Consider the following 56,089-nt stretch of genomic DNA (forward strand, 5'->3'; position numbering starts at 1 on the left):
TCCGGCTCGGGGCCACCGTCCGTGCGCGCGGTCGGTACCGCGGGTCGGACGTCGGCCCCGGTGGGCTGCCGCAGGGCGATCGCCCACTGCTTGCGGCGCCGGTTGAGCTCCTTGCGTACGAGCGCACCCGCGCCCCGCGCCTTCGAGATCGCGTACGGCTGGACGTTGAGCAGCTCTCCCACCTTGGTGGCGCCCAGCCCGTGCGCGACGGACACGGCCCGGGGCGACAGGCCTGCGGCGTCCAGCAGGGTCTCGGCGTCCGCGGCCTCGGCGGCGGCGTCACGGGCCTCCTCCGCGTCCTCGGCCTGGGCGCCGACCGTGGCCGGGGTGGTGGCCGGCTTGGTCGCGTCGGCCGCCCGGAACACCTCGCGCCACTCGTCGTGCATCTGCCGCAGCGTGTCGAAGCGGTGCTCGGTGTCGCGGTGCAGCGCCCGCCGGAAGAAGGACGTGAGGCCGTCCCTGAGGGCCGGCTCGAACAGCTCGGAGGCGACGTACAGTTCGGCGGACTCGTTGGTGAGCGGGTCCAGCTGTCCGTCGCCCCACATGGGGCGCTCACCGCCGGCCATCTCGTGCAGGGTGACGGCCGCCGCGTACCGCTCGGCGTGGTCGTCGTAGTACGGCCGCCGCAGGGAGCCGAGGAAGGGGTCGAGGTAGCCGCGCGTGCCCGCCTTGATGTCACGCTCGGAGGCGTCGGCGAGGGAGAAGTCGAACAGCTTCAGACGCCAGATCCGGTCCTTGCTGTGGTGGATGCCGAAGTTGTCGGGCTTCAGGTCGCGGTGCAGGACTCCGTTGGCGGCCAGCTGGTCGAGCGCCCTGAACAGATCGTCGCCGAAGCGCTCCAGCTCGTGGTAGGTCAGCTTGCCCTTGCCGCGCAGCCGGGCGCCCAGGGACTGCTCACCGGCGTACTCGAGCTGCAGGACGGTGCGTCCGCCGATCTCGCGCAGCCCTTCCCCCCGCAGTTGTACGACCGCGCCGCCCCCGACCTCCTTGAGGACGCCCGCCTCGGCACGCAGCCGTTCGGCCTTCTGCTCGTCCAGAGCGACCTTGAAGACTCGCTCGTCGATCTGTGTGCGGCCGTCCTCGTCCTCGACCACGCGCTCCACGAGAAGGGCGCGGGCCGTGGCGCCGGTGCCGAGAACGCGGCGTACGGACCATTCCGCGTCGAGCGACTGGCCGGGCAGTGCCTCCAGCGGGTCGACGCCGACGGCCGTGGGCGCCTCGGGCAGCACGCTGGCGCGCTCCGCCTTGTCCAGCAGGTCGAGGAACTCCTCGGCGGAGCCGAGGCGTTCGGTCACGTCGGAGCGAGTGGCCTTGAAGACCAGGTCGTCGAGGGCGTCCGAGAAACCGTCGGCGACGGCGTACAGATGCAGCCCGGAGTCGGTGCGCAGCCGCTCGCTCAGCGCGCTGCGCTGCGTGGCGGGAGGCTGACCGGTGAGGATCAGGTACGCGACCGCGCCGAGCCCGAACATGTCCAGGTCGGCCGGATCGGCGTACGGCTGGTCGGCCTCGGGGGCGAGATAGAGGCGGGCCGCGTCCTCGATCAGAGCGGCGTCGAGCGCCGAACCGCCGATGGAGCGGAAGAAGGTGGCGTTGCTGTCGAAGTCGCGGGCCGCGGTCTGCCAGTCGGTGATGCGCAATTCGGGGCGCGTCCCGTCGGACCCGAAGGATACGTAGACGGAACTGGCCGCCAGGGCCCGGTGGTAGAGGGCGCGGTTGTGCGCGTAGCGGACGGCTTCGGCGAGCTGTCGAACGAGATCGAGTCGGATCTCGGGGGTGAGCTTGCCCCCGTAGGTGGCCAGGTACTGGTCGAGGCGCAGGTCCGTGTGCCGGTGACGGAAGAGGATCGCGGGTCCGCCCTGGTGCTCGCGGATCTCGACGGCCTCGACGATGCCGCGGTGCGTGATGCCTTGCAGGACCTGGTACTCGCGGCGGGCCGCGCGATCGGTCGACTTCTTCGCGGCCTCGGTGGCCATATGGCCGACCAGGTAGATGCGGACGCGGCCCTCCTCCTGGACGAGGCCGTCGTCGCGCGTGGCCAGGCGGTCCTCCCAGGACTGCCCGCGGTCCAGGGGGTGCGGCTGCAGCTTCCAGGCGTCGCCGAACCTGAGATGGGCCGTGGACTGCTGGACACCGATGGCCTTCAGCAGACGCGGCAGCGTATTCCGGGAGAAGTCGGGCGTGATGCGGCGGTCGGGACGGTCGGGCGGCAGGCCGAGGAAGTCCTGCCAGATGCGCTTCAGGCCGGTGGAGCGGTCGTCACGACCGTAGACCTTGACCTTCTGCACGTCGTCGAGATGGCTCTCGAGGTCCGGAGCCGAGAGGAAGATCGCCGGCTCCACACGTGGCACGGAGCGCTCGGGGATGCCCAGCTTGCGTGCCGCCCACAGGAGCCTGCTCTTGAGGTCCTTCGACTTGGCGTCGTTGAAGTGGAGCGGGTTGCTGATCGTCCTGGTGCGGTCGGAGCCGCGGAAGTTCCAGGTGGATCCGTGGTTCTCCAGCCGCCCTGGATGGCTCTTGATCTCGATCAAGTAGAGACCGGCCGGCACCGCGATCAGCAGGTCGCACTCATTGATACGGCCCGACTGCGCGGTGAAGGAGAAGGTGGCCCAGGCGCGATACGGCTCAGCGGCCGGCATCAGGCGGCGTACATGGTCGAGAGCGTCCTGCTCCCAGGGGTACGGGGAGGGGCGATCCTGGAACCATTGCTGCGCCGGACGCGGCGGTCCCGGCTTGGGCACCGGGCGCGGGCCTCCTGCCGTCACCGTTCGACCTCCGCTGTCTCCTCACGCCCTCTCGGGCCAAAATCCCAGGTTGACCTTACCGCGCCCCGCTGACAGGCAGGCAGCTCGTACGGGGACAACGTCGAGACACGTGGGCGCGGGTTCACCGTCGGAGCGCGGTGCCGACCGCCGCGCAGGGCGTGGCGTCTCATTTATCCGCCGGACAACACCATCGGACCGGACTAGGCTCCAACTCCACCAAGCTACGCTGTTGTTGGCCCAATCAGGCGGCACGCCCGTGCGATAGACTTCTTGCTGCTGCGCACCTTCCCGGAGGGTACGAGGCGGAGTCCACGGTCCAGTCCGCTGGCCGTGAGTGAGGAATGGGGCTTGCCCGGTAGGGCGGTCCTACCGTTCCGAACTCACACCATGGAGTGGGCCTTTATGGAACCGGTTGAGTACAAGCCTGCGCGTCGTCCTTGGATTCGCGAAATCCTGGTCGGCGCCGTCGCGAGCGTGATCTCCAACCTCGTGTGGGAGGCACTGTCGGCGGCAGCGCGCCACCTCATCTGAGGTAGGCATGTGGCGGGCCCGGCGAGCCCGCCACACTTCTGTCTGTCCGGCATCAGCCCTGGGACAAGGACCCTTCAGAAGAGCAGTCCCTGCCCGGGAGAGGTGTCGGGGCCCTTCCTCTTCGGGCTGGGGAGATGCGGCACCCGTGCCTCGGCAGGGAGATTTTCCCAGGTGGGCCGCAGACCGTGTATTGGCACGTCGCCCACGCGGCTCTTGAGATACGTCTGTGTCTCCTCATCCGTGGAGTAGAGCACCGTCGCCCGGCTCGCCCTGGTCATGAGCACGTGGTACGCGTGGCGAACGCAGCGCGCGAACTCCTCCTCCCTCTCTTCCTTGCTTCCCGTCCCCTCCCGGAGCTTCATGTCGAACGAGCCGGGGGTTTTGACACGTTTGACCTTGCTCTCCAGGTCCACGCACCACTGCCCCTTGCGGTAAACCCAACGGTCACCGCGTCTCACCATGTCCTCGCCGAGGATCACCCCGCACCAGTCCCACTCCAAGCCCTGGGCTGTGTAGACGCAGCCGATCTGGTTGATGCCGTACGGGTGCACCGACCATTTCGTGGACGGGGGCACCGCTCCGTTCTCGCGGAAGGAGTCACCCTTGGCGTTCCACGGCCGGTGCCAGTCACCGATCCGCACGTCCGCCTCCAAGCGCGCCGCCTTCCCCTCGCCCACCGGCTCGGTCCACGGCCAGCAGAAGCCGGCCACCATGCGAGCTGTCGCTCCTGCCTCCGCCTCGACCCTGATGATGTACTCGAGTTCCTCTGGGCTGTCGGCCACCTCTACATGCATCAGACCATCGGGGGTCCACTCGGTGGTTCCCGCCTCGATGTCGAGGACAGCCCGGACCCAACGGATGTAGGCGTCGCTCCCCCCGCAGCGCCACTCCTCCCTGAGCCCGTAGTGGAGTGGAGTGATCCCTCGCGCTCTTGCGGCTTCCTCGATCAAGCTCACCGTTCCGACCTCCTTGGGTCTCACGGACTGGCTCTCGTCGAGAAAGAACACCGTGAGGCGGGAGGCGTCGAGCAGATCGTCCACCTGAGGCTGCTTGCCCGACTTCTCCTCTCGCTGGTAGATGTCGATGGTTCGCTCTCTCAAACGATGCGCCTCGTCGCAAAGGAGGACGTCCAGGGGAGGGTCCGGAGGTGTCACGAAGTGGCTGAAGTAGGCAAATCTCTTCCTGAACTCGGTGTCGGTGTAGCCCACCTGTTCCTGCAGCGCGCCGTTGAAGGCACGGCTCCCGCTGGCGTACTTCACCGTGTGTCCGGCCGCCTCGAAGTCGGCCCTGAGCTGTAGACCCACCGCGCTTTTTCCTGTACCTGCGCCACCCGTCACGATGAACACGGCTCGTCCGTCGCCCGCCGACGGCGCGGACTGGTCGGCATCTCCGAGAATCAAGGCCGCTCGTTGCAGAACACTTGCCGCCACCTCCTTCTGCCGTCCCCGCAAGGTGAACACCGTGTCCTCTCCGCGAGATCTGATCATCGCGTCGAGAAGCGGCGTGTTGCGCAGGTTCATGAACCGCAGAAGTTGCTCGGCCTCAGAAGCCGCTCCGTCCTCCGCGAAATGTCGGCGCAGGTCCGCGAGGAGCAGGTCACGGCTGTCCTGGGTGTACACACGCTCATAGGCTCCAGAAGGCGCCAACGTATCAAGCAGCGGCCGAACCGAGTCATCGGTCGCGTTGTGCAGGTACGCGAACCCGCCGCATTCGACCGTGATGCCACGCAGCGGCCCCTGGTCTCCGGTGAACAACCGGTAGGTATTCCTGAGCTGCAATGCGGGGTGCTTCTTGGGCTTTTTATATCCCGGCACCCTCACAAGCTCCGCGGTGGCGGCTTCAACCCGCGTCACCATTGACCAACGCTTCAGCTCAACGAGTTGGAACGACGGCAGGCGCGTCTCGGGGTGTCGGCCCACGAGCACGACATCGATGAGGGAGGGCTCCCCCTTCTGCGGTTCGTCGACCGTCGCCGCGCACTCGACGACCATCTCGACGTTTCCCCGCTCCGCCTCGACCAGGTCTTCCGCCAACTCGATGAGACTCTCGGCCCATGCCTCCCGTTCCGTATCGGACACATCGCGCCCTCGGAAGTGCCGGTATCTGGCGGCAAGATGCGGCACCATCCGGCGTCTCAAGTTCAGTGTGAGCAGGTCCTGCGCAGACAGCCTCAGCAGGAGCATGGACACGAGGTGGTTCCCCCAGGGCACGAGTGACTCGTGCGGGTGGGGGCGTGTCCTCTCCCAGAGAGGAAGCCCGTCGGGCCGCATTCTGTACGGATGATCTTAGGGAGCGCGGCAGCTCAAGCGAGCTTTCTCCCGCCAGCTCGTGGCATGCAAGTGGCAAGTTGGCGCAAAACTGCTGACCCAGGCTGGTCGTTCACCCCGTGACCGCCACGCGCCGCCCCGCCCTCACCAGATCGCGGAGCTTCTCCTGCGTCTCCCGATCCGTGGAGTAGACGACCGTGCCGACCATTCCGCGGGTCAGCAGCACCTTGTACGTGTTGCGGATCAGACGATCCACATCAGCGTCCGGTGTCGAACGGTTGAACACCGGGTCCTTGGACGCCGTACGGTCCGTCACCCATCGATCATGTCGCCAAACCAGGTCGGGGCCGATGATGACGCCCGACCAGTCGTACTCGAAGCCTTGGGCGGTGTAGACGCAACCGATCTGGCCGAAGCCAGCCGGGTCCGTGGCCCACAGGGCGGACGGTGGTGCGCCGGACACAGAACGGTCGCCGCGCAAGTTCCAGGGGCGCGCCCAGTCGCCGATCCTCACGTCGGCTGGAAGGGGCCGTCCCGGCTTGGGTTCTGGTGACCACGGCCAGCAGTAGCCGGCTGACATGCGAGCGCTATGGCGCTGGCCGCGGCGGCCGTCCAAGAAGGTCTCCATCTCCTCCGGGCTGTCGGCCAAAAGGAGCTGCATGCGGTCATCGGGGTCCCACACGACCGGGCCGCCAGGCTCCAGGCCCAGAAGCCGCACCACCCAGCGCAGGTAAGCGTCGCTCCCGCCGCAACGGAACTGGCTCTCCAGCCTTACGACCGGGCAGTCCAGCCCCCTGCGTGCCGCTGCGGCTCGGATGTCTTCCACCGTGCCCATCTCACCCGGGCGCACAACCTGGTGCTCGTCGAGCAGGAAGACGGGCACTTTCGCCACGTCTATGAGTTCGTCGATCTGCCGCTTGCCGGTCCGGCGCGCGGCCGGCGTGTACCGGTTGGCCGATGTCTCACGGATGCGATGGGCTTCATCGCAGACCAAGACGTCGAGGCTGTTTCTCTCCGTCGTCATGAAGCTGTTGAAGTACTTGAAGAGATCCTGAACTTCGCGCTTCCTGGCACCCGCGACCTTGCGCATCGTCTTGGTGAATGACTGGGACCCGGTTGCGTGCAGAGCTGGGACGCCTCGTCGATACAACTCGCCGAGCAAGGAGAGCGCGATGACGCTCTTGCCGGTACCAGGACCACCGGTGATGACCACGACCTCTTTGTGGTCGGACTGCTGTGCCTTCCGCACCGCGTTGAGAACCTTACGGTAGGCAACCTGCTGTTCGTCGAGGAGTACGAACTGTTCCCTCTCACGGACTTCTTGTGCTGCGACCGCCATCAACTGCTTCGACGGTACCGTCTTGCCTGCGAGCAGCCCATCAGCTGATTCGGCGCCCGGATGCTCAGGGCTGAGCCGGGCACGAAGGTAGTCGATGAACCCACCGCGGCTGTCGCCCGCGAACAACTGGCCCCACTGGTCGGACTCGATCTCGCGCAGTGCACCCACATCGAACTCGGTTGCGTTGTGCAGAAAGGCCACTCCGGCGACCCTCCCCGGGTGACCGGCGACGGCGCCGTTGAAGTTGACGAGGTACTCGCAATAGCGGCGCACCTGTTCGATGGGGTTGAGGACCGGCTGAGGATAATGAGGAACGTGGCAGAGGATCGGGTCGTCCTCATCCGGAACGACATCGCTCCACTGCTTGAGCTCTACCACGACATAGGAGGGGTCGCCTGTGAGTGGGTGAATGCCGGCGAGGACCGCGTCAGCTCGCTTGCTGTTCATCGGGAGGGCGTACTCGAGCATGACCTCCACGTCACCGAGCCCCGCGTCATTCAGCGCCGCGGCCAGTGCTGGGATACTCCGCTCCCAGGACCGCGCCTCCGAGGGGTTCGGCCGGTAGCCGTGCATGTGGGTGAACTGCTCGGTGAGATGGAGATAGAGCGAACTGTCGAGCGCCATGGCGGCGACCGACTTCGCGGACGCGCGGAACAGCAAGGGCCCCCCCGGGCAGCACGAAAGACTCGTGCGGGTGGGGGCGTGTCCTTCGAGACTCCACCGGGGTGGAGCGGAAGCCCGTCGGGCCGCGTTGACGATGCGTTCGAGGGTACCTGGCGGTACTGGCAGTCGTACCGGTGGTCTGGGTCGCGGGTAGCACGCGTCGTGTCTGATCTCGTCGGCCAACGCCCAGGCACGCGTCATCAACTGTCAAACCCTGCGCTTGCGTCGGCTCACGGTGGGGTCCGGTCGACCGCATGCGGGCTACTAACCGAGCGCCCATCTCACCAGCGTTCCTGTTCGGCAAGAGAACATGGCCGCTGACCTAAGGAAATGTCGAGCGGCAGACGAGTCGGGCTGTACGCCGGGTTCTGTTCCCCGGTTCCCTCGCGGGAGCCGGGGCGACGGCCATCCATCTAGGGCCGGTGTTGCCACCGGCCTCGTGCGGTCTACCCGCGGACTCGGGCGGGCAGCCCTCGATCGTCCGCGCAGAGCCGCTTTTTACGGCGGCTCCTCTTGACCTTGCTCCGGGTGGGGTTTACCTAGCTGCCTGAGTCACCTCAAGCACTGGTGGTCTCTTACACCACCGTTTCACCCTTACCGAGGACCGAGATCCCCGGCGGTCTGCTTTCTGTGGCACTGTCCCGCGGGTCACCCCGGGTGGCCGTTAGCCACCACCCTGCCCTGTGGAGCCCGGACGTTCCTCGGGAAGCTCCCCGTCAGGGGGACTCCACGCGGCCGTCCGCCCGGCTCGTCTGCCGTGTCGACCATCGTACCCGGCCTACGTCCCGCTTCGGCGCCGCGGCCGCCGTGGCCAGTACCGAGCCCGCCAGGATCAGAGTGAAGGCGACGCCGATGCCGAGGGTCAGCTTCTCGTCCAGGAACAGCGCGCCCGCGGCGACCGCCACCGCCGGGTTGACGTATGTGATCACGCCGGCCCGGGTCGGGCCGACCTCCTTGATCAGCTCCAGGAAGGCCACGAACGCGATCGCGGTGCAGAGCACTCCCAGGCCGGCGAGGGCTGCCAGGACCTCGCCCGACGGCATGCCGGCGGGGCGGGTGAGGAATGCCGCGGGGGCGTAGACCACGGCGGCCAGCGTGAGGCACGGGGTGATCAGTTGCAGCGTCGGGACGTCCTTGAGGTACCGGGCCGCTATCAGCGGGGCCGTGGCATAGCCGACGACCGTCACCAGCACCTCGGCCATCGACAGGGCGTCGCCGCCGGTGAGGTGCGGCAGGGTCAGGACGGTGACACCCGCGAGGCCGAGGGCCAGGCCCGCGACGCGGCGGGCGCCCACCCGCTCCCCCGCGCCGAAGAAGCGGGCCAGGAGCAGGGCGACGATCGGCACTCCCGCGATCAGGAGTCCGGCGGTCGAGCTGGACAGGTGGCGTTCGGCGTCGGTCAGGGTCCACCAGGGGCCGATGATCTCGATGACGGCGAAGGCCAGCATCGGCTTCCAGTGGGTCCGGACGGTACCGGCCGAAGCCGCCCTGGCGCAGGGCGAAGGGAAGCAGGAGCGCGGCGCCGAGGGCGCAGCGCGCGAACACCACCATGGACGGGGACAGTTCGTCCACCGCCACCTTGATCATCAGATAGGGGACGCCCCAGATCACTCCCATGAGGGAGAACAGGAACCAGCCGCGTGCAGTCATGCGACGAGTGTCGGCCGCGTCACCCCCTGGTGTCTTGAACGCTGTTGCGGTACGCCGCCGGGGTCACCCCCAGCACCCGGCGGAACCAGCGGGTGAGGTGCGCCTGGTCGGCGAAGCCGACGAGACCGGCGACCTCGGCGGGGCGCAGTCCGGCTTCCAGCAGGCCGCGGGCCCTGGCCACCCGGTGCTGGGCCAGCCAGGCGTACGGCGGTACGCCCATCGTCGTGCGGAAGGCCCGCAGGAGCTGGTAGCGGGACAGGCCGAGGTCGGTGGCGAGGGCGGCCAGGGAGGGCGGGTCCAGCAGTTCGTCCGCGAGCCGGTCGCGTACGGACCTGGCGATGTGGTCGGCGCCGGGCACCGTGTCGCTCGCCGCCCGGGACGTGGAGTGGCGGCGGGCCAGGGCCGTGAGCAGCCAGGGCAGCCGGGACTCGGCCTCCAGCGGGTCGGGGCAGGCGCTGATGTCGGTGTGGGCGGCGCGCAGGGCTGTCGCCAGTTCCGGGTCGTGGAGGACGGGGTCGCGGAAGTGCGTCAGGCCGCCGAGGGTGCCGTCGGTGAGGAGGGCCGGTTCGGCGTAGAGGGCCTGGTAGGCGTAGCCGTCGCAGGCGGCCGGGCCGCCGGTGTGCATCTCGCCGGGCTCCAGGACGACGATCGAGCCGGGGTAGGAGTGGATGTGACCACCCCGGTACGCGATGACCTCCGAGCCGCCGACCGTGACGCCGATGGTGAACTCGTCGTGGGCGTGGGGCGCGTAGACGTGGCTGTCGAAGTGGGCGGTGAGGAGGTCCAGCGGAGGCCCGCAGCGCCCCAGGCGTGCCCTGGTCCAGCTGGCCTGTTCTCGTATCCCCATGTCGCACCCCCGCCCACAGGGGATCAGACGAGGTCGGCCGTGTCCAGGTCGAAGGCGAACGGTTCCGGAAGAGCGATGGGCTTGCCGAAGGGGCGGGCGCAGTGCTCGCGGTAGTCGTCGTCCTTCGGCTCGCTGAACACCGTGACCTGCGCCGTGTCCCGGTCGACGAGGAGGTAGAGAGGGATGCCGGCGCGGGCGTAGCAGCGGCGTTTGGCCTCGCGGTCGGCCTGCGGCTTGGTGGAGGTCACCTCCATCACCATGGCGACGCCGTCGCAGGGCATCCAGGGGTCGGCCCCCCGGTACAGGCGCAGTTCCATGGGAGCGAACATGCCGTCAGGGATCAAGTAGTTCTTCGGGCAGCCGCCTCCGCTGCGCAGTTTCAACCCCTTGTTGCCTGAGAACTGCATGTCGGTCCGGGAACGTCTGATCACCTGGTTCACGATCAGTCCGATGTAGTCCTCGTGATCCCCGCCCGGCGGCGGCGTCACAACGATCTCCCCCTCGATCAGCTCGGCCCGGAAGCCCTCCGGCGTGTCCAGGGCGAGGAAGCCCTCCAGCAGGACGTCTGCCTGCGAGAGCGGCTCGTGGGCCATGGCAGTCATGTCACGCCCCTCCTTCTGTCGCCCGCCAGATTGGGACATCGGCTGATCACCTGTCCGTGAGATCGGGATCCCTTCCCTCGATCGTGGCACACGAGCACGGTCCTCGTCAGAAGGCCGAACGGCTCGCTTGACCCTGCCGCAGCGTCAACGTCTTCACTGGTGGCATGCGGATCGGAGAACTCGCCGCCGTCGTCGGCGTCACCACGCGGGCCGTGCGGCACTACCACCATCTGGGGCTGTTGCCCGAGCCCGAGCGGCGGGCCAACGGGTATCGGGAGTACGGGTTGCGGCATGCCGTCGTGCTGGCGCGGATCCGGCGGCTGACCGAGCTGGGGCTGGGGCTCGCCGAGGTGCGGGACGTGCTCGCGGACGATGCGGGGAAGGACCTCGTCGAGGTGCTGACCGAGCTGGACCAGGATCTGGCGCGTCAGGAGGCGGTCCTGCGGGAGCGGCGGGCGCGGCTGCGGACCCTGCTGAAGGCGGAGGGCGGGATGCCCGCCGAGGGGCCGGTGTCGCCCGAGCTGGCCGCGTTGTTCGCCGGGACCTCGCATCTGTCGGACTCGCCCATGGCCGTGAAGGACCGCGAGATCATCGCCTTCCTGGAGACCGCCATGCCGGCCGAGGACCGGGAGCGGATGGTGGCGTGGGTGGGTGAGGCGCTGGGGAGTCCGGGGGCGATGGCGCGGGCGGGAGAGGCGTACGCGCTGCTCGACGCGCTCGCCGGCGCCGAGCCCGATGACCCGCGCGTCGAGGAGGCCGCCCTGACACTCGCCGGCTGCATTCCGCCAGGGCTGTTCCCGGAGACCGGGGAGACCGGGGAGGCCTGGGAGCCCGACCCGGACGACGGTTTCCTGCGCGTCTTCTATGACGATCTCGCCCCGGCCCAGGCGGAGGCCGTCCGCCGCACGCTGCGGATCCTCGCCGAGGAGCGGCGATGAGCGTCGGGTGGCTCCTGGTCCGGCACGAGGTGCGGCTGCTCGCGAGTCTCGCCCTGTGGGTGGCGCGGCGTACGCATGGGACGGGCGGCGGGGTGGCCTTCGGGTACGCGCGCGGGCAGGGCGCCATGATGGCCGGGTTGGCGTTCGTGTGTGTCGTCGAGACGGTCGCGCTGTCCGTGCTGCTGCGCGACTGGCCGGCCGTGCACGCGGTGTTCCTCTTCCTGGACGTGTACACGATCGTGTTCGTCGTCGGGCTGCACGCCTCGTCCGTCGTACGGCCCCATGTGCTGGATCCGGACCGCAGGACCCTGCGGATACGGCGGTACGTCCATGTCGATCTGCTGGTGCCGCTGGAGCGGGTCGGTGCCGTGCGGCGCGAGCTGCGGATGACGCACGGGCGGGCCGACGGGGAGCTGGATCTGGAGGTGGGCTCGCAGACCAGCGTCACGCTCGAACTGACGGAACCCCTCACGCACGTCGGCTTCTACGGGCGGAGCCGGAAGGTGCGGGTCGTCCGCTTCCACGCCGACGACCCCGACGGCCTCGTCCGCGCCCTCGGCCGGGCGCCCGTCTGAGCTCCTCGTCCGCCCCCGTACGCTGTCGGCGGAGTTCGATCGAAGGAGTACGCGTGCTTGTCCTGCTGCCGCCGTCCGAAGGCAAGGGCTCCTCCGGCCGCGGTGCCCCGCTCAAGCCGGAGTCGCTGTCGCTGCCGGGGCTGACCGCCGCACGGGAGGCCGTTCTCACCGAGTTGGTCGAGCTGTGCGCCGGCGACGAGGACAAGGCGCGTGAGGTGCTGGGGCTGAGCGAGGGACTGCGGGGCGAGGTCGCGAAGAACGCGGAGCTGCGCACGGCGGGGGCGCGGCCGGCCGGGGAGATCTACACGGGCGTGCTCTACGACTCCCTCGGTCTGGCGAGCCTGGACACGGCCGCCAAGCGGCGGGCCGCGCGGTCGCTGCTCGTGTTCTCCGGGCTGTGGGGTGCCGTGCGGGTGACGGACCGGATTCCGTCCTACCGGTGCTCGATGGGCGTGAAGCTGCCGGGGCTCGGTGCGCTGGGCGCGCACTGGCGTACGCCGATGGCGTCGGTGCTGCCCGAGGTGGCCGGGAGCGGGCTGGTGCTGGATCTGCGGTCCGCCGCGTATGCCGCCGCCTGGAAGCCCAAGGGCGAGGTCGCCGGGCGTACGGCGTCCGTGCGGGTGCTGCACGCGCCGACCCGGAAGGTGGTCAGCCACTTCAACAAGGCGACCAAGGGACGGATCGTGCGGAGCCTGCTGACCTCGGGGGCCGAGCCGAAGGGGCCGGCCGAGCTGGTGGAGGCGCTCAAGGATCTCGGGTACGTCGTGGAGGCGCAGGCTCCGGCGAAGTCGGGGCAGAGCTGGTCGCTCGACGTGCTGGTGGACGAGGTTCACTAGCGGGCTGGGCGCCGCGACGTCGACGACGGCCCTCGTCGCGCTCGTGCGGGTGCGGGTGCGGGTGGCGGCGTTGCAGAGTGCGCAACGGCCTTTGCGTGCTCTGCATGCCGACGGCAGGATGACGCCATGGTCTCCCCTGCCCCGCCCGCCTCCGTGCTGGACCTCGCGCCCGTCGTCCCCGTCGTCGTCATCGAGGATGCCGGCGACGCCGTACCGCTCGCGCGGGCGCTGGTCGCGGGTGGGCTGCCCGCGATCGAGGTGACGTTGCGGACGCCGGCGGCCCTGGAGGCGATCCGGGAGATCGCCCGGGAGGTGCCCGGGGCGGTGGTCGGGGCCGGGACGGTGATCCGTCCCGCGCAGGTCGTGGAGGCGGTGGACGCGGGCTCCCGCTTCCTGGTCAGTCCGGGCTGGACGGACGTGCTGCTGGACGCGATGCGGGCCTCCGGGGTGCCGTTCCTGCCGGGGGCGTCCACGGCGTCCGAGGTCGTGGCGCTGCTGGAGCGCGGGGTGCGGGAGATGAAGTTCTTCCCGGCGCAGGCCGCTGGCGGCACGGCGTATCTGAAGTCGCTGTCGGGACCGCTCCCCCAGGCCCGTTTCTGCCCCACGGGCGGCATCGGCCCGTCCTCCGCCCCGGACTATCTCGCCCTGCCCAACGTCGGCTGCGTGGGCGGGAGCTGGATGCTGCCGCAGGACGCCGTCGCCGCCCGCGACTGGGGGCGCGTCGAGGAGCTGGCCCGTGCGGCGGCGGGGCTCAGCGCAGGTAGGACGTGTCGTTGAGGAGGCGGACGCTGGCGTTGCCGTCCGCGTAGTACGCGACGACCGACAGGGACGCGGCCGACAGTTCCATGCGGAACAGGGACTCCGGCGGGGCGCCCAGGGCGAGCCGGACCAGCGTCTTGATCGGGGTCACGTGGGTGACGAGCAGGACCGTGCGGCCGGCGTGGGCCGCGACCAGCCTGTCGCGGGTGGCGGCGAGCCGGGTGGCCGTCGCCGCGAAGCTCTCGCCGCCTCCGGTGGGTTCGGCGTCCGGTGAGGCCAGCCAGGCGTTCAGGTCCTCGGGGTGGCGCTCGCGCACCTCGGCGAAGGTGAGTCCCTCCCAGGCGCCGAAGTCGGTCTCGCGCAGCCCGTCGTCGATGCTCACGTCGAGTCCGAGCCGGGCGGCGACGATCCCGGCGGTCTCCCGCGTACGGGCCAGCGGCGACGACACGACGGCCTGGATCGTGCCCCGCCGGGCCAGCATCGTGGCGGCCCGCTCGGCCTGCTCCCGGCCGGTGTCGGACAGGGACGGATCGGTGCCACCACTCCCGGAGAACCGCTTCTGCGGGGTCAGCGGCGTCTCGCCGTGCCGCAGCAAAACGAAGGTGGCGGGTGCGCCCATGTCGGCGGGGGCCCAGCCGGGAGCGGCGACGGTTGTGGCGGCGCGGGTGTCGGCGCGTGCGGCGTCCTCGGCGGCTCCGGAAACTTCCGAGCCCTCGGCGGCTCCGGGAACCTCCGAGACCTCGGCGGCTCCGGGAACCTCCGAGACCTCGGCGGCGACTCCGGAACCCTCCGAAACCCCGGCGGCAACCTCACCCGCCGTGTCCAGCTCCGCCGTGGACTCCGCCTCCGACCACTGCTCGCCCCTGGCCCCCGCGTCCATCGCCTCGTTGGCCAGGCGGTCGGCGTGCTTGTTCTGGGCCCTCGGCATCCACTCGTACGTGACCCGGCCGGGTGGGAAGACCCGGGCCGCCTGCGCGGCCAGGGGCTTCATGTCGGGGTGCTTGATCTTCCAGCGGCCCGACATCTGCTCGATGACGAGCTTGGAGTCCATCCGGACGTGGACCGTCGCGTCCGGGTCCAGCTCCCGGGCGGCGCGCAGACCGGCGAGGAGGCCGCGGTACTCGGCGACGTTGTTCGTGGCGACGCCGATGTACTCGGCGGTCTCCCTCAGGGTCTCCCCCGTCACCGCGTCGCTGACCACGGCCCCGTAGCCGGCGGGCCCGGGGTTGCCCCGCGAGCCGCCGTCGGCCTCGACGATGAACTCCCGCACCGGAAGGGCTCCCTGAAGGCCTAGAGACCGGACTCGGACGTGCGCACCAGGATGCGGCGGCAGTTCTCGCAGCGGACCACCGTGTCGGGCGCGGCCTTGCGGATCTCGGCCAGCTCGGTGATGGCGAGCTCCTGCCGGCAGCCCTGGCAGCTGCGCGCGTACAGCTTCGCCGCGCCGACGCCGCCCTGCTGGCCGCGCAGCTTGTCGTAGAGCTTCAGCAGATCGGCCGGGATGGAAGCGGCGACGACCTCGCGCTCCTTGGTGACCGTGGCGACCTCGCCGTCGATCTGCTCGAAGGCGGCGTCGCGGCGCGCGGTCGCGTCGTCGATCTTCGACTGGACGGAGGTGACGCGCTCGGTCAGCTCGGCGACCCGCTCCTGCGCGGACTCGCGGCGCTCCATGACCTCCAGCACCACGTCCTCCAGATCGCCCTGCCGCTTGGCGAGGGAGGCGATCTCGCGCTGGAGGTTCTCCAGGTCCTTGGGGGAGGTGACGGCGCCCGAGTCGAGGCGCTGCTGGTCGCGGGTGGCGCGCTGGCGCACCTGGTCCACGTCCTGCTCGGCCTTGGTCTGGTCGCGGGCGGTGTCGCTCTCCTCGGTCTGCGCGGCGACGAGCAGGTCGCGCAGCTGGGTGTGGTCCTTGGTCAGCGACTCGATCTCGGCGTGCTCGGGCAGCGACTTGCGCTTGTGCGCGAGCTGCTGGAGGCGGACGTCGAGGTCCTGGACGTCGAGGAGTCGGATCTGGTCGGCGGGCGCGGCGTTCAGTTCGGGGCTCCAAGGGGATCAGAAGGGGGCGAGGCCGCGTGCGCGGTCCAGGGGTCGGTGACCGTCTTCGAGACGTGGACGCGCAGGTCCCATCCGTGCCGGTCGGAGATCTCGTCGAGCTGGCTCGCGGCCAGCTCGCACCAGGGCCACTCGGTGGCCCAGTGCGCCGCGTCGAGCAGCGCGAGGGGGCTGTGGGCAACGGCTTCCGACGCCGGGTGGTGGCGCAGGTCGGCCGTGAGGAAGGCGTCGACTCCGGCCGCGCGGACGTGGTCGAAGAGGCTGTCGCCGGAACCGCCGCTGACGGCGACCGTGCGCACGAGCGCCTCGGGGTCGCCGGCGACGCGGATGCCCTGCGCGGTGGCGGGCAGCCGCTCGGCGGCGCGGGCGGCGAACTCGCGGACGGTCACCGGGTGGTCCAGCGCGCAGAGGCGGCCGAGGCCCCGGCGGCCCGCGGGGTCGGTGGGGTCCGGCACGAGCGGCCCGGTGACCCGCAGGTCCAGCGCGCCCGCGAGGGCGTCGGAGACACCCGGGTCGGCGCTGTCGGCGTTGGTGTGGGCGACGTGCAGCGCGATGTCGTTCTTGATGAGGGTGTGCACGACGCGGCCCTTGAAGTGGGTCGCCGCGACCGTCGTGGTGCCGCGCAGGTAGAGCGGGTGGTGGGTGACGAGCAGGTCGGCGCCCAGTTTCACCGCCTCGTCGACGATCTCCTGGACCGGGTCGACGGCGAACAGGACCCGCGTGACCTGCTGGTCCGGGTCGCCCGCGACGGTGCCGACCGCGTCCCAGGACTCGGCCCGCTCGGCGGGCCACAGGGTCTCCAGCGCGGTGATGACTTCAGACAGACGGGGCACGGGAGCAAGGCTACCCGCCTGATCTGTGGCGTTGCACCGCCACCGCCCGCTCCCGGCCCCCATGGCCCCGCTCAGCACAATCGCCCCCTTTTCCTCAGGCGAATCGTTCCTGGAACACCCTTATGTGTGAAGCCTGGGCCCGAGGAATTCCCCGTCCGCGCGTGCGATACCTAGCGTTCGTCACTGGAGGTGACCGAACGATGACGGCCTGTGTGATCGAACCTTCGGCGGGACACGAGGACGAGGACGTGACCGCGCCGACAGGCTGCACGCTCACCGCGGACGGTGCCTACGGCGCCCGCCTCGCGTCGGCCGGCGGCTCCTGGTTCCCGGAGCGCTGGACCCTGGACGGCCCCGAGCCGTACGCGGTGCCGCTGCCCCGCAACCAGCCGGAGGAGCCCGGCACCGAGGTGCAGCCGATGGCGGACGGGCGGGTCCTCATCCACCGGGTGGTGGCCGGGCGGCACGCGTTCTCGCTGCTCTATCCGACCGGACCGGGCACCGGCGAACTGCCGCTGGGCGCGGTCGAGTGCCCGGACGGCACCGCCCGGCTGCGGCTGCTGCCGCCCGCCCCGGGCGGGGAGCGGGCCTACGCCCTGGCCGTCGGGCCGCGTGCGACGTCGGTGTGGCTGGTGGCGGGCGGCGCCTTCGGGCCCGAGCGGCTGGCGGAGCTGCCCGGCCGCTGCTCGGGCGGGGTCTGGCTGGACCGGTCGGGGCGGCTGCTGGCGCTGGACCGGGAGACCGGCGGTCGCACCAAGTCCGTCGTGGTGGACCTGGAGGGCGGCGGCGAGGTGTCGCCGCTGCTGCAGATCGCCGCCGAGAGCGACGACCGGCTGCTGCTCGCCGACCACGACAGCGGGCTGCTGATCGTCCGCTCGGACGCGCCCTCGCCGGGGCAGGACCGGCTGGGCTGGGGCGTCCTCGGCAGCTCGCTGCCGGTGCGCTTCCCGGAGTGCCTGCGGGTGCGGGACTGCTCCGTCACGCCGTTCGCGGTCCAGCCGGGGCAGGTGCTGACGCCGGAGAGCTGTGCGGTGGCGCTGCGGGTGGACGGGCCAACGGGCAGCTGGGTCGCTGTCTGGCGGCCCGCAGAGCGGCGGGTGCACCATTTCCGGGCTCCCGAGGGGTGGTTGGCGGGCACGGGCCTGTGGACGCCGGAGGGGGTGCTGCGGCTGCCGTACGCGACGGAGGCCGTGCCGTGCGGGGTGGCGCAGGTGAGTCCGCCGCCGGCCGCCGAACCGGAGCATGGGGCGGCGACGGCGCCGGCTTCGGAGCCCGAGCCGGCGGCCCCGGTTGCGGAACACTCCGCACGGCCCGCGCAGCCATCGGCGCAGCCCACCGAGCCTCCGGCGCCCTCCGCTCCACGTCCTGTGCCCCTTCAGGAAGCGCCGTTGGGACGCCTTGTAACGAACTAGTGCCGGTTGGCGTGGCTGCCTGGATCCGAGGTCAAGGGGGCCGGTTAGACTCACCCGGCTGTAAAAAAGATCATGTTGACGGGGTGAATTCCATCCGATGAGTGACGCCAGCACGAACCAGCCGCGTAACGCCGACGTCCAGCAGTCCTCCACCGGCCCCGGCCGGCACCGTGGAGAGGTTTCCACGCGGGACGGCGAGACGGCTCCGCGCGGACGTCACCGCAAGCCGGTGGCGGAGACCGAGCAGGCCGTGACCGCGGCCTGACGGCACGCCGGTCACCAGACGGCGAACGGCCCTTCCCGCCACAAGCGGGGAGGGCCGTTCCGTGCTTTCGGTGTCGCTCACCCGCGTTTCAGGCTCAGCACCTCCGCCGCCGCGAACGTCTCCCCGGCCGGCCGGTCCGCGTAGTACGGCCCGAGGACGGCCTCCAGCTCGTCGTAGGTGAAGGCGTCCTGCTTGCTGTCGAACTTCGCGGCGAGGCGCGGCCGTTCTACGACGGCGACCATCCCGCCGTGCACCACGAGAAGCTGCCCGTTGACGTGGGCGGCCGCGGGTGAGGCCAGATAGCCGACGAGCGGGGCGACGTGCTCGGGGGCGAGCGGGTCGAGGCCGGTGCCGGAGGGCTGTTCGACGCCCGCGAAGACGTCCTCGGTCATCCGGGTGCGGGCGCGGGGGCAGATGGCGTTGGCCGTGACGCCGTATCTGCCGAGGGCGAGGGCGGTGGACGTGGTGAGGCCGACGATCCCGCCCTTGGCGGCGGCGTAGTTGGGCTGCCCGGCGGAACCGGCGAGGAACGCCTCCGAAGAGGTGTTCACGATCCGCCCGAACACCGGCTCCCCGGCCCGCTTGGACCGCTCCCGCCAGTGCGCGGCGGCGAACCGGGTGGTGTTGAAGTGGCCCTTGAGGTGCACGCGCAGGACGGAGTCCCACTCCTCCTCGGCCATGGAGAACACCATGCGGTCGCGCAGGATGCCCGCGTTGTTGACGAGGATGTCCAGCCTGCCGAACGCGTCGACGGCCGACTCGACGAGCGTGCGTGCCTGGGCGAAGTCGGAGACGTCGCCGGTGTGCGCGAGCGCGGTGCCGCCCGAGGCCCGGATCTCGGCGGCGACCTCCTCGGCGGGCCCCGCGGACGCCTCGCCCGAACCGTCGCGGCCGGGCTGCCCGTAGTCGTTGACGACCACGGCGGCGCCGAGCCGGGCGAGTTCCAGCGCCTCGGCCCGGCCGAGCCCGCGGCCCGCGCCCGTGACGACGGCGGACAGCCCTTGAAGTGGCAGTGGCATCGGCGGAGTCCTCAGATCTCTATGCAGGTGCGCAGGGCGGTCCCGGTGCGCATCTGGTCCAGGGCCTCGTTGATGTCCGCGAGCGGCACCCGGTGGGTGATCAGGCCCGCGAGGTCGATACGGCCCGCCCGCCACAGGGCGATGGTCCGCTCGTAGGAGGTCAGCACGTCACCGCCGCCGTACATCGACGGCAGGATCCGCTTCTCGTCGAAGAACAGCTCGAACATGTTGAGCTGGAGGAAGTCGTCCATGGCGCCCGCGCCGACGATGACGAGGGTGCCGCCGCGCCGGGTGTTCTCGTAGGCGGTGCGGGCGGTGACGGACCTGCCGACGACCTCGAAGACGTAGTCGAAGCCCTCGCCGCCGGTCACCTGCTGCTTGGCATCGGGCAGTTCCTCCGAGGAGACCGCCCGCGACGCGCCGAATTTCAGCGCCGACTCGCGACGTGAGGCCACCGGGTCGACGGCGACGATCTCCGCGGCGCCCTTCAGCCGGGCCCCCTGGATCGCGGAGATGCCGACGCCCCCGCAGCCAATGACGGCCACCGACGAACCGGCCTCCACATCGGCCGTGTTGAGCGCGGCGCCGAGGCCGGTCGTCACTCCGCAGCCGATGAGGGCGGCGATGTCGAAGGGCACGTCGTCGGGTATCGGCACCGCGCAGCCGGCGTCGACGACGACCTCCTCGGTGAAGGTGCCGGTGCCGGCGAAGCCGAAGACGTCCCCGCCGGGGCGCTTGAAGTTGGGGGTGCCGGCGTTCATGAACCCGGCCAGGCACAGCTCGGTCTGGCCGCGTTTGCAGGCGGGGCAGGCGCCGCAGGCGGGCAGCCAGCACACCACGACCCGGTCACCGGCCTTGAGGTGGCTCACGCCCTCGCCGACCTCGAGGATCTCGCCCGCCCCCTCGTGTCCGGGCACGAACGGCGCGGGCTGCGGCAGCACCCCGCTCATCGCCGACAGGTCCGAGTGGCACAGTCCCGTGGCGCGCACCCGGATCCGCACCTTGCCGGGTCCGAACCCCACCGCCTCGACGTCGTCGAGGACCTCCAGCTTGTCCTGGCCGATCTCGTGCAGCACGGCTGCGCGCATGGTGCGGGCTCCCCTCGTACGGCGTTGTGGACTCAGGTGTGTTCGACGATGGTGTCGGCGAGGACGGGCGCGTCCGACCGCTCGACGGCGCTGACGGCGACGCGGGTCGACTCCGGCGTGTGCCACATGCGGATCCGCAGGGTCTCGCCCGGGTACACGACCCCGGCGAACCGGGTGGCGTAGGACCGCACCCGGGTCACGTCCCCGCCGAGGAGCGTGTCGACGACGGCCTTGAGCGTGATGCCGTAGGTGCACAGGCCGTGCAGGATGGGCCGCTCGAATCCGGCGAGCTTGGCGAACTCCGGGTCTGCGTGCAGCGGGTTCCAGTCGCCGGAGAGGCGGTAGAGCAGGGCCTGGTCGTCGCGGACCGGCCGTTCGACGGTCCGGTCGGGTTCGCCGGTGGGCGGTTCGAGGCGGGTGGAGGGGCCGCGGTCGCCGCCCCAGCCACCCTCGCCGCGGATGAAGATCTGGGCGTCGTTGGTCCACAGCGGGCCGTCGGCGTCGGCGACGTCGGTGCGCAGCACGAGGACGGCCGCGGTGCCCTTGTCGTGGACGGCGGCGATCCGGTTGGTCGCGGTGGCGGTACCCGTCGCCGGGAGGGGCCGGTGGATGACGAGGCTCTGGCCGCCGTGCAGGACGCGGGCCAGTTCGACCTCGATGCCGGGCATGGACAGGCCGCTGGTCACGCCGGGCTTTCCGCCCCCCGCGACGGTGGCGAAGCTCGGCAGGACGTGCAGCCGGGACTCCAGGGTGTAGCGCAGTTCGTCGGGGTCGGTGGCGGGGCTGCCCGCGCCGATGCCGAGGTGGTACAGCTGCACGTCCCTGTGGTCCCAGGAGATCTCGCCGGTCCGGGGTCCGGCGGCGAGCGCCTTGGCTGCGTCGATGGGCATGGGGCTCCTGATCGCCGGAGGAAGGACCTCGGTACGGCCGTCCGCACCGTCGGCCGCACCGAGGCCGTCTGGGGCCGGACCGGGCCGCGAACTGAAACGCGTTCCAGTCCCGCGCCCTCTGTATAGCCGAGGCCCCGGCACTTGTGAAGACTCCTGACACCGTGTCAGATCCGGTCGGGCCGGATCGGCGTGGCGGTGACATTTGTCCTGCCGGAGTCCGTACAACCGCCTCTGCCGCCGGCCCCGCCCGGTCCGTAACGTCGCTGCCATGACCACGCGGAGTCCGGGGGCCGTGCCCCAGGCCGGCGCAGTCGGGACGGAGGACGGAAACGTGTCCTGGAGGGACAAGCTCAAGTGCCGGTTCGAGGCGGTGCGGTCGGACGTCCGCGAGGCCCGGGAGCACCGGCGCCATTACCAGGCGAACAAGGGACGGCTGAAGGCCGAGTGGCGGGCGGCCCGGAAGGCGGGCGGTCCCGACGCGGTGGCCGGCCCGCCGCCCACCGGCTTCACCCTGCTGCCGTGGCTGCTGATGGGGATGGGCGCGTTCTCCCACCTCTTCCAGGGCCGCACGGCGAACCCGTGGATCGGTGGCCTGGGGCTGCTGACCTTCAACAGCCTCTACATCTACGTAACGTTCCGCTCGTTCGACAAGCACAAGCGCGAGGCCCTCTCCACCCGGGTCGCACTCGCCCTGCTGGCGGCCGTGACCTGCGCGCTCGCCGCCGGGTACGGCGACACCTGGCTGCTGTTCTTCCCGCTGCTCGGCCTCGCGACCGGCGCGGCCCTGCGGCTGTCGCACCTGCGGCCCGCCGGTACGGCCGTGGCGGTGCTGGCGGGTGCCGTGGCCTGCTTCCACGACGGCTGGGGCGGGCTCGACATCGCGTACGCCACGTGGATCTCGACGATGGTGACGGCCGCGATCATGCGCCTTTCCGAGGCGGTGCGGGAGCTGCGCGCCGCCCGTGAGGAGCTGGCCCGCCGGGCGGTCGAGAAGGAGCGGCTGCGTTTCTCCCGCGACCTGCACGACCTGCTCGGGCACACGATGTCGGTGATCGTCGTGAAGTCGGAGGCGGCCCGGCGGCTGGCGGGCCGTGACCTGGACGCCGCGCTGGCCCAGATCACGGACATCGAGGCCGTGGGCCGGCAGGCGCTGACGGAGATCCGGGAGGCCGTGACCGGCTACCGGCAGGGCAGCCTCGCCACGGAACTCGACCGGGCGCACTCGGTCCTGACGGCCGCGGGCGTCACCCTCGTGGTGAGCCGCTCCGGCCCGCCGCTCGGGACGCAGACGGAGGCGCTCCTGGGCTGGGTGGTCCGGGAGGCGGTCACCAACGTCGTACGGCACAGCGGGGCGGAGCGCTGCGTGATCACCCTGTCGGGCTGCGGGGAACGGCTGCGGCTGACGGTCTCCGACGACGGGGGCGGGGTGGGCGCTCCGGACGCGCCGGTGGACGGCGACGTCATGGCTTCGGTCGGTTCCGGCGGCACCGGGCTCACCGGGCTGACGGAGCGGCTCGCGGCGGCGGGTGGTTCGCTGACGGCAGGGTCGCGAGCCGGGGGCGGGTTCGAGGTGACGGCGGAGCTTCCGCTCGACGTGGAGGACGCACGGCCGGCGGGGGCGGGAGACTTTCGCAGCGACGCGGACGTGTACGTTGGCCGGTGATCCGCGCGACCACGTAGAGCACCGGCGACAACGGCCGGGGGAACGGGAGCACATGGGACGCGTCGCCGTCATCACCGCGCCGAACATCGGGTACCGCAACACGGGCATGCTGACCGTGGACCTGGCGTTCGAGTCCCTGCGGCGGCGGATGGACACCGCGTTCGACGCCACCTGGTACACGCTGCACACGCCGGAGACGGTGCCGCTGCGCGACGGCGCGCGCGGCATCGAGTTCCCGTTCCGCTTCCACCCGCTGGCCGAGCACCTCGACACACTCCGGGACCATGACGCGGTCGTCTTCTGGGGCGACTTCCTGCACACCCGGCACTACCTGGCGCAGGACGCGACGAACCGCCTGCTCGACTTCGGCTTCGCCACGGACCGGGACGACGCCCGGGGGCAGCTGAACCGCGCCCTGCTGTTCGCGGACCAGCCGGACGAGGTCCTCGCGCGGACCCTCAGCTACGGCGGCACGATCCTGCACAACACGCAGTCCGACTACGAGGACAAGGAGTACGGCCCGCTGTTCTCGCGCCTGGTGACCCGCAGCCACCGGATGTGGGTGCGGGATCCGCTCTCGGCGGCGAAGATCGCGCATCTGCGCCGGGACCGTACGACCGACCACTTCGGTTCGGACGCGGCGCTGCTCTCCCGCCCCGGCGACCTCGACCACCTCCCGGTCACCGAGTGGTCCCGGTCGGTCCCCGACGGCGGTGCGATCGGGGTCTTCCTGGGGGCCCGGACCCCGATCCCCGACTGGCTGCCCGGCTTCTGCCAGGGTTTGTCCGACCGCCTGGGCGTCCCGCTGGAGTGGCTGCCGTGGTTCGACCGGGAGGTCCCCGACCCGGTGCGCCACATCGCGGCCCGCCCGGGGAGTCCCACCGTCGGCGACCTGGTCGGGGTCCTGCCCCGCTACCGGCTGGTCGTCACGGACACCTACCACCTGGCGGTCAACTCCTGGGGCGCCGGCACCCCGGCGGTGTGCGTGGGCGCGCCCGAGCCGACGCCCAAGACGCACGACGACTACCTGACGCTGAGCGATGTGAAGAAGCACGTCTTCCACATGGCGTACGACGCGACGGACTTCTACCTGACCACCGAGGAGGGGCACGGGCAGGACCTGGACCGGATCGCCGGTCTCCTGGAGGGCGGCGGCGCCGATACGGTCGCGGCGCGCATCCGCGACCACGCGGACTACTCGGCGGCTTCCTTCATCCGGACGCTGACCTCGTTGCTGGACACCTGCCGACCCGACCCGGGCCCGTGACCGGGCGGCCCATCCGCGTCCTGCTCGCGGAGGACCAGGGCATGATGCGCGGCGCGCTCGCGCTGCTGCTGGGGATGGAGGACGACATCGAGGTCGTCGCGCAGGTCGCCGCGGGCGACGCGATCCTGGACGCGGCCCTCGCCCACCGCCCGGACGTCGCCCTCCTCGACATCGAACTGCCGGGCCGGAGCGGCCTGGACGCCGCCGCCGACCTGCGCGTGCGGGTCCCCGGCTGCCGGGTGCTGATCCTCACGACGTTCGGCCGCCCCGGCTACCTGCGCCGCGCCATGGAGGCGGGTGCCACCGGATTCCTGGTCAAGGACGGCCCCGTGGAGGAACTCGCCGCCGCCATCCGCCGGGTCCTGGCCGGCGAGACGGTCGTCGACCCCGCCCTGGCCACGGCCGCCCTCAGCGCGGGTCCCAACCCCCTCACAACCCGCGAGAGCGACGTGCTCAAGGCCTCCGCGGACGGCGCGACGGTCGCGGACATCGCAGCCGGGCTCCACCTGTCGGAGTCCACGGTCCGCAACTACCTGTCCTCCGCGATCGGCAAGACGGGCACCCGCAACCGCATGGAGGCCCTGCGCGAGGCCCGCCACCAGGGCTGGCTATGAGCCCTGCACCCGCTGGAACAACGCGGTCCACAGGAAGGACTCGCCGAAGCACTCCGACTCCTCCGGCTCGTCGCGCATCCGCCGCAGTTCGAGCTCGGTCATATCGGAGAAGATCCTGCGCAGCGCCTCGGGCGTGTAGGCGAGCCCTCCCCGCAGTCCCGCTCCCTCGCGGTAGAAGTCACCGTCGGACAGCTCCGACCCCATCCCTCCGTCCCCGGCGGCGAAGCAGGTGAGGCCGAACAGGCCGCCAGGCGCCAGGAGTTGTTCCAGCAGGGCGAGGTAGCTGACCCGGCGGTGCGGCGGGAGGTGGTGGAAGCAGCCGGAGTCATAGACGAGGTCGTACGGTCCGGTGAGTGCCCCGCCGGTGAGCGCGAAGGCGTCCCCACGATGGAACCGCACGCCCTTAACCCCCGCCTCACGAGCGCGTTCCCGGGCCCAGTCGACGGCTGCCGAGGACAGGTCGACCGCATCGACCTCGAAGCCGCGCGCAGCCAGATACAGCGCGTTGCGCCCGGGCCCGCACCCGAGGTCCAGCGCCCGTCCCCCGCCGACCGGACCCCGCTCCACGGCGGCCACCAGGCTTTCGTCCGGCTTTGCCACGAAGAACGGCACCGTCCGCGAGCGGTCGGCGTAGAAGCCGTCCCACCAGTCGGCTCCGCGGCCCGTCCACCGATCGGCCTCGGGGGCGAACAGCCCGTCGAGCAGGGCGAGTACGTCGTCTACGGTGCGTATGTTCCGGTCCATCCGGCCCCCCTTCCGCGTCCGCTGACGATACGTTCGGACCTCACGAAGGGCCAGGTCAGTGCCGCCTTTCGGAGTGATGAGGAGGCTCTGGGGCACCCATGCGGCGCGGGCGGGAGCCCCGCCGTCGGATCACCGCGCCCCCGGACCGGAACAGCGGCGGCTCGCCCGGGGAGGGCCCTCTCGCCCCCGTTCCGGGCCACGCCGCCCGTGGTTTTTTCAGGTGCCCTGGTGCTCCCTGGCCCGCCGCGGCAGCCACACCCACATCAGCACCATCCCGGCCACCAGCACCCCGGCGCCCACCCGGAACGCGAGGGCGTAGCCCTCCGTCAGGGCCTGGGGGGTCGTGCTGCCCGCCGATTCTGACGCCGCCAGGGTGGACAGGACCGCGAGCCCCAGGGAACCGCCCATCGTGCGGGACGTGTTGACGAGGCCGGAGACCAGGCCCGCCTCCTCGGGGGCCGCGCCGGAGGTGGCCAGGGAGGCGAGGGGGGTCGCCGCCAGGCCCGCGCCGAGCATCATGAGGACGCCGGGGAAGAGAATCACCGTGGCGTAGGAGCCGTCGGCGGTCATCGTGGACTGCCAGGCGAAGCCGGCCACGGCGACCAAGGTGCCCAGCGCGGCGACGTTGCGCGGGCCGACCGGCCGCATCAGGCGGGGTGCGAGCTTCGAGCCGAGGATGACGGCGAGGGAGCTCGGGACCAGGGCCAGGCCGGCCTCGAGCGGGGTGTAGCCGAGGACGTTCTGCGCGTAGAGGGTCATGAAGAACCACATGCAGAACATCGCCGAACCGCACAGGAACATCGAGACGTTGGCCGAGGAGACCGAGCGGACGCGCAGCAGGCCGAGCGGCATCAGCGGGCTCGCCGTGCGGGCCTCGACGGCGAGGAACGCCCCGAGCAGGACCAGCCCGGCGAGCAGCGGCAGCAGGGTGGCCGGTGCCGTCCAGCCCGCCGCCTCCGTCTGGGAGATGCCGTAGGCCAGCGTGCCGAGGCCGGCCGTCACGAGCAGCGCGCCCGGCAGGTCGAGGCGGCGGCCGTCCCCGGCCCGGCCCTCGGTGAGGAACCAGGCGGCGGCGCACAGCACCACGGCGCCGACGGGCACGTTGATGAGCAGCACCCAGCGCCAGGACAGCGTCTCCACCAGCAGCCCGCCGACCAGGCCGCCCGCCGCGCCGCCGCCGGCCCCGACGGCCGTCCAGGTCCCGATGGCCCGGGCCCTTGCGGCGCCCTCCGGCACCGACGCCGTGAGGATCGTCAGCGTCGAGGGCGCCAGCACGGCCGCGCCCAGCCCCTGCACGGCCCGCGCCAGGAGCAGCTGCCAGTCGTCCTGTGCCAGCCCGCCGGCCGCCGAGGCCAGGGTGAACAGGCCGAGCCCGACGAGGAACATCCGTTTGCGGCCGTAGAGGTCCCCGGCGCGCCCGCCGAGCAGCATGAACCCGGCGAAGGCGATGGCGTAGGCGTTCACCACCCATTGCAGGCCCTGCTCGCCGAGTCCCAGCCCGGTCCGCATCGACGGCAGCGCCACGTTGACGACGGAGACGTCCAGGACGACGAGGAACTGACCGGCGCAGGTGAGCGCCACGACGAGCCAGGTGGGAGGCGCGGTGCGGCGGGGCGTGCGGGTTATTTCGGCGGCTTCGAGCATGGGTGTCATGCTCTCAACCGCTCCACACCCCCTGCATCGGGATTTCGACCTAGGGCTTCGTGCGGGCATGCGGGGCCCTTCCCCAAGAAAAGGTCAAGTTTTCGTTAGGGTGCCAAAGCAACGGAATAGTTGCCTGGACGTACGAGGTTCAGATCCCACGTAACCCGACGCTCCCCGGCCTGGAGGCCCTTTTCCATGACGCAGACGACGACAGACCGCCCGGCCGGCAGAGCGAGCGGGGCCGTTGTCCCGGTGCTCGCCTTCGCGGGCATCGTTGTCGCGGTGATGCAGACCCTGCTCGTGCCGGTGATCAAGGATCTGCCGCAACTGCTGGACACCTCCCCCAGCAACGCCACGTGGGTCCTCACTTCGACGCTCCTCTCGGGCGCGGTGGCCACCCCGATCATGGGCCGCCTGGGCGACCTCTACGGCAAGCGCCGCATGCTGATCCTGAGCCTGGCCGTGATGGTCGTGGGCGCCCTGGTCAGCGCGCTCACCAGCGATCTGCTGCTCATGATCGCCGGTCGTACGCTCCAGGGCTTCGCGATGGGCGCCATCCCGCTCGGCATCGGCCTGATGCGCGACATGCTGCCCCGCGAGAAGCTCGGCTCGGCGATGGCCCTGATGAGCTCCTCCATAGGCGTCGGCGGCGGCCTCGCCCTGCCCGCCGCCGCCCTGGTCGCCCAGCACAGCGACTGGCACTCCCTCTACTACGGCGCCGCCGGCCTCGGCCTGCTCGCGATCGCCCTCACGCTCCTCGTCGTGCCGGAGTCCCCGATGCGCGCCGAGGGCACCTTCGACCTGCCGGGCGCGATCGGCCTGTCCGCCGGGCTCGTGCTGTTCCTGCTGCCGATCACCAAGGGCAGCGACTGGGGCTGGGCCTCCGGCACCACGCTCGGCCTGTTCGCCGCCTCGGCGGTCGTGCTCGTGCTGTGGGGCGTGATGGAGCTGCGCCTGAAGGCCCCGCTGGTCGACCTGCGCACCACGGCCCGCCCGGCCGTCCTCTTCACCAACCTCGCCTCGATCATGGTCGGCGTCTCCTTCTACGTCGTCTCCCTGGTCCTGCCCCAGCTGCTCCAGCTGCCGAAGTCCACCGGCTACGGCCTCGGCCAGTCGATGGTCGTCGCGGGTCTGCTCGTCGCGCCGCTCGGCCTGACGATGATGTTCACGGCGCCCGTCTACGCCCGGCTGTCCGCGAAGTACGGCCCCAAGGTCACCCTGATCCTCGGCCTGCTGATCATCGCGATCGGCTACGGCGCCGGCCTCGGCCTGATGAGCGCCGCCTGGCAGAGCCTGGTCATCTCGGTCCTGCTGGGCGCGGGCATCGGCCTGGCCTACTCCTCGCTGCCCGCCCTGATCGTGGGCGCGGTCCCGGCGTCGGAGACGGGTGCGGCCAACGGTCTCAACACCCTGATGCGCTCCATCGGCACGTCGGTGTCGAGTGCCGTGATCGGCATGGTGCTGGCGAACACCGCGGACAACGTCGGCGGCGTCGAGATCCCGACCATGCACGGCTTCCGGGTCTCGTTCCTGATCGCGACGGGCGCGGTGGCCGTGGGCCTGCTCCTGGCGCTGTTCCTGCCGGGCCGGCGGCCGTCGGACAAGCCGCAGTTGCGGGCCAGCAGCGAGGAGGACGCGGTGCTGGAGCGCGCCGAGGAGGTGCTGCGCGGCTTCCGCGGCCGGGTGCTGGCGGCCGACGGCTCCCCGGTCGCCCGCGCCAAGGTCACGCTGATCGACCGCCGTGGCCGCCAGGCCGGTGCGACGCTCTCCGCCGAGGACGGCAGCTACGCGCTCACCGTCCCCGACCGGGGCTCCTACGTCGTGGCCGCCCGGGCCACGGGCCACGCCCCGCTCGCCTCGTCCGCGACCCACACGGGCGACGAGCGCCCGGTCGACCTGGACCTGTCGCTGCCGGGCGAGACGGTCCCCGCCTGACCTGCCGCCCGGCCCCGTTACTCACCGGTACCCCCTGTCGTCCCGCGGCAGGGGGTACGGCACGATGGCGCCCTGACCGTCGTACGACCGAGAGGAAGCCCATGCCCGCGGCGCCGAAGCCCGAGATCCTGGCCGCGTTCGAGGCGGCGAAGGGGTTCATGCCCGCCGGCGAGGGTCTGGCGCTCTACGCGGCGGCCGTGGAGGCCGGGCGGCTCGGACTGCCGTTGCTGGAGGTCGGCACGTACTGCGGCCGGTCCACGATCCTGCTCGCCGACGCGGCCCGCGAGGCCGGGGTCAGCGCGCTCACCGTCGACCACCACCGCGGCAGCGAGGAGCAGCAGCCGGGCTGGGAGTACCACGACCCGGAGACGGTCGACCCCGAGGTCGGCCTGATGGACACGCTGCCCACGTTCCGCCGCACGCTGCACCGGGCGGGCCTGGAGGAGCACGTGGTGGCGCTGGTCGGGCGCTCCCCGCGGATCGCCGCGTTCTGGCGGACGCCGCTGGGCTTCGTCTTCATCGACGGCGGCCACACCGACGAGCACGCCACGGCCGACTACGAGGGCTGGGCGCCGCACGTCGCCGAGGGCGGGCTGCTGCTCATCCACGACGTCTTTCCCGACCCGCAGGACGAATTCACCGGCCAGGCCCCTTACCGGATCTACCTCCGGGCCCTCGCCTCCGGCGCGTTCACCGAGGTCTCGGCGACGGACTCGCTGCGGGTGCTGCGGCGCACGGGCCCGGGCATCTGACGCACCGGCACGCGCCGGGCGGCTGGGCGGGTGAACCGCACCCCCGGCACCCCTTCCCGGTCGGCCCACGGGCGGCGTGGCGAGTCGGCGGGCGGGAGCCACTGCCCAAGGATCCGGGCGCGTGGCACACACCTTCGAAGAGCTCGTGGAGAAGCAGCGCGCGGCGGACGAGGCGTACGCGCGCGTGCGTCACCTCCAGGACGCGTACGGGCCGCCCACCCAGACCAAGTGGAGCGGCCAGCAGACCACCACCTGGGAGACGGCCTGGCGTGCCTGGCGCGATCTCGCCCGGGACGTCCAGGCGGCGGTGACCGGGTACGCGAAGCAGGAGGGCACACCGCGCCAGGAGGTGGAGGCGCGGGTGAAGGAGGCGGTACGGCACGGGGACGGCGGCGGGAACGGTGCGTAGCCGCCACCCGCCGGGCCGTCCTCGGGCCGCCGCCCCCGCTCACGGCCGCTAGGGTGGCTGGCGTGTCGTACGTAGGCCCGGACTTCGAACCTCCCCAGCCCCGCCGCCGCCGCGGCCCCCTGACCGTCGCGCTCGCCGCGCTGGTGCCGGGGGTGCTGCTCGGCTGGCTGGTGTACGAGACGGTGGGCGGCCCGGGGGACGACGGGGGGTCGGGACGGGCGAGCGCGCGGTCCTCCTCGCCCGCCGCGTCGAGCGCGCCCTCCGACGACGCCAAGGAGCCGAGCGCCTCCCCGAAGCCCACGGCCACGCCCTCGGCCTCCGCGCCCGCCGCCTCCGGCCCGCTCAAGGGCAAGGTCGTCGTCATCGATCCGGGGCACAACCCGGACAACTTCCAGCACGCCTCCGAAATCAACCGCAAGGTGAACATCGGGACGAACTCGAAGGAGTGCGACACCACGGGCACATCCACCAACGACGGTTACACCGAGGCGAAGTTCACGCTGGACGTCGCGCACCGGATGCGCACGCTCCTTCAGGCGCAGGGCGCCACGGTGAAGCTGACACAGGACGGCGACCGGCCGTTCGGGCCGTGCGTGGACGAGCGGGCCCGGATCGGCAACCAGGCGAAGGCCGACGCCGTGGTCTCGATCCACGCGGACGGCTCGGGCGCCGGCAACCGAGGCTTCCATGTGATCCTGCCCGGCGCGGTCCATGCGGGCGCCGCGGACACCCGGGCGATCGTCGGCCCCTCGCGCGACCTCGGCGAGAACGTCGCGGGCCGCTTCGTGGCCGTCACCGGCAGCGCGCCCTCCAACTACATCGGCGACGGCGGCGGACTCGTCACGCGTAAGGACCTGGGCGGTCTCAATCTGTCAACGGTTCCCAAGGTGTTCATCGAGTGCGGCAACATGCGCGATAGCAAGGACGCGGCGTTGCTCACCAGCGGCGCCTGGCGACAGAAGGCGGCGCAAGGAATCTCTGAGGGAATCGTGAGTTTCCTGCGCGGGTAGGTGTGGACCGGCAGATCCCGGCGGACACCCTGATCCGGCGGACGATAGGGTCCTCCTTACGATGAGGGGCCACCCCCGCGCTTCACACCGAGTCCGGACGGCGGCATGGTGACAGCGACGCCTCTACCGACGATGAGACGACCTACGAAGGACCTGAAGTGAATATCCGCTCCCTCACTCGGGGCGACGGCGTGGTGATCGGAGCAGCGGTATTGCTGTTGATCGCGTCGTTCCTCGACCTCTACTCGTTCGACAATGTCCCCGACAGCGTCGACCTCCCCATGCTGTGGGGCAGCGGCCCGGTCGTGTTCAGCGTCGTGCTGGCCGGGATCATCGGCGCCGCGCTCGTCGTCGTCTCCCGGGGCCTGCCGCAGGCCCCGAAGATCGCGGGGATCGAGCTGGGCCAGTTCGGTGCCGCCTTCACGGTGTTCGCCGCGTGGAGCGCCCTCGGCAACATCTTCGACGTGACCGGTGGCTACGACAACATCGAGGGGACCAACTCCGAGTTCCTCCCGAGCCCTGGCATCGGCATGATCCTCGCCCTCATCGCCACGCTGCTGATGGCCGCCGCCGCCCTCACCACGCCCCTCGTCCCGGCCCTCAAGGCCGCCCTCCTCCCGGCTCCCCGCCCGGCCGCCCCGCAGCCCTACGGCGCCCAGCCCCCCGGTGGTTACGGCTACCCGGGCGCGCAGCAGCCCGGTGGCTACGGCCAGCCGCAGCCGGGGCAGCCGTACGGCGGCCAGCCGCAGCCCCAGCAGGCGCAGGCCCAGGCTCCGCAGCCGCCGGCCGGGGACTTCTCCCCGTTCTGGTTCGCGGTGCCGGTGCCGCGGCCGCTGTTCGCGGAGGACGGCTCGCCCACCCCGATCGCCGAACTCGCCCCGGGTACCTGGTACCTGGCCGTCGAGCAGCGCGGAGCGGCCCTGGTCGCCCAGACGCAGGACGGCCGCCGCGGTGTCCTCCAGGACACGTCGGGCATCCAGCGCGGCTGAGCCCCACGGCCACGCTCGGCCCCTCGCCCTTCCGGGCGGGGGGCCGTTGCCGTACAGTCGGCGTCCCGTCAACTGACACACCGTCAGGAGTCAGGTATGCGGCTCGGTCTCGCGCTCGGCTACTGGGGCCGCGGTCCCTCCCCCGACCACGTACGCCTCGCGCAGGAGGCCGAACGGCTCGGCTACGACTCGGTGTGGACGGCGGAGTCCTGGGGCTCGGACGCGTTCACCCCGCTCACCTGGATCGCGGCGCACACCTCCCGCATCCGGCTCGGCACGGCGGTCGCGCAGATGGCGGCCCGCTCCCCGGCCACGACCGCGATGCACGCCCTCACCCTGGACCACCTCTCCGGCGGCCGCGTGCTGCTGGGCCTCGGCCTCTCCGGCCCGCAGGTCGTCGAGGGCTGGTACGGCCGCCCGTTCCCCGCCTCACCGCTCACCGCCACCCGCGAGTACGTCGACGTCGTACGGCAGGTGCTGCGCCGCGAGGCCCCCGTCGAACTGGCCGGCCGCTTCCATTCCCACCCCTACCGCGGCCCGGACGCCACGGGCCTCGGCAAGCCCCTCAAGCCGATCACCCACCCGCTGCGCGCCGATCTGCCCGTCCTGCTGGGCGCCGAGGGCCCGAAGAACGTCGCCCAGACGACCCGGATCGCCGACGGCTGGCTGCCGCTGTACTGGTCGCCGAACCGGCCGGAGGTCTACGGCCCGGCCCTGGCGGAGCTGCCCGAGGGATTCATGGTGGCGCCGATGACACAGGTCCGGGTGTGCGACGACGTCGCCGAGGGGCTGCTGCCCGTCAAGGCGATGCTCGGCTTCTACATCGGCGGCATGGGCCACGCGGCCCGCAACTTCCACGCCGACCTGATGGCGCGCATGGGCTACGAGGAGGAGGCCCGCCGGATCCAGCGGCTGTTCCTCGACGGCCGCCGCGAGGAGGCCGTGCTCGCCGTCCCCGACGCCTTCGCCGACGAGATCTCCCTGGTCGGGCCGCGTGAACGCATCGCCGAGCGGCTGGAGTCGTGGCGGAAGGGCCCGGTGACCGACCTCCTCGTGCTCAGCCCCGACCCTCATACCCTGCGGATACTCGCGGAGTTGAACTCCTGAGCGAATCGGCGGGTTTCATCCAGAGTTCAAGGGCAATCCGGAAAGCATGTCCCCTCGATATCGCAACGGTGCGAATCAGGCCGGCACGATCGTCGCGGTCGTGGCCGACATCATGGCCCTCATCCTGGGTCTCTGGATCCTGATGTACCTACTGGACGCCAACCCCGGCAACTCTTTCGTCCAGTTCATCCACGACGCGGCCCGCTGGCTCGCCGGCTGGTCGCACGACCTGTTCACCTTCGACGAGGCGTGGGCCCGAGTGGTCTGCGGCTACGGCCTGGCGGCGGTGGTGTACCTGTTCGTCGGGCACGCCATCGCCAGTCGAGCACACCGGCACTGAGAACGCCGTTCAGGGGCTCGCCCTCAGGGGCGCGGGGAACTGCGCGAGCAACCACACACCACGCGCGCCCGCAAACCCGGCGAGCCCCCGAGCGCTCAGGCGCAGCAGTCCGAGTCCAGACCCACGGGCAAGTCCCCACCGAACACCCGGCACGTGGCCTCGTGCCCACCCAGCGCGGCCACCGCCAGCAACAACGATCCCGCCGTCCACGTCGTCAACTCCCGCGGCCAGATCGCGTCGTCGTCGAACACGTACCCGGTCCAGTACAGCCCGCTGCCCTCGTCCCGCAGATGCTGGATCGACTGCAGGATCTCCAGCGCCCGGTCGGACTCCCCCATCGCCCACAGCGCGAGCGCGAGTTCGGCCGACTCACCCCCCGTCACCCACGGGTTGGGAACGACACAGCGCACCCCCAGCCCGGGGACGACGAACCGGTCCCAGTCCTCCTCGATCCGGGCCTTGGCCTCCGCGCCGGTCAGGGCGCCGCCGAGCACCGGGTAGTACCAGTCCATCGAGTACCGGTTCTTGTCGAGGAACCGCTCGGGGTGGTGGCGTATGGCGTGCCGCAGCGCGCCCGCCGCCAACTCCCAGTCCGGTTGCGGCTCTTCCCGCTGCTCGGCGATGGCCAGTGCGCAGCGCAGCGCGTGGTGGATGGAGGAGCTGCCCGTCAGCAGGGCGTCCGTCGTCTCCGTGCCGTCGTCGTCGCGCCTCCAGCCGATCTGTCCGCCGGGCTGCTGGAGACGCAGCACGAACTCCACCGCCGCGTACACCGCCGGCCACATCCGGTCCAGGAACGCGTCGTCGCCGGTGGAGAGATGGTGGTGCCAGACGCCCACGGCTATGTAGGCGACGAAGTTGGTCTCCCGGCCCCGATCGGTGACCGCGTCGGCCTCGCCGTCGGTGTAGGCCGCGTACCAGGAGCCGTCCTCGTTCTGGTGCCGGGCCAGCCACAGATAGGCCCGCTCGGCGGCCTCGTGCTCGCCGGCCGTGTCCAGGGCCATGGCCGCCTCGACGTGGTCCCACGGGTCGAGGTGGTGCCCCCGGAACCACGGGATCGCACCGTCCTCGCGCTGCACGGCGAGGATGCCGGCGACGGTCGCTGCGGCCTCCCCCGCGGTGAGGACCCCGGGCAGGACCAGATGTTCCGTCCGGGGAGTGGTCACTTGGCGTCCGCCCCGGTCTCGGCCAGACGCGGCAGGTGCGGCTTGGTCGCGTACGCCACGAAGCTCTTGCCGATCAGCGGGTTCAGCGCCTGCTCGGCGACCCGGGTGGCCAGCGGCTTCTTCATGATGTCCCAGACGAGCAGCTTGTGGTACGCCCGCACCGGCAGGGCCTTGTCGTTGTCGACGCCGAAGGCGCACTTGAGCCACCAGTAGGGCGAGTGCAGGGCGTGGGCGTGGTGCGTGCCGTAGGGCTCCAGGCCGGCCTCGCGGATCTTCTCCAGCAGTTCGTCCGCCTTGTAGATGCGGATGTGGCCGCCCTCGACCTCGTGGTAGGCGTCGGAGAGGCTCCAGCAGACCTTCTCGGGGCCGTAGCGCGGAACGGTGACGGCGATGCGCCCGCCGGGCTTGAGCACCCGCACCATCTCCGCGAGGACACCCTTGTCGTCCGGGATGTGCTCCATCACCTCGGAGATGATCACGACGTCGAAGGACTCGTCGGGGAAGGGCAGCGCGAGGGCGTCGCCCTCCATCGCCGTGGCGGTGGCGCCCTCGGGGGCCTCGCCGGCTTCCTTCATCGCCGCGAACCACTTCGCGACCTCGCGGATCTCCTCGGCGTTCTGGTCCAGCGCCACGACCTGCGCGCCACGCCGGTAGCACTCGAAGGCGTGCCGCCCGGCACCGCAGCCGAGATCCAGGACACGATCACCCGGGGCGAGCGGGAACCGGGAGAAGTCGACGGTCAGCACGTGGCCCTGCTTTCGGAGTTGACGCCTTCTACATCTGCCGGGGCTGCCGAGACAGCACCTGCCGTACCTGCGGGGGCTGCCGAGACAGCACCTGCCGTGCCCGCGGGGGCTGCCGAGACAGCACCTGCCGTGCCCGTGAGGGCTGTGGGGACAGCACCCGTCGAGGGGACCGAACGGCCGGAAACCCGCGGCACGGTGCCGGTCCCGGCCCTGTCGATCTCCTCGCGGTAGCGGGCCACCGTGCCCTCCGCCGCCCTCGCCCAGGTGAAGTGACGCAGTACCCGCTCCCGCCCGGCCGCGCCGAGGCGGGCGCGCAGGTCCGGGTCGGCCAGCAGGCGGCCCAGGCCGGCGGCCAGCGCGCCCGCGTCGCCTGGCGGTACCGCCAGGCAGGTCTCGCCGTCGCGGCCGGCGACCTCGGGTATGGCGCCACCGGTCGTGGCGAGCAGGGGCGTGCCCGTCGCCATGGCCTCGGCGGCCGGGAGCGAGAAGCCCTCGTAGAGCGACGGCACGCACGCGACCTGCGCCGAGCGCACGAGGTCGACGAGTTCCGCGTCGGAGATGCCCTTGACGAACTCGACGGCACCGGCGAGGCCGTACCGCTCCATCGCCTGGGCGACGGGCCCTTCGGTGGGCCGCTTGCCGACGACGACGAGATGGGCACCGGGGTGCTCGGTCCGGACCTTGGCGAGCGCCTCGACGAGGTGCACCAGGCCCTTCAGCGGCACGTCCGCGCTGGACGTCGTCACGATCCGGCCCGGCACGACCGGCACCGACGGATTCGGCGAGAACAGGTCGGTGTCGGCGCCGATGTGAACCACGTGGATGCGGTCCCGCCGGACGCCGAGGTGGTCGACGATCTCCTGCTGCGAGGTGCCGGACACGGTGAGCACGGACGGCAGGCGGCGCGCGACGCGTTTCTGCATGCGTGTGAAGGCGTACCAGCGCCGCACCGAGGCGCGCCGCTTCCAGCCGTCCGCCGCGTCCAGCTCCAACTGCCGGTCGACGGTGATGGGGTGGTGGATGGTCGTGACCAGGGGCGCGCCGACATCGCCCAGCAGGCCGTAGCCGAGGGTCTGGTTGTCGTGCACGACGTCGAACTCGCCGCGCCGGGCGCGCAGCAGGCGGCGGGCGCGCAGCGAGAACGTGAGCGGTTCCGGGAAGCCGCCGGTCCACATCGTCGCGACTTCCATCGCGTCGATCCAGTCGCGGTACTCGCCGCGCTTCGGTGTGCGGAAGGGGTCCGGCTGGCGGTACAGGTCGAGGCTGGGCAGCTCGGTGAGGCTCAGCCCGTCGTAGCCCTCGTCGAGGACCGGATACGGCTGGGAACCGATGACCTCGACCCGGTGGCCGAGGCGGGCCAGTTCGCGCGAGAGGTGCCGGACGTAGACGCCCTGCCCGCCGCAGAACGGGTTCCCTTTATAGGTGAGGAGCGCGATGTTGAGCGGTCGCAAGCCGTCGGCAGCGGGGCCTTGAGGAGCCCCGGCCTCCCTGGCCTCAGCGGTCACTCCGGGCCCCCTTCTCCCTGCACTGTCCCGCGAGATTACGCCGGGACGCTAATCTAGAACAAGTTTCAGACTTGATCGTCCGGAGGCTCTGAATCTACCGGCAGGTAAGGGTGCCGTGAGCAGTGGATCAGGTGATTCACGCCACGACCGGCACCGTGCCATGCTGTGTGATCACTCGTCCTCACGGACGGTCACGGAACGGGACCGACCCATGCCCGCGGAAGCCAAGGTGAGCGCCAAGGTGAACAAGCCGGCCAAGGTGGAAGCCAGAGCGGCAGCGCCCGCCTCCCCGCCCCTCACGGAGCGGCAGGAGGCCCGCCGCCGCCGCATCCTGCACACGAGTGCCCAGCTGGCCAGCCGGGGCGGCTTCGACGCCGTGCAGATGCGCGAGGTCGCGGAGTCCTCCCAGGTGGCGCTCGGCACGCTGTACCGCTATTTCCCGTCCAAGATCCACCTGCTGGTCGCCACCATGCAGGACCAGTTGGAGCACATGCACGGCACGCTGCGGAAGAAGCCCCCGCAGGGCGAGACGGCCGCCGAGCGGGTCGCGGAGACGCTGATGCGGGCCTTCCGGGCGTTGCAGCGCGAGCCGCATCTGGCCGACGCGATGGTCCGGGCGCTGACCTTCGCCGACCGCAGCGTGAGCCCGGAGGTCGACCAGGTCTCCCGCCAGACGACGGCGATCATCCTGGACGCGATGGGCCAGGAGAACCCGACCCCGGAGCAGCTGTCGGCGGTCCGGGTCATCGAGCACACCTGGCACTCGGCGCTGGTCACCTGGCTGTCGGGCCGCGCCTCGATCGCCCAGGTGAAGATCGACATCGAGACGGTGTGCCGCCTGATCGACCTGACGGCGCCGACCGGCCCGTAGATCCCCGGGCACGGCAAGGACCTACGAGACGGGTTCCCTTCGCCGGTATGGTCCGGATCAGGTGATGGGGGTCGCCTCGGGGTGCCGCGTTTCGGCCCGGCTCCCTTACGCCTCTCAGCCCTACCGTCGCAGTCGGCACCAGCGGAAGCCAGCTTCGCTTCCCGCCGACGTCGGCCACTCCGGTCGGACTCCCTCACTCGCCTCGTAGGCCGACTTCCAGGATAGAACGCCCCCAGGGGAATGAAACCCCCTCAACCATGATTTTCCGGGCACTTCCCGGCCTGCCCCCCGCTCTACTCCTCGGGCGGGAACACCGCCTCCCCGCTGTCCCCGAGCGTGATCGTGATCGCCTCCGTCGGACAGCTCTCCGCCGCCTCCAGCACCCGCTCGTTCGCGTCCATGTCCGGAGCGGCGGGACGGGACTGCCGGGCGGCGTCCAGATGGAAGCCGCCCGGCGCGTGGTGGAGGCACTGCGCGGAGCCGATGCACAGGGAGCGGTCCACCTCGACGTGCCAGCGGTCGCCCATCGCTACGCGTCCGCCGGCAGGTGGATCATCTTGTGCTCCAGGTACTCGCCGTACCCCTCGGGCCCGAACTCCCGCCCCAGGCCCGAGTTCTTGTAGCCGCCGAAGGGGCCCAGCATGTCCAGGCTGAAGGTGTTGACGGAGTACGTGCCCGTGCGGACCTGGCGGGCGATGTCGATGCCGTGCTCGACGTCCGCGGTCCAGACGCTGCCGCTCAGCCCGTAGTCGGAGTCGTTGGCGATCTTCACGGCGTCGGACTCGTCGTCGTAGGGGAGCAGGCAGATCACCGGGCCGAAGATCTCCTCGCGGGCGATGCGCATGGAGTTGTCGACGTCGCCGAAGAGGGTGGGTTCGACGTACCAGCCGCGGTCGAGGCCGGCCGGGCGTCCGCCGCCGGTGAGGATCTTGGCGCCCTCCTCCTGCCCGATGCGGATGTAGTCGAGGTTGCGCCGCTGCTGCCGCCGGGCGACCAGCGGGCCGACCTGGGTGGCCGGGTCCAGCGGGTCGCCGACCGCCAGGGCGCCCGCGGCGGCGGCGAGGGCCTGGGCGAACTCGTCGTAGCGGGAGCGCGGCAGGAGGATGCGGGTCTGGGCGACGCAGGCCTGGCCGTTGTTCATCCAGGCCGCGGGGGCGATGCCCGCGACGGCCGTCTCGACGTCCGCGTCGGGCAGGACGACGGCCGCGGACTTGCCGCCGAGTTCGAGCGTCACGCGGGTGAGGTTGCGGGCGGCCACCTCCATGACGCGCTTGCCGGCCGCGACCGACCCGGTGAAGGACACCTTGTCGACGCCGGGGTGCCCGACCAGGTACTCGCTCACCTCCCGGTCGGCGGGCAGGATCGACAGCACGCCCTCCGGCAGCCCGGCCTCGCGGGCGATCTCGCCGAGCAGATAGGCGTCGAGCGGGGACTCGGGCGACGGCTTGAGGACGACCGTGCAACCGGTGAGCAGCGCGGGGGCGAGCTTGGCGGCGGCGACGAACTGCGGCACGTTCCAGGGGACCACGGCGGCCACGACCCCGACGGGCTCGCGCCGCACGAGAATCCTGCCCAGGACGCCGTCGCGCCGCTCCTCGTGCGTGAAGCTGCGGGCGACCGTGATCGCCGAGTCCCAGACCATCACCGCGCCGAGGGCCTGGGCGAGGACGCTCCAGGAGTAGGGCGAGCCGTTCTGGGCGGAGATCAGGCGGGCGATCTCGTCGTGCCGGACGGTGACGGCGTCCTTGATCCGGCCCACGACCTCGATCCGCTCGTCGAGGCTCATGCGCGGCCAGGGCCCCTCGTCGAACGCCCGCCGCGCCGCCGCCACGGCCCGGTCCACATCCGCCGTCGAGGCGTGCGGGACGCGTCCGATGACCTCCTCGGTGTGCGGCGAGATCACCTCGATGACGTCCTGGCCCAGGGGGTCGGTCAACTCCCCGCCGATGAACAGCTGTCCGTGTTCTACGAGCTCGGTCATGGCCGACTGCCTCCCCGGGAGCGTTCTCTGACGGTTCATCAGGTACGCCCACTGATACCAGCCCCACCCCGAGGAGTCCACGGACCGCGCACCACGGGAAGGCTCCTCGCTGGAACCCGTTCTAGTTATAGTGGCGGGGAGCCGGCGACGGGGGGAGCCCATGACACAGGTGACCGACCACGGCGGAGGCGTCCGCTCCCTCCGGGTCCCGATCCCGGACAACCCGCTCGGCCACACGCTGGTGTACGTCGTCGACACCGACCGCGGCCCGGTGCTGATCGACACCGGCTGGGACGACCCGGAGTCCTGGGACACCCTCGCGGAGGGCCTCACGGCCTGCGGCACCTCGGCCGCCGAGATCCACGGCGTGGTCATCACCCACCACCACCCCGACCACCACGGCCTGTCCGGCCGGGTCCGTCGGGCGTCGGGCGCGTGGATCGCGATGCACGCGGCGGACACCGCGGTCGTACGGCGGACCCGCGAGGCCCGCCCCGAGCGCTGGTTCACGTACATGGCGGCCAAGCTCACCGCGGCCGGTGCCCCCGAGGAGCACATCGCGCCCCTGCGGCAGCCCCGCCACCGCACCCTGCCCGGCCTCTCCCCCGCCCTGCCCGACCGCGACATCGTCCCCGGCGAACTCCTGGCGCTGCCCGGCCGCCGGCTGCGCGCGATCTGGACCCCGGGACACACACCGGGCCACGTCTGCCTCCACCTGGAGGAGGACCATCCGGCCCGACTCCCGGGCCGGGGACGCCTGTTCTCCGGCGACCACCTGCTGCCCGAGATCACTCCGCACATCGGCCTCTACGAGGATCCCGAGGACACTGGGGGTCCCCCCTGCTCGAGCGAAGCCGAGAGCTTGGGGGACGTCACCGACCCCCTGGGCGACTACCTCGACTCCCTCGAACGCGTCGGCCGACTGGCCCCCGCCGAGGTCCTCCCCGCCCACCAGCACCCCTTCTCCGACACCGCAGCCCGTGTGAGGGAGTTGCTCACCCACCACGAGTCCCGCCTGACCGACCTGCTGGCCCTGCTCGCCGAACCCCTCACCCCCTGGCAGCTCGCCGAGCGCATGGAGTGGAACCGCCCCTGGTCCGACATCCCGCACGGCTCCCGCACCATCGCCGTCTCGGAGGCCGAGGCGCATCTGCGGCGACTGGTGAAGCTGGGCCGGGCGGAGGCGGTGCCGGGGAGCGAGCCGGTGACGTACGTGGCGGTGTGACGAGACCCGACACGGCCACTGGGATCTCCTGCTTCACGACCTCCCGCGTCGACGGTTACGAGGGCGGCGTCGTCCCGGCGCCGGGCCGCCGGTGCAGATCGGGCACTACGAGGACACGTTCCACCGGGCGGGCGGGGGTCTGGCTGCTCGCCTCGCGGACCCTTCACCTGCCCTTCGGAGGACCCACACCGCGATCGAACGTGCCCGCGTCATAGGGCTCTTGACGCTGCGGAGCGCCCCTAGGATGGTCGGAAGCAACGCTCGCACCGGGAGAGACGCCCATGGGCACCGAAGAGGCCGCACGCACGACGACCGGCAGCGGGGCCCTGGACGGCGGGTGCGCCGGGCCCATGGTGCCGCGCCTGGCCCTCGGGGCCCGGCTGCGCGCACTGCGGGAGGAACGGGGCATCGGCCGAGCGGACGCGGGGCACGTCATCCGCGCCTCCTCCTCCAAGATCAGCCGGATGGAGGCCGGCCGCCACGGCTTCAAACTGCGCGACGTCGCCGATCTGCTCACCCTCTACGGCGTCACGGACGAGGCCGAGCGCGCCACCCTGCTGGCGCTCGCCGAGCAGGCCAACACCCCTGCCTGGTGGCGGTCGTACAGCGATGTCGTGCCCGCCTGGACGCAGACCTATCTCGGAGCCGAGCAGGCGGCGAGTCTCATCCGCTGCTTCCGGGTGCAGCGCGTCCCCGGCCTGTTGCAGACCGCCGACTACGCCCGGGCCGCCGTGCGGCTCGTGCACCCGGACGCCGGTGCGGCGGAGATCGACCGCCGGGTCGCCCTGCGGATGGCCCGCCGGCGGATCCTGCACCGGCAGCCGGCGACCCGGCTGTGGGCGGTGATCGACGAGGCGGCGCTGCGCCGCCCGGTGGGCGGCATCCGGGTCATGCGGGACCAGCTCAGGCATCTCATCGAGATCTGCCGGCTTCCGCATGTGACGGTGCAGATCCTGCCGTTCGCCGCGGGCGCTCACGCCGGGGAGGGCGGCCCGGTCACCATTCTGCGGCTGCCCGGCGGGCAGTTGCCCGACGTGGTCTACCTGGAGCAGCTCACCGGCGCCCTCTACCCCGACCGGCCGGCCGAGATCGAGTGCTACTGGGACGCCATGAACCGGCTGGTGGTCGAAGCCGAGTCGCCGGACGAGACTCCGACCATCCTGCATCGCGTCCTTCAGGAGACCTGAGGGTCAGCGCTTGAGGGCGACGCCGCCGTACTGGTGCACTTCCGGAGGCAGGTCCAGGGCCGCCGCGTCCGGGCGCCAGCGCGAGCAGGACGCCACGCCGGGGTCGAGCAGTTCCAGGCCGTCGAAATAGCGCGCGATCTGCTCGGGGCTGCGCAGGATGTACGGGATCGAGCCGCCGTCGTTGTAGTGCTGGATGGCCCGGACGTACTCCTCGCTGGTGTCGGTGGAGTCGTACTGCACGAGGTAGCTGCCGGGGGGCAGGGCGTCCACCAGCCGGCGCACGATCGAGCGGGCCTCGTCGTGGTCCTCGATATGGCCCAGGATGCCCATCAGCATGAGGGCGACGGGCTGGTCGAAGTCGAGTGTCTTCCCGGCCTCCCGGACGATGGCGCCCGGGTCGCGCAGGTCGGCGTCGACGTAGTTGGTGACGCCTTCCGGCGTGCTGGTGAGCAGGGCGCGGGCGTGGGCCAGCACCAGCGGGTCGTTGTCGACGTAGACGATCCGGCTCTCCGGGGCCACCCGCTGGGCGATCTGGTGGGTGTTGTCCACGTTGGGCAGGCCGGTGCCGATGTCCAGGAACTGGCGGACGCCCTCTTCGGCGGCGAGGTGGCGCACGGCGCGGGCGAGGAAGTAGCGGGCGGCGCGGGCACCGGTCTCGATCCCGGGGAAGACCTCAAGGAACGCGTCACCGGCCACCCGGTCGACCTCGTAGTTGTCCTTCCCGCCCAGCCAGTAGTTCCAGATCCGGGCCGAGTGCGGCACCGAGGTGTCGATCTTGGGGAACGGCGCCTGCTCGGCGTTCTCCACCTGCTCGGTCATGGACGCTCCTGCGTGAGAGATCGGGGAATCCCCACGGTAGCCGGTCGACGCCCCGGAGAGGATCAACTCCATCGCGAGAAGCAGGAGTTCGGCCTCCAGCGGTGGCCGGCGGGTGGCCCGAAGGCCAGCTCGTTCCGCTCGTCCGCGGCAACCGGCGCACCGGCCCACACCCGGCAGGCCACATGCCGGACCACGCGCAGCCACTCCGCCGCCCGGCGTCCCCGCCGGCAGCGCTACCCAAGCCCCCTCGGCCCGATTCCTACGTGCGGGTACAGTGAGCGGGTCGTCATCACACCGTACGGGGGGAAGCCGGTGCAATTCCGGCGCTGACCCGCAACCGTGAACCGCCCGCCGCGGCGGTGAGCCGGATCGCTTCGTACGGTTTCGTGACCGGCTCACGTGCCCGGCAGCCCGCCGGTGCACGGCACCGTCGAGGTATACGGAGCCGAGCCGCCGGGGGGTGCCCCGTGCCGCCCGGCTCCCCCACAGGGAGAGGCACCCGCCGATCATGAACGTCCGCCGCAGCGCCGCGGTCCTGGCCGCCGTCGCCGTGATCGGCGCCGCCACCCCGGCCGCCGCCACCCCGTCCCCGTCGCCCTCCCAGGCGTTTCCCTCCGCCCTGTACGGCGGCACCGACCCGAAGTACGACGGGGTCTGGCGGCAGTCCCTCGCCCTGCTCGCGCAGGACACGGTGGGGGTGAAGCCGGCGGCGAAGTCCGTGGAGTGGCTGGTGCGTCAGCAGTGCGCGGACGGCTCCTTCGCCTCGTACCGCCCCGATCCCACCGCCCCGTGCGACGCCAAGACCATGCGGGACACCAACGCCACGTCCGCCGCCGTCCAGGCCCTGACCGCGCTCGGCGGGCACGACGACGTCACCGGCAAGGCCGTCGACTGGCTGAAGTCCGTCCAGAACAAGGACGGCGGCTGGGGCTACTCGCCCGGCGGTGCCGACGACACCAACTCGACGTCGATCGTCATCGGCGCGCTCGCCGCCGCGGGCGAGAAGCCCGGCAAGGTCGAGAAGGACGGCAAGTCGCCCTACGACGCGCTGCTGAAGCTCGCCCTGCCCTGCGGCGGGGACGGCGGCGGCGCCTTCGCGTTCCAGCCGGACAAGAAGGGCAAGCTCGCCGCCAACGCGGACGCCACGGCGGCCGGTGTGCTCGGCTCCCTGGGCAAGGGCATGGTCGTCGAGCCCGGCAAGAAGTCCGACGCGACCTGCGAGAAGGCCACCACGCCGGAGCAGGCGGCGGCGAACGGCGCGGGCTACCTCACCGCCGCCCTGACCAAGGACGACGGGCACCTCATGTCCGCCCTGGCCGGTGCCGAGCCCCAGCCCGACTTCGGCAACACCGCCGACGCGGTCGTCGCGCTCGCCGCGCAGGGCGCCACCGCGCAGGCGGAGAAGTCCGTGCGGTGGCTGGAGAAGAACTCCGCGGCCTGGGCCGCACAGAGCGGTCCGGCCGCCTACGCCCAGCTGATCTTCGCCGCCCACGCGACGGGCACGAACCCGCGCGACTTCGGCGGCGCGGACCTCGTGAAGCAGCTGGGAGCCACGGGCCCGGCCCCGCAGACCGCGGAGAAGACCAAGGCCTCGGACGAGAAGAAGGAGGACTCCGGCTCGGACTTCTTCGGCGTCTGGTGGTACGTCGGCGTCTGCCTCGTCGCCGGCATCGGCATCGGCTTCCTGTTCACCGGCCGCAAGAAGAAGCAGCAGCCGTGATCCGCCGGGCCCTTCTCCTCCTCCTGGCCTCGCTCCTGCTGTGCGCGGGCACGGGCCAGGCCCAGGCCGCCGGTTACCGGTACTGGTCGTTCTGGGAGCGCGACGGCGACCACTGGGTCTACGCGACCCAGGGTCCCTCCCTGGCCCGCCCCTCGGACGGCGACGTCCAGGGCTTCCGCTTCGCGGTGAGCGAGGACTCCGCGAACGCGACCCGGCCACGCGGCAAGGCCGACTTCGCGACGATCTGCGCGAAGACGCCCGCGCGGGACGGCAGCAAGCGGGTGGCCCTGGTCCTCGACTTCGGCACCCCGTCGGACGCCCCCGACGGCGAAACCCCGCCCGCCGCCCGCACGGCCTGCGCCCGGGTCTCCCCCGACGCGACGACGGCCGAGGCCCTGGCGGCGGTGGCCAAGCCGCTGCGCTACGACACCAACGCCCTGCTGTGCGCGATCGCGGGCTATCCGGAGCAGGGCTGCGGCGACCAGGTCTCGCAGAAGCAGACGCCGGGGCACGGCAAGCCCACGGCGGAGCACAAGACCCCGTCGGACCACGGTCCGTCCCTGGGCCTGGTCGCGGGCATCGCCGTGGTGGTGGTCCTGGGCGGGGCGGCGATCTGGCAGGTACGCCGGCGTGGGTAGCCGTCCCGCCCGACCTGTGGGCAGTCGTGCCGCCGGGGCGATGGAGAGGGTGGGCGCGGGCGACACGCCGCGGCGCCGGGGTGCGCACCCACCCCGGCCCGGGCGCCGGCGCCGGGCACAACTGCACCCCGGAGCCTGGTGGCTCTGGGCACTGGCCCTCGGCACGGCGGCCACCCGCACCACCAACCCTCTGCTCCTCGCCCTCCTCATCACGGTCTCCGCCTACGTCGTGGCCACCCGCCGCCCCGACACCCCCTGGTCCCGCTCCTACGGCGCCTTCGTCAAACTCGCCCTGGCCGTGATCCTCATCCGCCTGCTCTTCGCGATCGTCCTCGGCTCCCCCGTCCCGGGCACGCACACCCTCCTCACCCTCCCCGAACTCCCCCTCCCCGCCTGGGCCCAGGGCATCCGCCTCGGCGGCGACGTGACCGCGGAGGCCCTCACCTTCGCCCTGTACGACGGTCTTCGCCTGGCCACCCTCCTCATCTGCGTCGGCGCCGCGAACGCCCTCGCCAACCCCTCCCGTCTCCTCAAGTCGCTCCCGGGCGCCCTGTACGAGATGGGCGTCGCGGTCGTCGTCGCCCTCACCTTCGCCCCGAACCTCATCGCCGACGTGCAGCGTCTGCGCGCCGCCCGCCGTCTGCGCGGCCGTCCGGACAAGGGCTTGCGGGGCCTGCTGCACGTGGGCCTCCCGGTCCTGGAGGGCGCGCTGGAGCGCTCGGTCTCCCTCGCCGCCGCGATGGACGCCCGCGGCTACGGCCGTACCGCCCAGGTCCCGCCCGCCGTACGGCGTACCACCGCCGCCCTCACCCTCGGCGGTCTGCTCGGCGTCTGCGCGGGAACGTACGGCCTGCTCACGGCCGAAGGCGCGGCCTACGGCTTCCCCCTGCTCCTCGCGGGTCTCGCCGCCGCCCTCGCGGGTCTCAGACTCGGCGGACGCCGCTCGCCGCGCACCCGATACCGCCCGGACCGCTGGGACGTGCGCGCCTGGCTGGTCGTCGCCTCCGGCGTCGCGGCCGCGGCCCTGCTCGCCCTCGCCGCGGCCCGTGACCCCGCGGCCCTGCACCCGGGCGTGGTCCCCCTGGTCGCCCCGACCCTCCCCCTCTGGCCGGCCGCGGCCGTACTGCTCGGTCTGCTGCCCGCGTTCGTCGCCCCCGATCCCAAGGAGCCGTCGTGATCCGCTTCGAGGATGTCTCCGTGACGTACGACGGGGCTCGCGAACCCACCGTCCGGGGCATCGACTTCGAGGTCCCGGAAGGCGAACTCGTCCTGCTGGCCGGTCCGTCCGGCGTCGGCAAGTCCACGGTCCTGGGCGCGGTCAGCGGGCTCGTCCCGCACTTCACCGGCGGCACCCTGCGCGGCCGGGTCACGGTCGCCGGCCGCGACACCCGCACCCACAAGCCGCGCGAGCTGGCCGACGTGGTGGGCACGGTCGGCCAGGACCCGCTGTCCCATTTCGTCACCGACACCGTCGAGGACGAACTGGCCTACGGCATGGAGTCGCTGGGCCTCGCCCCGGACGTGATGCGCCGCCGCGTCGAGGAGACGCTGGACCTGCTCGGTCTGGCCGGCCTGCGCGACCGGCCGATCGCCACGCTCTCCGGCGGCCAGCAGCAGCGCGTCGCGATCGGCTCGGTCCTCACCCCGCACCCGAGCGTCCTCGTCCTGGACGAGCCGACCTCCGCACTCGACCCGGCAGCCGCCGAGGAGGTGCTGGCGGTCCTCCAGCGGCTCGTCCACGACCTCGGCACGACCGTCCTCATGGCCGAACACCGCCTGGAACGCGTCATCCAGTACGCCGACCAGGTCGTCCTGCTACCGTCCCCGGGCGCACCCCCGATCCTGGGCGACCCGGCCGAGGTGATGGCCGTGTCCCCGGTGTACCCCCCGGTGGTGGCCCTGGGCCGCCTGGCGGGCTGGTCCCCGCTGCCCCTGACGGTCCGCGACGCGCGCCGCAGGGCGGGGGATCTGCGCCAACGACTTGAGGCACGCGAGGGCAGCGCCCTTCAGGGGCGCGGGGAACTGCGCGATCAACCACGGACAACCCGCACTCGCCAACACTCGGCGCCCCCCACCCCCTCAGGCGAGGTACGAGTCCTCTCGGTCACCCGCGCCCGCATCCAAGCCCTGCACGACATCACCCTCACCATCTCCCCCGGTGAGACCATCGCCCTCATGGGCCGCAACGGCGCCGGAAAGTCCACCCTGCTCAACTCACTCGTAGGCCTCGTCAAGCCCAGCTCCGGAACCGTCCTCATCGGCGAAGCCGCCCCCCACCGCACCGCCCCGAAGGACCTCGTCCGCAAGGTCGGCCTCGTCCCCCAGGAACCCCGCGACCTGCTCTACGCCGACACCGTCGCCGCCGAGTGCGCGGCGGCCGACCAGGACGCCGGCGCCGACCCCGGCACCTGCCGGGCCCTGGTCACCGAGCTGCTGCCCGGCGTCACCGACGACACCCACCCCCGGGACCTCTCGGAAGGGCAGCGGCTCGCGCTCGCCCTGGCCGTCGTACTGACCGCCCGGCCCCCGCTGCTCCTGCTGGACGAGCCGACGCGGGGTCTGGACTACGCGGCGAAGGCCCGCCTGGTCACGGTGTTGCGGGCGCTGGCCGCCGAGGGCCACGCCATCGTCCTGGCGACGCACGACGTGGAGCTCGCGGCCGAGCTCGCCCACCGGGTGGTGCTGCTGGCCGAGGGTGAGGTGATCGCGGACGGCCCGACGGCGGACGTCGTCGTCTCCTCGCCGTCCTTCGCCCCGCAGGTCACCAAGATCCTCGCGCCCCAGCAGTGGCTCACGGTCGCCCAGGTCCGCACCGCACTGGAGGGGCCCGGCCGATGAGTCTCCAGGCGACCACCCGCCCGCCCGCGCGGCGGCAGGCCCGGGCCGTCCGGCTCGGCCCCCGCTCCGTCGCCGCGCTGGCCCTGGTCAGCGCGGTGGGTGTGGCCGGCTTCGGCTGGCCCTTCCTCGCCCCGCCCACCTCGCGGCTCAGCGCGCACGCCCAGGACGCGCCCTGGCTCTTCGCTGGCGTCCTCGTGCTGCTCGTGGCGGTCGTGGCCGCGGCGATCTCGGAGTCCGGCCTCGGCCCGAAGGCGGTCGCGATGCTCGGCGTGCTGGCCGCGACGGGAGCGGCCCTGCGGCCGATCGGCGCCGGTACCGCCGGTATCGAGCCGATGTTCTTCCTGATGGTGCTGAGCGGCCGGGTGCTCGGCCCGGGCTTCGGGTTCGTCCTCGGCTCGGTGACGATGTTCGCGTCCGCGCTGCTCACGGGCGGGGTCGGGCCGTGGCTGCCGTTCCAGATGCTGGCGATGGGCTGGTTCGCGATGGGCGCGGGACTGCTGCCCGGTCCGGACCGGCTGCGCGGCCGGGGTGAACTGGCGATGCTCGCCGGCTACGGCTTCCTCGCCGCGTTCGCCTACGGCACGGTGATGAACATGGCGGGCTGGCCGTTCATGAGCGCCCTCGCCTCGAACGTGGCCCTCGACCCGCACGCGCCGGTCGCCGCGAACCTGGCCCGTTTCGTCGCGTACTGCCTGGCCACGTCGCTGGGCTGGGACCTGGGGCGGGCCGTCGTCACGGTCGTCCTGACGCTCACCCTCGGTCCGGCGGTGCTCAGGGCGCTGCGCCGGGCCACGCGCCGGGCGGCCTTCGAGACGCCGGTCGCGTTCGACCCGGCCAGGGAGTGAGGCTGCCCACGTGACCCGCGGCACATACGAAGCCGGGCCGTAGCAACAAGGCCCCGGTCACAGGCGGCGGCCCGCCCGGCACATGCTGCCGGACCTAGTAAGAGGGGTCGTTGCACGCATCGGGCATGGCTGTTTCTGTGGAGCCGCCCCCACAGACCGAAGGCGGCGGTCCCCTGATCCCCGGGGCCGTCGCCTTCGTCATATTCGGACCTGCCGGACAAGCCGGACCGGGCGGGGACGTCAGCCGGTGCTCACCGGAAGCTCCTTCACCCCGTTGATCCAGGCGGACCGCAGCCGGCGCGGATCCCCGACGAGCCTCAGCCCGGGCATGGCGTCGGCGATCGCGTTGAAGATGAGGTTGATCTCCAGCACGGCGAGGGACTTGCCCAGGCAGTAGTGCGGACCGCCGCCGCCGAACCCGAGGTGCGGGTTGGGGTCGCGGGTGACGTCGAAGGTGTCCGGGTCGTCGAAGACCTCGGGGTCGTGGTTGGCGGAGGCGTAGAACAGCCCCAGCCGGTCGCCCTCGCGGATGCGCTTGCCACCGAGTTCGGTGTCCTGGGTGGCCGTGCGCTGGAAGGCGGCGACCGGGGTTGCCCAGCGCACGATCTCCTCCGCCGCCGTCTCGGGCCGGTCGCTCTTGTACAGCTCCCACTGGTCCGGGTGGGTGAGGAAGGCGTGCATGCCGTGGGTGATGGCGTTGCGGGTGGTCTCGTTGCCCGCGACGGCCAGCATCAGCACGAAGAAGCCGAACTCGTCGGAGCTGAGATTGCCCTCGTCCTCCGCCGCGACGAGCTGCGTGACGATGTCGTGGGCCGGGCACTGCTTGCGGTCGGCCGCCATGTTCATCGCGTAGGCGATGATCTCCGTGGCCGACTCGGCGCCGACCTCCTCGGTGATGGCGTACTCGGGATCGTCGTACGCGATCATCTTGTTGGACCAGTCGAAGATCTTGTCCCGGTCCTCCTGGGGGACGCCCATCAGCTCGGCGATCGCCTGGAGGGGCAGTTCGCAGGCGACGTGGGTGACGAAGTCGAACGGCCCGGTGTGCGCGCGGGCGGAGTCGACGATGGAGTGGGCCCGGGCCCGCAGCCGGTCCTCCAGCGCCCGGATCGCGCGGGGGGTGAACCCGCGCTGCACGATCTGCCGGACCCGGGTGTGCTCCGGCGGGTCCATGTTCAGCAGGATCAGCCGCTGTGCGTCGATGGCGTCGCGTTCGATGTGCTCGTTGAAGCGGATGATCGCCGTGTTGAGGGACGACGAGAACAACTCCGGGTGCGTGGAGACGTACTTGACGTCGGCGTACCGGGTGACCGCCCAGTAGCCGTCGTCCTGGAAGCCGGCGAGACCGGTCGGCTGCGCCACCCAGCAGACCGGTTCGGCCCGGCGCAGCTCCGCGAACTCCGGCAGGGGCACGCGGTGGTGCAGCAGGTCGGGGTCGGTGAAGTCGAACCCCTCGGGCAGCGCGGGACAGGGCATGGGCGGCTCCCACCACTCGTACTGACTCTGAGGTCTGACGGCCCATCAGCTGTGCGGAGTTGCGGTGACGGTAGTAACGGGTTCTACAAGTCGCAAGAGGCACGGGCCCGCCAATTGCCCGCACGACCCTTGCGGGCATCGAGCGGCCCTCAGCACACTACTCACAGAACTAGAACGCGTACTAGTTCCGCTGAGCCTCCCGGAGAGGACCCGCACCCATGGCTGCCGAACCCGTGATCGTCGAAGCCGTACGCACCCCCATCGGCAAGCGCGGCGGCGCGCTCGCCAATCTGCACCCCGCCTACCTCCTGGGCGAGACCTACCGCGAGCTCCTCGGCCGCACCGGCATCCCCGCCGATTGCGTCGAGCAGATCGTCGGCGGTACGGTCACCCACGCCGGCGAGCAGTCCATGAACCCCGCCCGCACGGCCTGGCTGACCATGGGCCTCCCCTACGAGACGGCCGCGACGACCGTGGACGCGCAGTGCGGGTCCTCCCAGCAGGCCTCGCACATGGTGGCCAACATGGTCGCGGCCGGGGTGATCGACGTCGGCATCTCCTGCGGGGTGGAGTCGATGTCGCGGGTGCCGCTGGGGTCGGGTTCGAAGCACGGGCCGGGCAAGCCGTTCCCCGACGAGTGGAACGTGGACCTGCCCAACCAGTTCGAGGCGGCCGAGCGCATCGCCCGCCACCGGGGCCTGACCCGCGAGGACGTCGACGCGCTGGGCCTCGCCTCGCAGGAACGGGCCGCCCACGCCTGGGCGGAGGAGCGCTTCAAACGAGAGACCTTCGCGGTCCAGGTCCCCACGACCGAGGAGGAGCAGCACGCCGGGCAGGGCATGTGGCGCCTGGTCGACAAGGACGAGGGCCTGCGCGACACGACGGCGGAGGCGCTGGCCGCGCTGAAGCCGATCATGCCGACGGCGGTGCATACGGCGGGCAACTCGTCGCAGATCTCCGATGGGGCGGCGGCGGTCATGTGGGCGTCGAAGCGGATGACCCGGGCGCTGAAGCTGAGGCCCCGGGCCCGGATCGTGGCCCAGGCGCTGGTGGGGTCCGACCCCCACTTCCACCTCGACGGCCCGATCGACGCGACCAAGGCGGTGCTGGGCAAGGCCGGGATGTCCCTCAAGGACATCGACGTGGTGGAGATCAACGAGGCGTTCGCGTCCGTGGTGCTGAGCTGGGCGCGGGTCTTCGACCAGGACCTGTCGAAGGTGAACGTCAACGGCGGCGCGATCGCGCTCGGGCACCCGGTGGGAGCGACCGGGGCCCGGCTCATCACGACGGCGCTTCACGAACTGGAGCGCGCGGACAAGGAGTTCGCGCTGATCACGATGTGTGCGGGGGGCGGCTTGGCCACCGGCACGATCATTCAGCGGTTGTAGACGTCCAGTTGACGAACGTGGTGAAGGCGGCGGGATCGAGGGTGAGCATCGGTCCCGCCGGGTTCTTGCTGTCGCGTATTGCGACGGTGGCGTGCGGGGTTTCGGCGATCTCGACGCAATCGCCGCCTTGGTCGCCGCTGTGCGCGGACTTACGCCAGGCCAGCGTGCCGATCGGCGCGCATTCGACGCATTCGCCGCCTTGATCGCTGCTGTAGCTGGACTTACGCCACTGAGTCTCCGCCGGAATCGCGATGCTCGCCATAGCGTTCCTCCATCACTCGCCGGATCAACTTCGCCGAGTCCCTGAGGGAGAGCGCGGCGGCCTGTAGATGATCGTAACGGAGCGAGCAGTCCTTGACGGTGTCCGGATTCGCGGTGGGGTGCCCGCTGCCATAGCCCTCGGTGTAGACGATGGCCGGGTCGCTCGCGAAGCGGAAGAGGGTGAACGAGCCTGTAAGCCCCGCATGTGCTCCGGCCGAAAAGGGCAACACCTGGACATTGATCCGAGGGTTGCTGTCGAAGGCCAACAGGTGCTCCAGTTGACCGCGCATGGTCTCGGGACCGCCGATCTCCTGATACAACGCGGCCTCACTCAGCACTATCCAGAAGACCGGCGGCTCCTCCTTCTCGAAGATGCGCTGACGAGCCAGACGAACAGCAGTCCGGTCGTCGAGGTCGGTCCGGTCCAGCGCGCCGAGTGTGTCTCGCGCGTACGTGCCAGCCTGGAGCAAGCCGTGCAACATGCCCATCTGAAACGTACTGATCTCCGTCGCTCGCGCCTCCAGCTCCGCCACCTGCTGGAACCAAGCCGGAAGCCGGCTACGCAGCACCAGCTCGACCAGCCGGGAGAACATTCCGTCCGTTCCCAGCGCCGCATCCGCCCGTTCGCTGAACTCCGGCGTCGGAAGCTTCCTGGCCGTCTCGATCTGGCCCACCAAGGAGCCGGTGTAGTTGAGGATGTCCCCCAACTGCCGCTGCGTCAGCCCGGCGGCCTCCCTGTGCCGCCGCAGCTCGTAGCCGTAGTAGTCCAGCGGAGAAGCACCCGGGTCAAGGGCGTTGATGTGGGTCACGGCAGAAGCCCCTCTCACGCAACTCGGTCCACAACGGAACCAGTTGTATCCGTTCCGTAGCCGAGGGTAGTCACCGCACGTCAGCCTCGTCCTGTGAACGAATACATTCCCGCCCAGTACGCGATGCGCCTCACCGCCGGTGAACACGCCCCCGCCATATCCGCCGTATCGTCCGCTCGTTCCTCGGCGAGTGGGACATGCCCGAGCTGTCGGACGCCGTCGAGCTGGGCGTGACCGAGCTGCTCGCCAACGTCGTACGGCACGTCCCGGACCGCCGCTGCGCGCTGCTGTTGCTGCGGCAGCGCACCGGCGTACGGGTGGAGGTCACGGACGGCAGCGATGAACTCCCCCGCACGCCCGCCACGCCGGACCCGGACTCCGAGAACGGACGGGGACTCCTCCTGCTCGACGCGATGGTCGACAAGTGGGGCGTGTCGGTGTGGCGCGAGGGCGGGAAGACGGTCTGGTTCGAGTGCGAGGCACCCGTGCCGGGTCAGAGCGGGGTCGCCGCCGTGCACGCCCACGGCAGCCGGGAGATCAGCCAGCCGTCGCCCAAGGGGGCTCCCTCGGCGGTGAGCAGGGTCCCCGAGCGGACTCGTACGGCATCCAGCAGTGCCGTACCGCGCAGTGCGGGAGCCTCGGACAGCGCCTGCGCGAGTGCCGTGACGGCGGCTCTCACCCGGCGTGCCGCGCACATCTGGGGGTGGACGGCCCACACCTCGCGGTCCGATGCCGCGTGGCGCAGCTGAGCGAAGGAGACCAGCCCGCAGTCCGTAGGGACGAGGACGGGGCCCGCGCCCCGCACGAAGCGGGCGAAGCGGTCCTGCGATGCCAGCACCGCCAGCGCGCCACCGGGGCCCGGCGCGAGTCCCGCCCGCTCGGCCTCCTCTCCGACCGCGCGCGCGAGAGCCACCCAGCCGGGCTCCTCGTCCTGGGCGATGGCGAGGGCGTTCACCCCCAGGGCCAGTGCTCCTTCGACGATCCTGCGGGCCAGCACGTCCCCGTCGGGTGCCCAGCTCAGCGCGGGAGCGCCGGCCCGTACGAACGGCATCAGACAGGGCAGCCCCGCGGCCTCGTACACGGGCAGGGCTCGGCGGGCCCCCGCCGCGTCGGTGTGGCCGACGACCGCCGCGTAACCGTCGGCGGCGACAGTACGGGCGACCCCCGGCGTCTCATCATGTACATCCCATTCTGCGGCCTCCGGGCGGGCGGCTCTGACCCGTTCCAGATGGCCGAGAAGGGTCGCCCCCCAGTCCGTACGCGGACCGGTCAGCGGTGCGACGACGGCGACTCTCGGTCCGGCCATCGGCTCATCCCCAGATCAGCGAGTCGTTGCTCGCGGCCACGGCCAGGGCCTCGGTGCCGTTCGTCGTGGTGCTCGGCGCGCCACCGAGGACGAGGGCCGTGGCGAGCACCGCGAACAGGCCACGGAGCAGAAGAGAAGAAGCAGACATGAGGGGTCCCCCTGGATTGTCGTCCGAAAGGTCGTCGTCGCGACGGTCGTCGAGTGTGTGGTCAGCGGCGAACGCCGGGGGCTCAGCATGTGATGGCGAGGCCGTTCGCGGCTACGGCGACGGGAGTTCCGGGACCGGTCATGGCCAGGGGCGGACGACGGCCGGGGCGCGGCGCAGGGACCGTCCGGCAGTCCGTATAACGGACGGTGGCTTTTCCGATGGCCGGACCGTTCCTAAGATCCCCGACGGAGCGTCAGGGGGACGGCGCTCGTGAATCAGTAGGGGGACGATTCCACATGGACGCACGCGCCCGAGCGCAGGAGCTCTACCGGCTCGCTCTCGACAACGCGGCCTGGTGCCCGGAGACCCTCACCGAGAACCGCGGCTGGAGCGGGACGGAACTCGCCGAGGCGCTCCGGCTGCTCGGCGAACTCGGCCTGTTCGTACCGTCCTCGGACAATCGCAACGGCTGGACGGCGCTCGCCCCGGACACCGCGCTGCGCAAGCTGCTCCTCGACGAGGAACGTCACACGAACGCCCTGCTGACCACCGTCCGACAGACACGCTCCTCGCTCGCCCGGGTCTTGGCGGACTTCCAGCCGGTGCACGCCCGCGACCTGGCCTCCGCGCAGATGGAGGTGGTGAATGGTATGGCCAATGTGTCTGCCGTCCTGGAGGACGCCTCGCGGCGGGCGGAGGAGGAGGTGCTCTCGCTGCATCCCGGCCGCGCGCTGCCCGCCGGGATGGTCGAGGCGGGACTCGAACGCGACCGGACCGTGCTGGGCCGCGGCGTACAGATGCGTACCGTCCATCTGAGCTCGGCGGCCGCCGCTCCGCACATGGCGGCCTATCTGCGGCGGCTGAACGGCGCGGGCGCCCAGGTCCGCACCGCGCACACCCTGCCGCTGCGGCTGATCGTGGTGGACCGCTCGCTGGCGATCGTGCCCGCGTCCCAGGCATCGGACCAGGAGATCGCCGCCGTCGTGCTGCGGGGCGAGACGCTGGTCGGGGTGTTCCGGGGGATCTTCGAGCACTGTTGGGCCAGTTCCGCCGTGCTGACCGAGTCCGCGACCGACAGCCCCGAGGGCGACTGGCACCCGACCGGCCGCCACCGCGAACTTGTGCGGATGCTCGGGGGCGGACTCACCGACGAGGCGATGGCCCGCAAGCTCGGGGTCTCCGAGCGCACGGTCCGCCGCCTCGTCTCCGAGCTGACCGAACGGTTAGGAACGGCCAGCCGATTCCAGGCTGGTGTCTGCGCTGTCCGGCTCGGCTGGCTCGACGACTGACGTCTGCCGCGGGGCGGCTGCGCTACGGCCCCATGCCGTGCCCGCGAGCACGAGGAGCGCGCCCAGCAGCCC

General features: G+C 71.6%; 52 protein-coding genes, 1 other RNA gene and 3 pseudogenes (2 of these 56 running past the window's edge). 28 read left to right on the forward strand and 28 right to left on the reverse strand.

Features of this window, described 5'->3' with window-relative positions:
* Positions 1-2,738, reverse strand: the 5' portion of a protein-coding gene (gene pglW / locus QOL88_RS11265; protein WP_097216306.1) for a BREX system serine/threonine kinase PglW. Its footprint begins 1,648 nt before the window's first position; 2,738 of the gene's 4,386 nt are visible here — the first part of the coding sequence; the start codon lies at positions 2,736-2,738; the stop codon falls past the left edge of the window.
* A gap of 426 nt (positions 2,739-3,164) precedes the next feature.
* Here pglW and QOL88_RS11270 point away from each other — a divergent pair, with 426 nt between their 5' ends.
* A complete protein-coding gene (locus QOL88_RS11270) occupies positions 3,165-3,293 on the forward strand; it encodes a DUF6408 family protein (RefSeq protein ID WP_257027711.1) in 129 nt (42 codons plus the stop codon).
* 74 nt (positions 3,294-3,367) lie between these two features.
* Here the strand turns inward: QOL88_RS11270 and QOL88_RS11275 are convergent, their stop codons facing one another.
* From QOL88_RS11275 to QOL88_RS11295, 7 genes and pseudogenes are all read right to left on the reverse strand, one after another.
* Positions 3,368-5,476: a DUF2075 domain-containing protein gene (locus QOL88_RS11275; protein ID WP_257028050.1), complete on the reverse strand. Its 2,109-nt coding sequence runs from the start codon at positions 5,474-5,476 to the stop codon at positions 3,368-3,370.
* A gap of 196 nt (positions 5,477-5,672) precedes the next feature.
* Positions 5,673-7,559, reverse strand: a complete 1,887-nt coding sequence (locus QOL88_RS11280) for a DUF2075 domain-containing protein (protein WP_097216309.1) — start codon at positions 7,557-7,559, stop codon at positions 5,673-5,675.
* A gap of 344 nt (positions 7,560-7,903) precedes the next feature.
* An RNA gene (rnpB, locus tag QOL88_RS11285) (RNase P RNA component class A) lies at positions 7,904-8,313 on the reverse strand.
* Positions 8,314-8,431: 118 nt separating this feature from the next.
* Positions 8,432-9,010: pseudogene (locus tag QOL88_RS38820) on the reverse strand (DMT family transporter); the annotation flags it as partial.
* Between the two features lie 94 nt (positions 9,011-9,104).
* Positions 9,105-9,212 (reverse strand): annotated as a pseudogene (locus QOL88_RS38825) (DMT family transporter); the annotation flags it as partial.
* Between the two features lie 19 nt (positions 9,213-9,231).
* The gene (locus tag QOL88_RS11290; protein ID WP_097216310.1) at positions 9,232-10,059 is read right to left on the reverse strand and encodes an AraC family transcriptional regulator; all 828 of its coding nucleotides are present in this window, start codon (positions 10,057-10,059) and stop codon (positions 9,232-9,234) included.
* Positions 10,060-10,082: 23 nt separating this feature from the next.
* Entirely contained in the window at positions 10,083-10,652 is a 570-nt protein-coding gene (locus QOL88_RS11295) for a Uma2 family endonuclease (protein WP_179879100.1), read from the reverse strand.
* A gap of 173 nt (positions 10,653-10,825) precedes the next feature.
* On the opposite strand from QOL88_RS11295, the gene QOL88_RS11300 reads away from it, so the two are divergent.
* The 4 genes from QOL88_RS11300 to QOL88_RS11315 all read left to right on the forward strand — a co-directional run bounded on the left by QOL88_RS11300 (position 10,826) and on the right by QOL88_RS11315 (position 13,787).
* The gene (locus QOL88_RS11300; protein WP_097216312.1) at positions 10,826-11,599 is read left to right on the forward strand and encodes a MerR family transcriptional regulator; all 774 of its coding nucleotides are present in this window, start codon (positions 10,826-10,828) and stop codon (positions 11,597-11,599) included.
* Complete coding sequence (locus tag QOL88_RS11305; RefSeq protein ID WP_097216313.1) at positions 11,596-12,174, forward strand: hypothetical protein; 579 nt, start codon at positions 11,596-11,598, stop codon at positions 12,172-12,174. Before QOL88_RS11300 ends, QOL88_RS11305 begins: the two co-directional genes overlap by 4 nt.
* Positions 12,175-12,227: 53 nt before the next feature.
* Positions 12,228-13,010: a peroxide stress protein YaaA gene (gene yaaA / locus QOL88_RS11310; protein WP_097216314.1), complete on the forward strand. Its 783-nt coding sequence runs from the start codon at positions 12,228-12,230 to the stop codon at positions 13,008-13,010.
* Between the two features lie 126 nt (positions 13,011-13,136).
* On the forward strand, positions 13,137-13,787 hold the full coding sequence (locus QOL88_RS11315; protein WP_097216315.1) for a bifunctional 4-hydroxy-2-oxoglutarate aldolase/2-dehydro-3-deoxy-phosphogluconate aldolase: 651 nt from the start codon (positions 13,137-13,139) through the stop codon (positions 13,785-13,787).
* On the opposite strand, the gene QOL88_RS11320 is transcribed toward QOL88_RS11315, so the two are convergent.
* Genes QOL88_RS11320 through QOL88_RS11330 form a run of 3 tightly spaced genes read right to left on the reverse strand, consistent with a single transcriptional unit; the run spans position 13,762 to position 16,654 of the window.
* Entirely contained in the window at positions 13,762-15,039 is a 1,278-nt protein-coding gene (locus tag QOL88_RS11320; RefSeq protein ID WP_097216316.1) for a bifunctional RNase H/acid phosphatase, read from the reverse strand. The genes QOL88_RS11315 and QOL88_RS11320 overlap by 26 nt on opposite strands.
* Positions 15,040-15,059: 20 nt before the next feature.
* Positions 15,060-15,803, reverse strand: a complete 744-nt coding sequence (locus tag QOL88_RS11325; protein ID WP_097216317.1) for a zinc ribbon domain-containing protein — start codon at positions 15,801-15,803, stop codon at positions 15,060-15,062.
* Entirely contained in the window at positions 15,800-16,654 is an 855-nt protein-coding gene (locus tag QOL88_RS11330) for a Nif3-like dinuclear metal center hexameric protein (protein WP_097216318.1), read from the reverse strand. The genes QOL88_RS11325 and QOL88_RS11330 overlap by 4 nt, the downstream gene beginning before the upstream one ends.
* A gap of 200 nt (positions 16,655-16,854) precedes the next feature.
* Here QOL88_RS11330 and QOL88_RS11335 point away from each other — a divergent pair, with 200 nt between their 5' ends.
* Together QOL88_RS11335 and QOL88_RS11340 are read left to right on the forward strand one after the other, a co-directional pair.
* Positions 16,855-18,066, forward strand: a complete 1,212-nt coding sequence (locus QOL88_RS11335) for a hypothetical protein (protein WP_097216319.1) — start codon at positions 16,855-16,857, stop codon at positions 18,064-18,066.
* 97 nt (positions 18,067-18,163) lie between these two features.
* Complete coding sequence (locus QOL88_RS11340; protein ID WP_097216320.1) at positions 18,164-18,331, forward strand: hypothetical protein; 168 nt, start codon at positions 18,164-18,166, stop codon at positions 18,329-18,331.
* A 77-nt stretch (positions 18,332-18,408) separates the two neighbouring features.
* On the opposite strand, the gene QOL88_RS11345 is transcribed toward QOL88_RS11340, so the two are convergent.
* The 3 genes from QOL88_RS11345 to chsH3 are packed head-to-tail and all read right to left on the reverse strand — an operon-like array spanning position 18,409 to position 21,328.
* On the reverse strand, positions 18,409-19,350 hold the full coding sequence (locus tag QOL88_RS11345; RefSeq protein ID WP_097216321.1) for a 3-oxoacyl-ACP reductase: 942 nt from the start codon (positions 19,348-19,350) through the stop codon (positions 18,409-18,411).
* 11 nt (positions 19,351-19,361) lie between these two features.
* A complete protein-coding gene (locus QOL88_RS11350) occupies positions 19,362-20,438 on the reverse strand; it encodes a Zn-dependent alcohol dehydrogenase (protein WP_097216322.1) in 1,077 nt (358 codons plus the stop codon).
* Between the two features lie 32 nt (positions 20,439-20,470).
* Entirely contained in the window at positions 20,471-21,328 is an 858-nt protein-coding gene (gene chsH3, locus QOL88_RS11355; protein ID WP_097216323.1) for an enoyl-CoA hydratase ChsH3, read from the reverse strand.
* A gap of 331 nt (positions 21,329-21,659) precedes the next feature.
* Here chsH3 and QOL88_RS11360 point away from each other — a divergent pair, with 331 nt between their 5' ends.
* The 3 genes from QOL88_RS11360 to QOL88_RS11370 are packed head-to-tail and all read left to right on the forward strand — an operon-like array spanning position 21,660 to position 24,872.
* Positions 21,660-22,991, forward strand: coding sequence for a sensor histidine kinase (locus tag QOL88_RS11360; protein ID WP_373559341.1), 1,332 nt, complete (start codon positions 21,660-21,662; stop codon positions 22,989-22,991).
* A gap of 52 nt (positions 22,992-23,043) precedes the next feature.
* Positions 23,044-24,258, forward strand: a complete 1,215-nt coding sequence (locus QOL88_RS11365; protein ID WP_097216325.1) for a hypothetical protein — start codon at positions 23,044-23,046, stop codon at positions 24,256-24,258.
* Complete coding sequence (locus QOL88_RS11370) at positions 24,255-24,872, forward strand: response regulator transcription factor (protein ID WP_257027713.1); 618 nt, start codon at positions 24,255-24,257, stop codon at positions 24,870-24,872. The genes QOL88_RS11365 and QOL88_RS11370 overlap by 4 nt, the downstream gene beginning before the upstream one ends.
* Here QOL88_RS11370 and QOL88_RS11375 read toward each other — a convergent pair.
* A complete protein-coding gene (locus tag QOL88_RS11375) occupies positions 24,867-25,616 on the reverse strand; it encodes a class I SAM-dependent methyltransferase (RefSeq protein ID WP_097216326.1) in 750 nt (249 codons plus the stop codon). The two genes, QOL88_RS11370 and QOL88_RS11375, sit on opposite strands and share 6 nt — an antisense overlap.
* Before the next feature lie 216 nt (positions 25,617-25,832).
* Positions 25,833-27,269, reverse strand: a complete 1,437-nt coding sequence (locus tag QOL88_RS11380) for an MFS transporter (protein ID WP_097216327.1) — start codon at positions 27,267-27,269, stop codon at positions 25,833-25,835.
* A gap of 186 nt (positions 27,270-27,455) precedes the next feature.
* Here QOL88_RS11380 and QOL88_RS11385 point away from each other — a divergent pair, with 186 nt between their 5' ends.
* The 7 genes from QOL88_RS11385 to QOL88_RS11415 all read left to right on the forward strand — a co-directional run bounded on the left by QOL88_RS11385 (position 27,456) and on the right by QOL88_RS11415 (position 33,802).
* Complete coding sequence (locus QOL88_RS11385) at positions 27,456-29,195, forward strand: MFS transporter (protein ID WP_097216328.1); 1,740 nt, start codon at positions 27,456-27,458, stop codon at positions 29,193-29,195.
* Between the two features lie 101 nt (positions 29,196-29,296).
* Positions 29,297-29,947 (forward strand): class I SAM-dependent methyltransferase, encoded by a 651-nt coding sequence (locus tag QOL88_RS11390; protein ID WP_097216329.1) that lies wholly within the window; start codon positions 29,297-29,299, stop codon positions 29,945-29,947.
* A gap of 121 nt (positions 29,948-30,068) precedes the next feature.
* On the forward strand, positions 30,069-30,356 hold the full coding sequence (locus QOL88_RS11395; RefSeq protein ID WP_097216330.1) for a hypothetical protein: 288 nt from the start codon (positions 30,069-30,071) through the stop codon (positions 30,354-30,356).
* A gap of 62 nt (positions 30,357-30,418) precedes the next feature.
* Complete coding sequence (locus QOL88_RS11400; protein ID WP_097216331.1) at positions 30,419-31,366, forward strand: N-acetylmuramoyl-L-alanine amidase; 948 nt, start codon at positions 30,419-30,421, stop codon at positions 31,364-31,366.
* A gap of 158 nt (positions 31,367-31,524) precedes the next feature.
* Complete coding sequence (locus QOL88_RS11405) at positions 31,525-32,355, forward strand: DUF5336 domain-containing protein (protein ID WP_097216332.1); 831 nt, start codon at positions 31,525-31,527, stop codon at positions 32,353-32,355.
* A 96-nt stretch (positions 32,356-32,451) separates the two neighbouring features.
* Positions 32,452-33,462, forward strand: coding sequence for an LLM class F420-dependent oxidoreductase (locus tag QOL88_RS11410; RefSeq protein ID WP_097216333.1), 1,011 nt, complete (start codon positions 32,452-32,454; stop codon positions 33,460-33,462).
* Positions 33,463-33,508: 46 nt separating this feature from the next.
* Complete coding sequence (locus QOL88_RS11415; RefSeq protein WP_097216334.1) at positions 33,509-33,802, forward strand: hypothetical protein; 294 nt, start codon at positions 33,509-33,511, stop codon at positions 33,800-33,802.
* A gap of 95 nt (positions 33,803-33,897) precedes the next feature.
* Here the strand turns inward: QOL88_RS11415 and QOL88_RS11420 are convergent, their stop codons facing one another.
* The 3 genes from QOL88_RS11420 to QOL88_RS11430 are packed head-to-tail and all read right to left on the reverse strand — an operon-like array spanning position 33,898 to position 37,216.
* Positions 33,898-34,965 (reverse strand): prenyltransferase/squalene oxidase repeat-containing protein, encoded by a 1,068-nt coding sequence (locus QOL88_RS11420; RefSeq protein WP_097216335.1) that lies wholly within the window; start codon positions 34,963-34,965, stop codon positions 33,898-33,900.
* Complete coding sequence (locus tag QOL88_RS11425; RefSeq protein ID WP_097216336.1) at positions 34,962-35,711, reverse strand: class I SAM-dependent methyltransferase; 750 nt, start codon at positions 35,709-35,711, stop codon at positions 34,962-34,964. The genes QOL88_RS11420 and QOL88_RS11425 overlap by 4 nt, the downstream gene beginning before the upstream one ends.
* Positions 35,705-37,216, reverse strand: coding sequence for a glycosyltransferase family 4 protein (locus tag QOL88_RS11430; RefSeq protein ID WP_097216337.1), 1,512 nt, complete (start codon positions 37,214-37,216; stop codon positions 35,705-35,707). The genes QOL88_RS11425 and QOL88_RS11430 overlap by 7 nt, the downstream gene beginning before the upstream one ends.
* Before the next feature lie 211 nt (positions 37,217-37,427).
* On the opposite strand from QOL88_RS11430, the gene QOL88_RS11435 reads away from it, so the two are divergent.
* Entirely contained in the window at positions 37,428-38,087 is a 660-nt protein-coding gene (locus tag QOL88_RS11435) for a TetR family transcriptional regulator (protein WP_097216338.1), read from the forward strand.
* Between the two features lie 293 nt (positions 38,088-38,380).
* Here the strand turns inward: QOL88_RS11435 and QOL88_RS11440 are convergent, their stop codons facing one another.
* Positions 38,381-38,614 carry a ferredoxin gene (locus QOL88_RS11440; protein WP_097216339.1) on the reverse strand — a complete coding sequence of 78 codons (234 nt, stop codon included), beginning with the start codon at positions 38,612-38,614 and terminating at the stop codon, positions 38,381-38,383.
* Between the two features lie 2 nt (positions 38,615-38,616).
* Complete coding sequence (locus QOL88_RS11445; protein WP_097216340.1) at positions 38,617-40,068, reverse strand: aldehyde dehydrogenase; 1,452 nt, start codon at positions 40,066-40,068, stop codon at positions 38,617-38,619.
* Between the two features lie 160 nt (positions 40,069-40,228).
* Between QOL88_RS11445 and QOL88_RS11450 the strand changes: the two genes are divergently transcribed.
* Both QOL88_RS11450 and QOL88_RS11455 read left to right on the forward strand, forming a co-directional pair.
* Positions 40,229-41,293 (forward strand): Strvi_7410 family MBL fold metallo-hydrolase, encoded by a 1,065-nt coding sequence (locus QOL88_RS11450; RefSeq protein ID WP_097216341.1) that lies wholly within the window; start codon positions 40,229-40,231, stop codon positions 41,291-41,293.
* 281 nt (positions 41,294-41,574) lie between these two features.
* Positions 41,575-42,480 (forward strand): Sco1979 family transcriptional regulator, encoded by a 906-nt coding sequence (locus QOL88_RS11455; protein ID WP_097216342.1) that lies wholly within the window; start codon positions 41,575-41,577, stop codon positions 42,478-42,480.
* A 3-nt stretch (positions 42,481-42,483) separates the two neighbouring features.
* Here QOL88_RS11455 and QOL88_RS11460 read toward each other — a convergent pair whose 3' ends face one another.
* Positions 42,484-43,299 carry an SAM-dependent methyltransferase gene (locus QOL88_RS11460; RefSeq protein ID WP_097216343.1) on the reverse strand — a complete coding sequence of 272 codons (816 nt, stop codon included), beginning with the start codon at positions 43,297-43,299 and terminating at the stop codon, positions 42,484-42,486.
* 508 nt (positions 43,300-43,807) lie between these two features.
* Between QOL88_RS11460 and QOL88_RS11465 the strand changes: the two genes are divergently transcribed.
* The 5 genes from QOL88_RS11465 to QOL88_RS11485 are packed head-to-tail and all read left to right on the forward strand — an operon-like array spanning position 43,808 to position 49,340.
* Positions 43,808-45,019 (forward strand): SCO2321 family membrane protein, encoded by a 1,212-nt coding sequence (locus tag QOL88_RS11465; protein WP_097216344.1) that lies wholly within the window; start codon positions 43,808-43,810, stop codon positions 45,017-45,019.
* Positions 45,016-45,657: an SCO2322 family protein gene (locus QOL88_RS11470; protein WP_097216345.1), complete on the forward strand. Its 642-nt coding sequence runs from the start codon at positions 45,016-45,018 to the stop codon at positions 45,655-45,657. Before QOL88_RS11465 ends, QOL88_RS11470 begins: the two co-directional genes overlap by 4 nt.
* A 49-nt stretch (positions 45,658-45,706) precedes the next feature.
* The gene (locus QOL88_RS11475) at positions 45,707-46,834 is read left to right on the forward strand and encodes an energy-coupling factor transporter transmembrane component T (protein WP_097216346.1); all 1,128 of its coding nucleotides are present in this window, start codon (positions 45,707-45,709) and stop codon (positions 46,832-46,834) included.
* Positions 46,831-48,495, forward strand: a complete 1,665-nt coding sequence (locus tag QOL88_RS11480) for an ABC transporter ATP-binding protein (protein ID WP_097216347.1) — start codon at positions 46,831-46,833, stop codon at positions 48,493-48,495. Before QOL88_RS11475 ends, QOL88_RS11480 begins: the two co-directional genes overlap by 4 nt.
* Positions 48,492-49,340: an ECF transporter S component gene (locus tag QOL88_RS11485; protein ID WP_097216348.1), complete on the forward strand. Its 849-nt coding sequence runs from the start codon at positions 48,492-48,494 to the stop codon at positions 49,338-49,340. Before QOL88_RS11480 ends, QOL88_RS11485 begins: the two co-directional genes overlap by 4 nt.
* 240 nt (positions 49,341-49,580) lie before the next feature.
* On the opposite strand, the gene QOL88_RS11490 is transcribed toward QOL88_RS11485, so the two are convergent.
* Positions 49,581-50,816, reverse strand: a complete 1,236-nt coding sequence (locus tag QOL88_RS11490; RefSeq protein WP_097216349.1) for a cytochrome P450 — start codon at positions 50,814-50,816, stop codon at positions 49,581-49,583.
* Between the two features lie 218 nt (positions 50,817-51,034).
* Here QOL88_RS11490 and QOL88_RS11495 point away from each other — a divergent pair, with 218 nt between their 5' ends.
* Entirely contained in the window at positions 51,035-52,204 is a 1,170-nt protein-coding gene (locus QOL88_RS11495) for a steroid 3-ketoacyl-CoA thiolase (protein WP_097216350.1), read from the forward strand.
* Here the strand turns inward: QOL88_RS11495 and QOL88_RS11500 are convergent.
* Entirely contained in the window at positions 52,188-52,466 is a 279-nt protein-coding gene (locus QOL88_RS11500) for a DUF397 domain-containing protein (protein WP_097216351.1), read from the reverse strand. The genes QOL88_RS11495 and QOL88_RS11500 overlap by 17 nt on opposite strands.
* Positions 52,426-53,274, reverse strand: coding sequence for a helix-turn-helix domain-containing protein (locus tag QOL88_RS11505; RefSeq protein ID WP_097216352.1), 849 nt, complete (start codon positions 53,272-53,274; stop codon positions 52,426-52,428). The genes QOL88_RS11500 and QOL88_RS11505 overlap by 41 nt, the downstream gene beginning before the upstream one ends.
* A gap of 123 nt (positions 53,275-53,397) precedes the next feature.
* On the opposite strand from QOL88_RS11505, the pseudogene QOL88_RS11510 reads away from it, so the two are divergent.
* Positions 53,398-53,750, forward strand: a pseudogene (locus QOL88_RS11510) (ATP-binding protein); the annotation flags it as partial.
* Positions 53,751-53,767: 17 nt separating this feature from the next.
* On the opposite strand, the gene QOL88_RS11515 reads toward QOL88_RS11510, so the two are convergent.
* Positions 53,768-54,580 carry a type 1 periplasmic-binding domain-containing protein gene (locus tag QOL88_RS11515; RefSeq protein ID WP_179878712.1) on the reverse strand — a complete coding sequence of 271 codons (813 nt, stop codon included), beginning with the start codon at positions 54,578-54,580 and terminating at the stop codon, positions 53,768-53,770.
* A gap of 4 nt (positions 54,581-54,584) precedes the next feature.
* A complete protein-coding gene (locus QOL88_RS11520) occupies positions 54,585-54,728 on the reverse strand; it encodes a hypothetical protein (protein ID WP_179878837.1) in 144 nt (47 codons plus the stop codon).
* A gap of 296 nt (positions 54,729-55,024) precedes the next feature.
* On the opposite strand from QOL88_RS11520, the gene QOL88_RS11525 reads away from it, so the two are divergent.
* A complete protein-coding gene (locus QOL88_RS11525; RefSeq protein WP_097216353.1) occupies positions 55,025-56,017 on the forward strand; it encodes a helix-turn-helix transcriptional regulator in 993 nt (330 codons plus the stop codon).
* On the opposite strand, the gene QOL88_RS11530 is transcribed toward QOL88_RS11525, so the two are convergent.
* Positions 55,952-56,089, reverse strand: the 3' end of a protein-coding gene (locus tag QOL88_RS11530) for a DMT family transporter (RefSeq protein ID WP_097216354.1). It continues 831 nt past the right edge of the window; 138 of the gene's 969 nt are visible here — the last part of the coding sequence; its start codon lies beyond the right edge, outside the window; the stop codon is at positions 55,952-55,954. The two genes, QOL88_RS11525 and QOL88_RS11530, sit on opposite strands and share 66 nt — an antisense overlap.

Origin of the sequence: Streptomyces sp. Ag82_O1-12 (assembly GCF_900182715.1) — a bacterium.
Lineage (GTDB): Bacteria > Actinomycetota > Actinomycetes > Streptomycetales > Streptomycetaceae > Streptomyces > Streptomyces massasporeus.

Excerpts from the sequence above, each read along its gene's own strand:
- QOL88_RS11485 (WP_097216348.1), top strand. The coding sequence starts at position 48,492 with ATGAGTCTCCAGGCGACCACCCGCCCGCCCGCGCGGCGGCAGGCCCGG.
- QOL88_RS11350 (WP_097216322.1), bottom strand. The coding sequence starts at position 20,438 with ATGCGCGCAGCCGTGCTGCACGAGATCGGCCAGGACAAGCTGGAGGTC.
- QOL88_RS11465 (WP_097216344.1), top strand. The coding sequence starts at position 43,808 with ATGAACGTCCGCCGCAGCGCCGCGGTCCTGGCCGCCGTCGCCGTGATC.
- QOL88_RS11270 (WP_257027711.1), top strand. The coding sequence starts at position 3,165 with ATGGAACCGGTTGAGTACAAGCCTGCGCGTCGTCCTTGGATTCGCGAA.
- QOL88_RS11515 (WP_179878712.1), bottom strand. The coding sequence starts at position 54,580 with ATGGCCGGACCGAGAGTCGCCGTCGTCGCACCGCTGACCGGTCCGCGT.
- QOL88_RS11335 (WP_097216319.1), top strand. The coding sequence starts at position 16,855 with ATGACGGCCTGTGTGATCGAACCTTCGGCGGGACACGAGGACGAGGAC.
- QOL88_RS11380 (WP_097216327.1), bottom strand. The coding sequence starts at position 27,269 with ATGACACCCATGCTCGAAGCCGCCGAAATAACCCGCACGCCCCGCCGC.
- QOL88_RS11295 (WP_179879100.1), bottom strand. The coding sequence starts at position 10,652 with ATGGCCCACGAGCCGCTCTCGCAGGCAGACGTCCTGCTGGAGGGCTTC.
- QOL88_RS11495 (WP_097216350.1), top strand. The coding sequence starts at position 51,035 with ATGGCTGCCGAACCCGTGATCGTCGAAGCCGTACGCACCCCCATCGGC.
- QOL88_RS11375 (WP_097216326.1), bottom strand. The coding sequence starts at position 25,616 with ATGGACCGGAACATACGCACCGTAGACGACGTACTCGCCCTGCTCGAC.
- QOL88_RS11300 (WP_097216312.1), top strand. The coding sequence starts at position 10,826 with ATGCGGATCGGAGAACTCGCCGCCGTCGTCGGCGTCACCACGCGGGCC.
- QOL88_RS11455 (WP_097216342.1), top strand. The coding sequence starts at position 41,575 with ATGGGCACCGAAGAGGCCGCACGCACGACGACCGGCAGCGGGGCCCTG.
- QOL88_RS11290 (WP_097216310.1), bottom strand. The coding sequence starts at position 10,059 with ATGGGGATACGAGAACAGGCCAGCTGGACCAGGGCACGCCTGGGGCGC.
- QOL88_RS11340 (WP_097216320.1), top strand. The coding sequence starts at position 18,164 with ATGAGTGACGCCAGCACGAACCAGCCGCGTAACGCCGACGTCCAGCAG.
- QOL88_RS11520 (WP_179878837.1), bottom strand. The coding sequence starts at position 54,728 with ATGTCTGCTTCTTCTCTTCTGCTCCGTGGCCTGTTCGCGGTGCTCGCC.
- QOL88_RS11445 (WP_097216340.1), bottom strand. The coding sequence starts at position 40,068 with ATGACCGAGCTCGTAGAACACGGACAGCTGTTCATCGGCGGGGAGTTG.
- chsH3 (WP_097216323.1), bottom strand. The coding sequence starts at position 21,328 with ATGCCCATCGACGCAGCCAAGGCGCTCGCCGCCGGACCCCGGACCGGC.
- QOL88_RS11315 (WP_097216315.1), top strand. The coding sequence starts at position 13,137 with ATGGTCTCCCCTGCCCCGCCCGCCTCCGTGCTGGACCTCGCGCCCGTC.
- QOL88_RS11345 (WP_097216321.1), bottom strand. The coding sequence starts at position 19,350 with ATGCCACTGCCACTTCAAGGGCTGTCCGCCGTCGTCACGGGCGCGGGC.
- QOL88_RS11450 (WP_097216341.1), top strand. The coding sequence starts at position 40,229 with ATGACACAGGTGACCGACCACGGCGGAGGCGTCCGCTCCCTCCGGGTC.
- QOL88_RS11490 (WP_097216349.1), bottom strand. The coding sequence starts at position 50,816 with ATGCCCTGTCCCGCGCTGCCCGAGGGGTTCGACTTCACCGACCCCGAC.
- QOL88_RS11365 (WP_097216325.1), top strand. The coding sequence starts at position 23,044 with ATGGGACGCGTCGCCGTCATCACCGCGCCGAACATCGGGTACCGCAAC.
- QOL88_RS11275 (WP_257028050.1), bottom strand. The coding sequence starts at position 5,476 with ATGCTCCTGCTGAGGCTGTCTGCGCAGGACCTGCTCACACTGAACTTG.
- QOL88_RS11460 (WP_097216343.1), bottom strand. The coding sequence starts at position 43,299 with ATGACCGAGCAGGTGGAGAACGCCGAGCAGGCGCCGTTCCCCAAGATC.
- QOL88_RS11440 (WP_097216339.1), bottom strand. The coding sequence starts at position 38,614 with ATGGGCGACCGCTGGCACGTCGAGGTGGACCGCTCCCTGTGCATCGGC.
- QOL88_RS11410 (WP_097216333.1), top strand. The coding sequence starts at position 32,452 with ATGCGGCTCGGTCTCGCGCTCGGCTACTGGGGCCGCGGTCCCTCCCCC.
- QOL88_RS11385 (WP_097216328.1), top strand. The coding sequence starts at position 27,456 with ATGACGCAGACGACGACAGACCGCCCGGCCGGCAGAGCGAGCGGGGCC.
- QOL88_RS11525 (WP_097216353.1), top strand. The coding sequence starts at position 55,025 with ATGGACGCACGCGCCCGAGCGCAGGAGCTCTACCGGCTCGCTCTCGAC.
- QOL88_RS11500 (WP_097216351.1), bottom strand. The coding sequence starts at position 52,466 with ATGGCGAGCATCGCGATTCCGGCGGAGACTCAGTGGCGTAAGTCCAGC.
- QOL88_RS11305 (WP_097216313.1), top strand. The coding sequence starts at position 11,596 with ATGAGCGTCGGGTGGCTCCTGGTCCGGCACGAGGTGCGGCTGCTCGCG.
- QOL88_RS11390 (WP_097216329.1), top strand. The coding sequence starts at position 29,297 with ATGCCCGCGGCGCCGAAGCCCGAGATCCTGGCCGCGTTCGAGGCGGCG.
- QOL88_RS11435 (WP_097216338.1), top strand. The coding sequence starts at position 37,428 with ATGCCCGCGGAAGCCAAGGTGAGCGCCAAGGTGAACAAGCCGGCCAAG.
- QOL88_RS11415 (WP_097216334.1), top strand. The coding sequence starts at position 33,509 with ATGTCCCCTCGATATCGCAACGGTGCGAATCAGGCCGGCACGATCGTC.